The sequence below is a fragment of the Parendozoicomonas sp. 2304DJ65-17 genome (assembly GCF_058148445.1).
Map to the genome: position 1 here is coordinate 634,388 of NZ_JBYVJV010000001.1, position 57,671 is coordinate 692,058.

The 57,671-nt window shown below is 46.8% G+C and carries 53 protein-coding genes (2 of these 53 running past the window's edge); 22 read left to right on the plus strand and 31 right to left on the minus strand.

Annotation, left to right across the window (positions count from 1 at the left end; genetic code table 11):
* From lipA to ACY2RR_RS02975, 14 genes are all read right to left on the minus strand, one after another.
* Nucleotides 1-592, minus strand: the 5' portion of a protein-coding gene (gene lipA / locus ACY2RR_RS02910) for a lipoyl synthase (protein WP_490106639.1). The gene continues 416 nt to the left of window position 1, outside the view; the window shows 592 of its 1,008 coding nt (coding positions 1-592); it begins with the start codon at nucleotides 590-592; its stop codon lies beyond the left edge, outside the window.
* Nucleotides 593-1,273 carry a lipoyl(octanoyl) transferase LipB gene (gene lipB / locus ACY2RR_RS02915; RefSeq protein ID WP_490106640.1) on the minus strand — a complete coding sequence of 227 codons (681 nt, stop codon included), beginning with the start codon at nucleotides 1,271-1,273 and terminating at the stop codon, nucleotides 593-595.
* A 50-nt stretch (nucleotides 1,274-1,323) separates the two neighbouring features.
* Nucleotides 1,324-1,593, minus strand: coding sequence for a YbeD family protein (locus ACY2RR_RS02920; protein WP_281645130.1), 270 nt, complete (start codon nucleotides 1,591-1,593; stop codon nucleotides 1,324-1,326).
* 19 nt (nucleotides 1,594-1,612) lie between these two features.
* On the minus strand, nucleotides 1,613-2,473 hold the full coding sequence (locus ACY2RR_RS02925; protein WP_490106641.1) for a D-amino acid aminotransferase: 861 nt from the start codon (nucleotides 2,471-2,473) through the stop codon (nucleotides 1,613-1,615).
* A gap of 155 nt (nucleotides 2,474-2,628) precedes the next feature.
* Nucleotides 2,629-3,831 carry a D-alanyl-D-alanine carboxypeptidase family protein gene (locus ACY2RR_RS02930; RefSeq protein ID WP_490106642.1) on the minus strand — a complete coding sequence of 401 codons (1,203 nt, stop codon included), beginning with the start codon at nucleotides 3,829-3,831 and terminating at the stop codon, nucleotides 2,629-2,631.
* Between the two features lie 219 nt (nucleotides 3,832-4,050).
* Nucleotides 4,051-4,890, minus strand: a complete 840-nt coding sequence (locus ACY2RR_RS02935; RefSeq protein WP_490106643.1) for a septal ring lytic transglycosylase RlpA family protein — start codon at nucleotides 4,888-4,890, stop codon at nucleotides 4,051-4,053.
* Nucleotides 4,891-4,913: 23 nt separating this feature from the next.
* A complete protein-coding gene (gene mltB / locus ACY2RR_RS02940; RefSeq protein ID WP_490106644.1) occupies nucleotides 4,914-6,026 on the minus strand; it encodes a lytic murein transglycosylase B in 1,113 nt (370 codons plus the stop codon).
* A gap of 114 nt (nucleotides 6,027-6,140) precedes the next feature.
* Nucleotides 6,141-7,280, minus strand: a complete 1,140-nt coding sequence (rodA, locus tag ACY2RR_RS02945; RefSeq protein WP_490106645.1) for a rod shape-determining protein RodA — start codon at nucleotides 7,278-7,280, stop codon at nucleotides 6,141-6,143.
* Nucleotides 7,280-9,151 carry a penicillin-binding protein 2 gene (mrdA, locus tag ACY2RR_RS02950; protein WP_490106646.1) on the minus strand — a complete coding sequence of 624 codons (1,872 nt, stop codon included), beginning with the start codon at nucleotides 9,149-9,151 and terminating at the stop codon, nucleotides 7,280-7,282. Before mrdA ends, rodA begins: the two co-directional genes overlap by 1 nt.
* A 20-nt stretch (nucleotides 9,152-9,171) precedes the next feature.
* Nucleotides 9,172-9,639: a 23S rRNA (pseudouridine(1915)-N(3))-methyltransferase RlmH gene (gene rlmH, locus ACY2RR_RS02955; RefSeq protein ID WP_490106647.1), complete on the minus strand. Its 468-nt coding sequence runs from the start codon at nucleotides 9,637-9,639 to the stop codon at nucleotides 9,172-9,174.
* A 3-nt stretch (nucleotides 9,640-9,642) separates the two neighbouring features.
* Nucleotides 9,643-10,002, minus strand: coding sequence for a ribosome silencing factor (gene rsfS, locus ACY2RR_RS02960; RefSeq protein ID WP_490106648.1), 360 nt, complete (start codon nucleotides 10,000-10,002; stop codon nucleotides 9,643-9,645).
* An 88-nt stretch (nucleotides 10,003-10,090) separates the two neighbouring features.
* Nucleotides 10,091-11,383, minus strand: coding sequence for a glutamate-5-semialdehyde dehydrogenase (locus tag ACY2RR_RS02965; protein WP_490106649.1), 1,293 nt, complete (start codon nucleotides 11,381-11,383; stop codon nucleotides 10,091-10,093).
* Between the two features lie 92 nt (nucleotides 11,384-11,475).
* The gene (locus tag ACY2RR_RS02970; protein WP_490106650.1) at nucleotides 11,476-13,065 is read right to left on the minus strand and encodes an ATP-binding response regulator; all 1,590 of its coding nucleotides are present in this window, start codon (nucleotides 13,063-13,065) and stop codon (nucleotides 11,476-11,478) included.
* 36 nt (nucleotides 13,066-13,101) lie between these two features.
* Complete coding sequence (locus ACY2RR_RS02975; protein ID WP_490106651.1) at nucleotides 13,102-16,725, minus strand: PAS domain S-box protein; 3,624 nt, start codon at nucleotides 16,723-16,725, stop codon at nucleotides 13,102-13,104.
* Nucleotides 16,726-16,913: 188 nt separating this feature from the next.
* Between ACY2RR_RS02975 and ACY2RR_RS02980 the strand changes: the two genes are divergently transcribed.
* On the plus strand, nucleotides 16,914-17,801 hold the full coding sequence (locus ACY2RR_RS02980) for an SDR family oxidoreductase (RefSeq protein ID WP_490106652.1): 888 nt from the start codon (nucleotides 16,914-16,916) through the stop codon (nucleotides 17,799-17,801).
* 64 nt (nucleotides 17,802-17,865) lie between these two features.
* Here the strand turns inward: ACY2RR_RS02980 and ACY2RR_RS02985 are convergent, their stop codons facing one another.
* Together ACY2RR_RS02985 and ccoM are read right to left on the minus strand one after the other, a co-directional pair.
* Complete coding sequence (locus ACY2RR_RS02985) at nucleotides 17,866-18,558, minus strand: OmpW/AlkL family protein (RefSeq protein ID WP_490106653.1); 693 nt, start codon at nucleotides 18,556-18,558, stop codon at nucleotides 17,866-17,868.
* 64 nt (nucleotides 18,559-18,622) lie between these two features.
* Nucleotides 18,623-18,748 carry a cytochrome c oxidase subunit CcoM gene (gene ccoM / locus ACY2RR_RS02990; protein WP_490106654.1) on the minus strand — a complete coding sequence of 42 codons (126 nt, stop codon included), beginning with the start codon at nucleotides 18,746-18,748 and terminating at the stop codon, nucleotides 18,623-18,625.
* A gap of 237 nt (nucleotides 18,749-18,985) precedes the next feature.
* Between ccoM and ACY2RR_RS02995 the strand changes: the two genes are divergently transcribed.
* Genes ACY2RR_RS02995 through ACY2RR_RS03050 form a run of 12 tightly spaced genes read left to right on the plus strand, consistent with a single transcriptional unit; the run spans nucleotide 18,986 to nucleotide 33,253 of the window.
* Nucleotides 18,986-19,732, plus strand: a complete 747-nt coding sequence (locus ACY2RR_RS02995; RefSeq protein WP_490106655.1) for a DUF3450 family protein — start codon at nucleotides 18,986-18,988, stop codon at nucleotides 19,730-19,732.
* Nucleotides 19,729-21,153: a MotA/TolQ/ExbB proton channel family protein gene (locus ACY2RR_RS03000; protein WP_490106656.1), complete on the plus strand. Its 1,425-nt coding sequence runs from the start codon at nucleotides 19,729-19,731 to the stop codon at nucleotides 21,151-21,153. The genes ACY2RR_RS02995 and ACY2RR_RS03000 overlap by 4 nt, the downstream gene beginning before the upstream one ends.
* Nucleotides 21,150-21,656: a MotA/TolQ/ExbB proton channel family protein gene (locus ACY2RR_RS03005; protein ID WP_490106657.1), complete on the plus strand. Its 507-nt coding sequence runs from the start codon at nucleotides 21,150-21,152 to the stop codon at nucleotides 21,654-21,656. The genes ACY2RR_RS03000 and ACY2RR_RS03005 overlap by 4 nt, the downstream gene beginning before the upstream one ends.
* Complete coding sequence (locus tag ACY2RR_RS03010) at nucleotides 21,653-22,054, plus strand: ExbD/TolR family protein (protein WP_490106658.1); 402 nt, start codon at nucleotides 21,653-21,655, stop codon at nucleotides 22,052-22,054. Before ACY2RR_RS03005 ends, ACY2RR_RS03010 begins: the two co-directional genes overlap by 4 nt.
* Nucleotides 22,054-22,698, plus strand: a complete 645-nt coding sequence (locus tag ACY2RR_RS03015) for an energy transducer TonB (protein ID WP_490106659.1) — start codon at nucleotides 22,054-22,056, stop codon at nucleotides 22,696-22,698. The genes ACY2RR_RS03010 and ACY2RR_RS03015 overlap by 1 nt, the downstream gene beginning before the upstream one ends.
* A complete protein-coding gene (locus ACY2RR_RS03020; RefSeq protein ID WP_490106660.1) occupies nucleotides 22,695-23,888 on the plus strand; it encodes a tetratricopeptide repeat protein in 1,194 nt (397 codons plus the stop codon). Before ACY2RR_RS03015 ends, ACY2RR_RS03020 begins: the two co-directional genes overlap by 4 nt.
* A gap of 18 nt (nucleotides 23,889-23,906) precedes the next feature.
* The gene (locus ACY2RR_RS03025) at nucleotides 23,907-24,779 is read left to right on the plus strand and encodes a DUF72 domain-containing protein (RefSeq protein WP_490106661.1); all 873 of its coding nucleotides are present in this window, start codon (nucleotides 23,907-23,909) and stop codon (nucleotides 24,777-24,779) included.
* Between the two features lie 38 nt (nucleotides 24,780-24,817).
* Nucleotides 24,818-27,316: an ATP-dependent helicase HrpB gene (gene hrpB, locus ACY2RR_RS03030; RefSeq protein ID WP_490106662.1), complete on the plus strand. Its 2,499-nt coding sequence runs from the start codon at nucleotides 24,818-24,820 to the stop codon at nucleotides 27,314-27,316.
* A gap of 59 nt (nucleotides 27,317-27,375) precedes the next feature.
* A complete protein-coding gene (locus tag ACY2RR_RS03035; protein ID WP_490106663.1) occupies nucleotides 27,376-28,812 on the plus strand; it encodes a site-specific integrase in 1,437 nt (478 codons plus the stop codon).
* A gap of 6 nt (nucleotides 28,813-28,818) precedes the next feature.
* Complete coding sequence (locus ACY2RR_RS03040; RefSeq protein ID WP_490106664.1) at nucleotides 28,819-30,765, plus strand: hypothetical protein; 1,947 nt, start codon at nucleotides 28,819-28,821, stop codon at nucleotides 30,763-30,765.
* On the plus strand, nucleotides 30,765-32,840 hold the full coding sequence (locus tag ACY2RR_RS03045; RefSeq protein WP_490106665.1) for a hypothetical protein: 2,076 nt from the start codon (nucleotides 30,765-30,767) through the stop codon (nucleotides 32,838-32,840). The genes ACY2RR_RS03040 and ACY2RR_RS03045 overlap by 1 nt, the downstream gene beginning before the upstream one ends.
* A complete protein-coding gene (locus ACY2RR_RS03050; protein WP_490106666.1) occupies nucleotides 32,837-33,253 on the plus strand; it encodes a hypothetical protein in 417 nt (138 codons plus the stop codon). Before ACY2RR_RS03045 ends, ACY2RR_RS03050 begins: the two co-directional genes overlap by 4 nt.
* Before the next feature lie 123 nt (nucleotides 33,254-33,376).
* On the opposite strand, the gene ACY2RR_RS03055 is transcribed toward ACY2RR_RS03050, so the two are convergent.
* A complete protein-coding gene (locus ACY2RR_RS03055; RefSeq protein ID WP_490106667.1) occupies nucleotides 33,377-34,525 on the minus strand; it encodes a hypothetical protein in 1,149 nt (382 codons plus the stop codon).
* Between the two features lie 127 nt (nucleotides 34,526-34,652).
* Here ACY2RR_RS03055 and ACY2RR_RS03060 point away from each other — a divergent pair, with 127 nt between their 5' ends.
* Together ACY2RR_RS03060 and ACY2RR_RS03065 are read left to right on the plus strand one after the other, a co-directional pair.
* Complete coding sequence (locus ACY2RR_RS03060) at nucleotides 34,653-34,796, plus strand: hypothetical protein (protein ID WP_490106668.1); 144 nt, start codon at nucleotides 34,653-34,655, stop codon at nucleotides 34,794-34,796.
* A 55-nt stretch (nucleotides 34,797-34,851) separates the two neighbouring features.
* Entirely contained in the window at nucleotides 34,852-35,001 is a 150-nt protein-coding gene (locus ACY2RR_RS03065) for a hypothetical protein (RefSeq protein ID WP_490106669.1), read from the plus strand.
* A 16-nt stretch (nucleotides 35,002-35,017) separates the two neighbouring features.
* Here the strand turns inward: ACY2RR_RS03065 and ACY2RR_RS03070 are convergent, their stop codons facing one another.
* From ACY2RR_RS03070 to ACY2RR_RS03120, 11 genes are all read right to left on the minus strand, one after another.
* Nucleotides 35,018-36,043, minus strand: coding sequence for a hypothetical protein (locus tag ACY2RR_RS03070; protein WP_490106670.1), 1,026 nt, complete (start codon nucleotides 36,041-36,043; stop codon nucleotides 35,018-35,020).
* Between the two features lie 74 nt (nucleotides 36,044-36,117).
* Nucleotides 36,118-36,834, minus strand: a complete 717-nt coding sequence (locus ACY2RR_RS03075; protein WP_490106671.1) for a M48 family metallopeptidase — start codon at nucleotides 36,832-36,834, stop codon at nucleotides 36,118-36,120.
* Complete coding sequence (locus ACY2RR_RS03080; RefSeq protein ID WP_490106672.1) at nucleotides 36,827-40,153, minus strand: type I restriction endonuclease subunit R; 3,327 nt, start codon at nucleotides 40,151-40,153, stop codon at nucleotides 36,827-36,829. Before ACY2RR_RS03080 ends, ACY2RR_RS03075 begins: the two co-directional genes overlap by 8 nt.
* Nucleotides 40,154-40,275: 122 nt before the next feature.
* Nucleotides 40,276-41,355 (minus strand): type II toxin-antitoxin system antitoxin DNA ADP-ribosyl glycohydrolase DarG, encoded by a 1,080-nt coding sequence (gene darG / locus ACY2RR_RS03085; protein WP_490106673.1) that lies wholly within the window; start codon nucleotides 41,353-41,355, stop codon nucleotides 40,276-40,278.
* Nucleotides 41,352-41,996, minus strand: a complete 645-nt coding sequence (gene darT / locus ACY2RR_RS03090; RefSeq protein WP_490106674.1) for a type II toxin-antitoxin system toxin DNA ADP-ribosyl transferase DarT — start codon at nucleotides 41,994-41,996, stop codon at nucleotides 41,352-41,354. The genes darG and darT overlap by 4 nt, the downstream gene beginning before the upstream one ends.
* Nucleotides 41,997-42,000: 4 nt before the next feature.
* Entirely contained in the window at nucleotides 42,001-42,576 is a 576-nt protein-coding gene (locus tag ACY2RR_RS03095; protein WP_490106675.1) for a DarT ssDNA thymidine ADP-ribosyltransferase family protein, read from the minus strand.
* 113 nt (nucleotides 42,577-42,689) lie between these two features.
* Nucleotides 42,690-43,193, minus strand: a complete 504-nt coding sequence (locus ACY2RR_RS03100; protein WP_490106676.1) for a Kiwa anti-phage protein KwaB-like domain-containing protein — start codon at nucleotides 43,191-43,193, stop codon at nucleotides 42,690-42,692.
* Nucleotides 43,171-43,737, minus strand: coding sequence for a hypothetical protein (locus ACY2RR_RS03105; protein WP_490106677.1), 567 nt, complete (start codon nucleotides 43,735-43,737; stop codon nucleotides 43,171-43,173). The genes ACY2RR_RS03100 and ACY2RR_RS03105 overlap by 23 nt, the downstream gene beginning before the upstream one ends.
* Nucleotides 43,738-43,757: 20 nt before the next feature.
* Complete coding sequence (locus ACY2RR_RS03110; protein ID WP_490106678.1) at nucleotides 43,758-44,366, minus strand: KwaA family protein; 609 nt, start codon at nucleotides 44,364-44,366, stop codon at nucleotides 43,758-43,760.
* Nucleotides 44,363-45,625 carry a restriction endonuclease subunit S gene (locus ACY2RR_RS03115; protein ID WP_490106679.1) on the minus strand — a complete coding sequence of 421 codons (1,263 nt, stop codon included), beginning with the start codon at nucleotides 45,623-45,625 and terminating at the stop codon, nucleotides 44,363-44,365. The genes ACY2RR_RS03110 and ACY2RR_RS03115 overlap by 4 nt, the downstream gene beginning before the upstream one ends.
* Nucleotides 45,618-48,311 carry an N-6 DNA methylase gene (locus ACY2RR_RS03120; protein ID WP_490106680.1) on the minus strand — a complete coding sequence of 898 codons (2,694 nt, stop codon included), beginning with the start codon at nucleotides 48,309-48,311 and terminating at the stop codon, nucleotides 45,618-45,620. The genes ACY2RR_RS03115 and ACY2RR_RS03120 overlap by 8 nt, the downstream gene beginning before the upstream one ends.
* 215 nt (nucleotides 48,312-48,526) lie before the next feature.
* Between ACY2RR_RS03120 and ACY2RR_RS03125 the strand changes: the two genes are divergently transcribed.
* Nucleotides 48,527-49,342 carry a hypothetical protein gene (locus ACY2RR_RS03125; protein WP_490106681.1) on the plus strand — a complete coding sequence of 272 codons (816 nt, stop codon included), beginning with the start codon at nucleotides 48,527-48,529 and terminating at the stop codon, nucleotides 49,340-49,342.
* A gap of 51 nt (nucleotides 49,343-49,393) precedes the next feature.
* Here ACY2RR_RS03125 and ACY2RR_RS03130 read toward each other — a convergent pair whose 3' ends face one another.
* Complete coding sequence (locus ACY2RR_RS03130) at nucleotides 49,394-49,711, minus strand: helix-turn-helix domain-containing protein (protein WP_490106682.1); 318 nt, start codon at nucleotides 49,709-49,711, stop codon at nucleotides 49,394-49,396.
* Between the two features lie 87 nt (nucleotides 49,712-49,798).
* Between ACY2RR_RS03130 and ACY2RR_RS03135 the strand changes: the two genes are divergently transcribed.
* The 4 genes from ACY2RR_RS03135 (at nucleotide 49,799) to ACY2RR_RS03150 (ending at nucleotide 54,775) form a co-directional block, all read left to right on the plus strand.
* A complete protein-coding gene (locus ACY2RR_RS03135) occupies nucleotides 49,799-50,092 on the plus strand; it encodes a transposase (RefSeq protein ID WP_490106683.1) in 294 nt (97 codons plus the stop codon).
* A 175-nt stretch (nucleotides 50,093-50,267) separates the two neighbouring features.
* On the plus strand, nucleotides 50,268-52,793 hold the full coding sequence (gene hrpB, locus ACY2RR_RS03140; RefSeq protein ID WP_490106684.1) for an ATP-dependent helicase HrpB: 2,526 nt from the start codon (nucleotides 50,268-50,270) through the stop codon (nucleotides 52,791-52,793).
* Between the two features lie 450 nt (nucleotides 52,794-53,243).
* Nucleotides 53,244-54,332, plus strand: coding sequence for a thioredoxin domain-containing protein (locus ACY2RR_RS03145; RefSeq protein ID WP_490106685.1), 1,089 nt, complete (start codon nucleotides 53,244-53,246; stop codon nucleotides 54,330-54,332).
* Nucleotides 54,333-54,415: 83 nt separating this feature from the next.
* Nucleotides 54,416-54,775 carry a hypothetical protein gene (locus tag ACY2RR_RS03150; RefSeq protein WP_490106686.1) on the plus strand — a complete coding sequence of 120 codons (360 nt, stop codon included), beginning with the start codon at nucleotides 54,416-54,418 and terminating at the stop codon, nucleotides 54,773-54,775.
* Between the two features lie 63 nt (nucleotides 54,776-54,838).
* On the opposite strand, the gene ACY2RR_RS03155 is transcribed toward ACY2RR_RS03150, so the two are convergent.
* Together ACY2RR_RS03155 and ACY2RR_RS03160 are read right to left on the minus strand one after the other, a co-directional pair.
* Nucleotides 54,839-55,621 carry a ParA family protein gene (locus ACY2RR_RS03155; RefSeq protein ID WP_490106687.1) on the minus strand — a complete coding sequence of 261 codons (783 nt, stop codon included), beginning with the start codon at nucleotides 55,619-55,621 and terminating at the stop codon, nucleotides 54,839-54,841.
* 80 nt (nucleotides 55,622-55,701) lie between these two features.
* Nucleotides 55,702-56,406 (minus strand): TVP38/TMEM64 family protein, encoded by a 705-nt coding sequence (locus ACY2RR_RS03160; protein ID WP_490106688.1) that lies wholly within the window; start codon nucleotides 56,404-56,406, stop codon nucleotides 55,702-55,704.
* A 48-nt stretch (nucleotides 56,407-56,454) separates the two neighbouring features.
* On the opposite strand from ACY2RR_RS03160, the gene ACY2RR_RS03165 reads away from it, so the two are divergent.
* Together ACY2RR_RS03165 and ACY2RR_RS03170 are read left to right on the plus strand one after the other, a co-directional pair.
* Nucleotides 56,455-57,189, plus strand: coding sequence for an FAD-binding oxidoreductase (locus ACY2RR_RS03165; RefSeq protein WP_490106689.1), 735 nt, complete (start codon nucleotides 56,455-56,457; stop codon nucleotides 57,187-57,189).
* 75 nt (nucleotides 57,190-57,264) lie between these two features.
* Nucleotides 57,265-57,671: the start of an SDR family oxidoreductase gene (locus ACY2RR_RS03170; protein WP_490106690.1), read on the plus strand. The gene runs 409 nt beyond the window's last position; the window shows 407 of its 816 coding nt (coding positions 1-407); its start codon is at nucleotides 57,265-57,267; its stop codon lies beyond the right edge, outside the window.

Genomic DNA, 57,671 nt, shown 5'->3' on the forward strand with positions numbered 1-57,671 from the left:
ATACAGAGATGCCGCTATCTACAACGGTTTCTACATCTTTGAGATTACCAAGGAAATCTGGAGTCAGAGCTTCAACAGCTGTATCCGGATTTTCTTCAACAACTTTCTTCACCACAGCGGCATAATGCCCGGCTCCACCATCTTCAAGATCATCGCGGTTTACTGAAGTCAAAACCAGATACTTCAGCCCCATCAGTCTTACACTTTCGGCTGTGTTTTCTGGCTCTTTCTCATCCAGCCAGCCTTTTGGGTTACCGGTATTCACTGCGCAGAACTTACAGGCACGAGTACAGACATCACCCATCAGCATGATGGTGGCAGTACCGGAACTCCAGCATTCATTGATGTTGGGGCACATGGCCTCTTCACACACAGTGCTGAGTTTATGGCCATGAACAGTTTTCTTTACATCGGAATAGCGTTCATCGGTACGAGCTTTAATACGCAGCCAAGATGGCTTACGCAGCAGTGGCTTTTGAGGGTCGTTACTCTGGCTGGCTTTGATACCGTTTTTAATGGCGCGGATGCCGTTATCGTTTACAAACTTGCTGCCGCTGGGAACCTGAACTGTTGGAATAATATTTTCAGACATTTAAAGAACACTCTCCAGGCTCCCCGGGATCACCGGTAGCTCGTCAGTCTTGTTAATTTCAGTATAACCAGTGAGTTCAGCCAGTTGTGAGACCAGAACATCGGTTATCTCAGATAATGTCGCGGAAGGGTTATAGTCATGCACCTGGGCAACAGGCATTCCGGCATAACCACAGGGGTTTATTCTCTGGAAAGGCTCCAGTTCCATATCCACATTGAGAGACAAACCGTGGAAAGAGCAGCCACGGCGGATACGTAATCCCAAAGCAGCAATCTTAGCTTCACCCACATAAACACCCGGAGCATCGGGGCGGGCAGCAGATTCAATGCCGAACTGTGCCAGCGTGTTGATGATTGCATTTTCCATGCAGGTCACTAGATCCCGGACGCCTATACTCAGACGACGAACGTCCAGCATCAGGTAAATCACCCGCTGCCCAGGGCCGTGATAAGTCACCTGCCCACCACGATCAACCTGAACAATTGGGATATCACCCGCCGCCAGCACATGCTCAGCCTTACCGGCCTGCCCCTGGGTAAATACAGGAGGGTGTTCCACCAGCCAGAGTTCATCACCCGTGGTTTTATCACGAGCGTTAGTGAACTCAGTCATGGCCTGCCAGACTGGCGTATACGGCTGTAGTCCAAGATCGCGGACTATAAGTGTTTCCGCGTTATTCATTCTTTTATCCTGACAATTCTGTGCTTTTTCACTCCCCGAACCGGGGCGGTTTAAAGCACCATTCTTACATTCTTGTTGGCTTTCAGGTCATTGTGCAGCGCTCGCAGCTGCTCTTCACCTGTTGCCCGAATCGTAACAACAACAGCGACAAACCGGCCTTTGCTACTGTCTCGCAGAGTGTATTGCCCATCATGGTCAGGAGCGTGCTTGCGAACAACCTCCAGAACAGACTCATGGAAACCATCATCAGCAACACCCATCACACTTATGCGATAGTTATCACAGGGAAATTCAATTTTTGGAGGTTGCTGTTCAGCCATATCTACTTCAAATCACTTTTTATGATGTGCCATCGCGGTAACTGCGATACAAGTTCGCCACGTATTGCCATACAGGGCCCGGCTCACCGCCGCCAACGGTCACACCATCTAACTCAATAATTGGGACAATTTCCCGACTGGAACTGGTAATCCAGATTTCATCCGCCTGCTGGAGGTCTTCAGCAGAAAGCTCACGTTCCTCACAAACATAACGGCTGTCATTCGCCGCCAGCTGCAAAACCAGTGCCCGGGTTACACCACCCAGAATACGTTCACTTAACGGTGGGGTGATTATACGCCCATCACGGATAACAAAAACATTACTAGAAGCACCTTCTGTAACCCGGCCATCTTCATCAATCTGAATAGCCTCAGTCACACCGGCCTCTTCCGCACGATGATGGGGGATCAAATTACCCAGCAGAGAAATACTTTTTATGTCACAACGCTGCCAACGCTGATCAGCCACGGTTATAGCTTTTCCTCCTGGATGCTGCTGCACGCGAATCCCCGGAGTAAAAGGCATGGTCATGGCAAACACGGTGGGCTTTACCCCATCCGGATAATTGTGGGAGCGGACTTTCCCGGTACCGCGGGTGATCTGCAGATAGACGGACTGATTATCGCCATTATCTTTGTTCAGTGCATACAGGGTTTGAAACAGGTCATCCCACTCTTCGGGTTTCTGCTCTATTTTCAGGTCTATGGATTCAAGGCTGCGGTACAGACGGTCAATGTGTTCTTTTTGCTGAAGCGGCTTACCATCAAAAAGCGGTACGACTTCATACACACCATCACCAAACAGAAACCCCCGATCCAGTACGGATATCTTCGCATCTTCAACCGGAAGAAATTCTCCGTTCAGATAAACCTGAGCCATAGCACCCCCATGCTTTCTGCGTTGAGCCTTTCCCTAGCTACTTCGGCAGATAATCAGAATCTGTGCGTCCCCACAGATTAATGCAGATTAACAAGTCCTGAAGAAGCCTCGTCATTATTAATACGACTGTGGGCTTCTTCAGGATTCAGGGCTGTTTAACTAAACAACCCCATAAAGAAACGAATAATGCTGTCCCACAGGCTCTTGAAGAAACCAGCCTTTTCAACAGCTTCGAGAGCAACCAGATCACGTTCTGCGATGATTTCATCATCAACACGAACAATTACAGAACCAACTTTCTCACCAGCCGCGATTGGCGCTTCCAGATTGTCATCAACAACCATGGAGGCTTTCACATCCTTACCCTTGCCACGCGGTACAGTCACGACCAGATCATCTGTCAGACCCACTGGCAGGTTATCAATGGACCCTTTCCAGACACGCACCTGCTCAAGAGCAACACCACCACGGTTTACATCCACGTTTTCAAAGAAGCGGAAACCGTAGGTCAGCAGCTTCTGGGTTTCGTTGGCGCGGGCACGCTCACTGGACGTTCCCATAACCACAGCAATCAGGCGACGCTCATCATTTGTGGCAGATGCCGCCAGACAATAGCCAGCTTCATCTGTGTGACCAGTTTTCAGACCATCAACATTCGGGTTAGTGAACAGCAGAGTGTTACGATTGGGCTGAGGGTTCAGCGGACGACCTGTCTTCTTGTTCACGCCATACTGAAACTCTCTTTCAGCATATACGGTGTAGTATTCCGGGTGGTCATAAATAATGCGCTGAGACAGAATCGAAAGATCACGGGCTGTGGTGTAGTGACCCTTCACCGGCCAGCCGGAAGCATTCTTAAAGTGGGTGTTGTTCATGCCCAGCTCTTTGGCTGTCGCATTCATAACCTGAGCAAAAGCACCTTCACTGCCGGCAACATATTCAGACAGGGCAACACTGGCATCGTTACCGGAAACAATAATCACGCCTTTCAAAAGATCTTCTACAGAAACCTTTTCACCTACTTCAATAAACATCAGTGAGCCACGCATACGCCAGGCTTTTTCACTGACAGTGACCAGCTCATCACGCTTAATGTTGCCAGCCGCCAGTTCATTCTCCACAACGTAGGCAGTCATCATTTTGGTCAGACTGGCAGGAGGTAGTACCTGGTCGGCATTATGCTCTGCCAGCACTTCTCCACTAACGGCATCAATCAGGATGTAGCTCTTGGCCGCAACTTTTGGCGGCGAAGGGATCAGGCCCGCAGGCAGAGCCTGGGACACTGTAGAAATTGCTAACAAAGCAACACCGGCCATAGCAGCGGCTAGTTTTCGGGATATTGAAGCAGTTAGATTCATGGCTTTTTCAGTCAAACCTTTTAGTTACAGCATTCCGTGGCAAAGAAATCACACAACATCACTAGCTGGTGAATCACCAGGGATCTGTCCATGATCATCGTGGATTCGATGTAATCCAGCATTATAACAACAGGCCGGGAGTGCATTAATAAGTCATAACCACGGAAAAATTCAAGGGGCTTTTTGTATTAACAGCTTTACATTTCTGTGTGGAGGCAGTCAGTCGAAGACTCTGTGCCCTTTACCAAGCTGGTATTTCTCAAGATTTGCCTGGGTTTCCAAAAGATCTTGATCAGAAGAGAAAGGCCCCATACGCACCCGGAACAGGTTATCCTTCACACTGGGAATAACCTGTACAGGAGTATCACTCACTGCCAGCAGCTTTTGCTTCAGATTCAAAGCTCCATCCTTGCTGCTGAGGGCGGCGATCTGAAGATATATCAGAGAATCGGCATCCGTTCCGCTTTTCAGCGGTTTCTGGGTTGCACGCTTGAAAGCCAGCATACCTTCGGGAGACGTATCGATTCCCTCAATCTTCACCTGAGCAACACCCTTGCTTTGGTAGCCAAGCTTTTTGGCCGCAGCCCAGGAAAGATCAATCAGGCGATTGCCGTGAAATGGCCCACGATCATTCACCCGCACAATGACACTGCGATTGTTTTCCAGATTAGTGACCCGTACGTAGGATGGCAGGGGCAGCGTTTTGTGGGCTGCTGTCATGCCATACATATCGTAAATTTCACCGTTGGCAGTTTTGTAACCGTGAAATTTGGCACCATACCAGGACGCTGTTCCTTTACGAACATACCCAGCGGCTGTGGTCTTAGGCGTGTAGGTTTTGCCGTTAAGGCTGTAAGGATCCGTTTTCACATCCCCGGATGGCGGGCGGGGAACGGCATTAGGAATATTTCTAACATCAATATCCTTATGCGCCCGGTCATTCGCTATGTGATAGCGACTGGCCTGAATTTGTTCCTGGGTTGGCTGGCTGGAACAGCCAGCCATTACCATAAGCACACACACGGGGATAATCATCGAAGATTGGAAAACACCAGACATTGCTACTCTCAAAAACCTTAGCCTCATGTATCAGTCTGGACCAATGTCTGGGATTGGTCTTTAGCAGCCGATTGATCTTCGGAGGTGGATTTGCCCGCCTGCATTTTCTGCTCAACCTGACGCCCTAACTGGTATACAGCCATCGCGTAGAGGTCACTTTTGTTATAGCGAGTGATGACATAGAAATTAGTCATGGTCAGCCAGTGCTCGATGCCGTTCTTCCCATCAAGCTTCAGCCCACGCACTCTGGCACTGTCGGGAAGCACTTGCTGGCTTCTCCAGCCAAGATTGCGGGCTTCGTTTACTGACCGGGTTGGCCGGGGATTATCACTGAACAGAGCACTGTACTTCTGCCCCTGGACATTGGCCTTCGAAGCGACAGGTTTACCTTCAATCCAGCCATGGCGGTTCAGGTAAGAAGCGATGGAACCAATGGCATCTGCCGGAGACTCCCAGATATCAGCCTGACCATTTTTATCAAAATCAATGGCGTAAGCCCGGTAGCTGGAAGGCATAAACTGAGGAATTCCCATAGCTCCAGCATAAGAGCCTGTCAGAGACAGAGGATCAAATCCCTGCTCTCGTGAAAGAACCAGAAACTCCTTTAATTCTTTGCGGAAGAATGTCGCTCTGCGTGGGTAACCGAAGCCAAGGGTTGATAGAGCATCAACAACCCGGAAACCGCCACTGTTGCGGCCGAAGCCGGTTTCTATCCCCAGAATACCAATAATAACTGACTGGGAAACACCATAGGTTTTGCTGGCCTGGTCAAGAATATCTTTATTCTTCTTCCAGAACTCCACACCCTGATCAATACGCAGGTCATTGATAAACAGGTTGCGATATTCCCACCAGGTCAGGCGGCGCTCAGCAGGTTTGCTGATCAGTTCAACAATGCGAGGTTTGAATTCCACCTCTTTGAACATTTTTTCCAGAGCTGGCCGTGAGAAACCTTCATCCCTCACCAACTCATTGATGAAACCGTCAATATCTTCACTTTTAAAGCCTTCACTGTGAACCGGAAGACTTAAACCCATAGTGAATGAAACACTGGCGGCAAGAACAGCCGCTCTTTTTGTTATGCGTCTGGCCTTGCTTTTTCCCGACGTAAGCCCCAAAAAAAACGATCGTATCATAAGGGTATTTTCCCCTACCGGCTTAACCGGTTACAAAATAAGTCAGTAGCGCAATAAACTGCGCTACTTACAGGATACTACTTATCATTTTATAGGGATGGGAAGTCAAGCAGTTTATCGGCCAAGAAGATTTCTGTGAGTATGGGCCGACATCAAAATCCCGAAACCGGCCATGAGCGTAACCAGCGAGGTTCCCCCTCGACTCACCAGCGGCAAAGGCACACCAACCACCGGCAGCAACCCGCTAACCATGCCAATATTTACAAAAATATAAACGAAGAATGTTAAGGTCACACTACCCGCGACAAGCCTTGCAAACATATTTTGCGCATGGAGGGTAATGAAAATACCCCGCCCAAGAATCAGTGCATAAGCGGCCAAAAGAACCAACACGCCGATAAGACCAAACTCTTCCGCCAATACCGCAATAATAAAATCGGTATGGCTTTCCGGCAGAAAATCGAGATGCGATTGCGTTCCCAGCAACCACCCTTTTCCGTACAAGCCACCAGAACCAATGGCGATCTTGGACTGAATAATATTCCAGCCAGAACCCCACGGATCGCTCTCAGGATTCAGAAACGTTAACACACGCTGTTTCTGGTATTCCCGCATCACAAAGTGCCACATGCCCCACATGGCTGGCAGGGCAAGCAATACAGCGCTACCAATAATCCGCCACTTCAAACCTGCAAGGAGCAAAACAAACAAGCCTGATGCGGCAATCAGCAAAGAAGTACCAAGGTCAGGCTGTTTGGCAATTAGCGCTGTTGGAATCGCAATAAGAACCAGAGCAGTCACAACATCCTGAAACTTTGGTGGTAAAGGTTTACGGCACAGCCATGCCGCCACCGTTAAGGGCATAACCAGTTTTATAATTTCAGAAGGCTGAAAGCGAAACCCCGGCAGAGAAATCCAACGCTGGGCACCTTTAGCGCCATACCCCATCACCAATACAGTGATCAGCAGAGCCACACCACCAAGGTAAGCTATAGGTGCCAGCATCATCATATAGCGCGGAGGGATCTGGGCAATAATGCACATGCCAGCAAAACCCACCAGCATATAAACAGCCTGCCGAACCACCATATCCATATTCTGGCCACTGGCGCTGTACAGAATAAACAGCCCTGCAGTACAGAAAACCAACAACGTGGAAAGCAGTATCGGATCAAGGTGCAGCCGGGTACTCAGAGACGGCGCATTTCTCAGGTTATGGCTTGGGTCAAGCTGACGAATAAAGTCCTGAGACATTATCGCTCTCCCTCTTTCTTGTTCCCTGAAAGCAGGCTGACCTTGGTCAGATCATTCAACTGTGGCAGCAACCAGGCGTCCATAACCTTTCTGGCAACACCCACTGCTGCTTTAGAATCATTTTCTACGATCACAGCCAGAGCAATCTTTGGATCTTCCACCGGAGCAAAAGCAATAAACAAACCGTGGTCTTTCTGAAACTCTTCCAACACCCGGGCTTCTTCCTCTTTAATATCCTGAGGAATACCCACGACCTGGGCAGTACCGGTTTTTCCTGCAACGGTGTACTTCAGATTCTTACCTATGCGATAGGCTGCGGTGCCTCGCGGGTTTGCCACAACTTCACGCATACCTTGAATAACTGTTTCCCAGTCCTGCTCATCTTTTTCCACATGGGCAAAAGGGGGCACCGGCGCAACACCTGGTCCGGGTTTCGCCAACCGTGGTTTTACCACTGTTCCCCGGTTAGCAAGCACAGCTGTGGCTGTTGCCAGCTGCAATGGCGTTGACAGCATATAACCCTGACCAATACCAGAAATCACCGTTTCACCGGGATACCAGGGTGCTCCTCTGGCCTGCCGTTTCCATGCTCTGGATGGCATCAAGCCGGGACGCTCTGAAGCTATATCCAACCCGGTTCGCTGGCCGAGACCAAACATGGTCATGTATTCGTGAATAGTATCGATACCCATTTTTACCGCGATATCATAAAAATAAGTATCATTGGAACGAGCTATGGCGCGAACCAGATTAGTCCAGCCATCCCCCGTACGTTTCCAGTTTCGGTAACGGCGCTCTTCACCGGGAAGTTGGAAATAACCCTTATCAAAAATTCTGTAGTCACTTTCAACCGTATCACTGTCCAGTGCTGCCAAACCTATAAATGGTTTGATGGTAGAAGCTGGAGGATACTCACCCAGCGTCGCCCGGTTATAAAGTGGGCGGTTAATATTGTCTCTAAGACTGCTGTATTCCTTGTAACCAATGCCGGTTACAAAAGAGTTGGTATCGTAGGAAGGCGTACTGGCCAGCGCCAGCACTCCACCAGTCTTTGGATCCAGGGCAACAACTGCACCACGCTTGCCTTTCAGGGCATCCATTGCCGCTTTTTGCAGATCCAAGTCCAGATAGAGATGCAGGTCGTTTCCGGGGATTGGGTCAACCTGTTTAAGCACACGAAGTACTCGTCCACGGGCGTTTGACTCCACTTCCTGGTAACCGGGTTTACCCAGCAGGATATCTTCGTAATAACGCTCTACACCGGTTTTACCAATAATATTGGTGCCGCTGTAGAGTGACGTATCGAGTTTCTTCAGTTCCCTGTCGTTTATTCGCCCCACATAACCAACCGCATGAGCCATGGTATTTTTATGTGGGTAGAAACGAATCAGCTGCGCTTCAACATTTACCCCTGGTAAACGGTGCTGATTTACGGAGACCCGGGCAATCTCTTGTTCACTGAGGCGGTATTTGAGGGGAACACTGTTAAAAGGCCGGTTCTGGTAAACCCGCTCTTTGAAATCATCAACATCTTCCTGATCCAGAATCACCAGTTTGCCCAGTTCATCCAGAGTCCAGTCCATATCCTCAACCCGCTCGCGAATAATGGTCAGGGTATAACTCGGGCGGTTTTCAGCAAGAAGACGACCTTTGGAGTCGTAGATAAGGCCTCGAACAGGAGGCACAGTCCGCAGGTGAATACGATTCTCTTCTGACTGGGTCGCCAGCTCATCGTATTGCATTACCTGTAGATTGAAGGCGCGAATCACCAGCCCGGCGGTCATGAGAATCATGACCACCACTGCCAGCCAGACGCGGAAGTTGACCAGCCGGCGCTCCCCCGGATGGTCCTTTATCGTATCAGCCGCCATGCATTAACTTTTCGCTTTATTTAACGGTGGTACGGGTGATTATTCAGGATACTCCATGAACGATACAACTGTTCTGCAACAAGTATCCGTACCATTGGATGAGGGAGGGTCAGAGGAGACAGCGACCACTTCACATCTGCGCGGTTAGATATTTCCGGAAGCATACCTTCCGGGCCACCCACCAGCAGACTGACATTTTCGCCATTGTCATGCCACTGGCCAAGTTTATCGGCCAGCTGTTCCGTACTCCATTCCCGCCCTTTCACTTCGAGGGCAATCACCCGGTCCCCTTTTCCGATAGCTGCCAGCATCTGCTCTCCCTCTTTTGCCCGAAAACGCTGAATATCAGCATTCTTGGTGCGTTTGTTCAGAGGAATTTCACAGAGCTCCAGAGAAAAGCCAGCAGGTAATCGGCGGGCATATTCATTATATCCTTCTGTGACCCAGCCAGGCATTTTCTGGCCGACAGCGATCAGACGAATACGCATTTGCTACTTCTCTTCAAAAGCAGCTTCAACCTGCTGGTCAACAGAGGCTTCCCAGAGACGCTCCAGATCATAAAACTGGCGGGCAGAAGGCATCATCAGATGCACAACAACATCACCCAAGTCTACCAGTACCCATTCTGCCTGCTCTTCACCTTCTACGCCCAGAGGCATAACACCGGCTTCTTTACAGGTTTTCACCAGATTGTCTGCCAGAGATTTCACGTGACGGCTGGAAGTACCGGATACAATAATCATAGTATCGGTCACGTCAGTCTTGTCGCTGACATCCAGCACAGTGATGTCTTTACCCTTGGTTTCTTCAAGAGTGTCTACAACAAGGTTTTTCAGTTCATTAGATTGCATGTAGTGATTTATAACCTGATCACAATAAACAACGGCACCTGCCAGTGAAGTAAATAACTACCCACACCAGAAGATACCGTTCAAAAACTCAGGTGCGGATATGTCCGTCACCCAGAACAACATATTTTTCAGATGTCAGACCTTCAAGGCCAACGGGGCCGCGGGCGTGAATCTTGTCGGTGGAAATACCGATTTCCGCCCCCAGACCATATTCAAAACCATCTGCAAAACGAGTAGAAGCATTGACCATAACGGAGCTGGAATCCACTTCCCGCAGAAAACGGCGGGACAATGTATAGTCCTCGGTCACTATGGCATCAGTATGGTGAGAACCATAACGATTGATATGGGTAATCGCCTCATCCATATCCGCAACCACCCGAATGGAAAGCACAGGAGCCAGATATTCGGTACTCCAGTCTTCCTCCTGTGCCGGAACTGCATCAGGGATAATGGAACAGGTTTTCTCACAACCGCGCAGCTCCACACCTTTTTCACGGTAATCATCTGCCAGAACCGGCAGTATGGACTCCGCGATATCCTGATGCACCAACAGGGTTTCCATGGTGTTACAGGTGCCGTAACGGTGAGTTTTGGCATTCAGGGCAATATTGCGAGCCTTGGTCAGGTCTGCCTTACTGTCGATAAACACATGGCAGATTCCGTCCAGATGCTTAATCACTGTTACCTTGGCATCCCGGCTGATACGCTCAATCAATCCTTTGCCGCCCCGGGGAACGATTACGTCCACATATTCCGGCATGGTGATCAGTTCACCCACTGCCGCTCGGTCTGTGGTTTCCACAACCTGTACAGCATTCAACGGCAAGCCAGATTCACGCATACCATCCTGCAGACAACGGGCAATGGCACGGTTTGAATGGATCGCTTCACTGCCACCCCGAAGGATTGTCGCATTACCAGACTTCAAACACAGGCTGGCTGCTTCAACAGTCACATTAGGGCGAGACTCATAAATGATTCCGATAACGCCCAGAGGCACACGCATCTTGCCGATCTGGATACCACTGGGAACATACTTCATATCCGTGATACCACCCACAGGGTCTGGCAAAGCAGCAACCTGTTTTAGCCCTTCGATCATGGTATCGATACGTTCGGGAGTCAGCTCAAGACGATCCAGCATGGCATCGGTCAGGCCATTTGCCCGACCATTTTCCAGATCCTTGCGATTAGCTTCTGCCAGCTCTTTACGTGAACTATTGAGAATTTCAGCGGTTGCCAGCAGTGCCCGGTTCTTTACACTGGCCTCTGCCCGAGCAATCAGCGTGGCAGCTTCACGGGCCTGCTGCCCTACACGCTGCATATACGCGTGAACATCTGCGCTCTCAATTTTGGTTTCAGCAACTGACAAAGCCATTCTCCCCGTTGACCTGCATCAACCTGATTATCTGAATAATTAACAGGCGATTATAACCACTCAAGGGCAACGGGAATAGCACTCAAACGGCTTCAGGCAACAGGAACCGTAAACCAGAGGATGGCTCCCCCCTCAGGATTGCGTTCAAAGCTCAGTACACCACCATGAGTTTGAATGATGGAATGGCAGACAGAAAGTCCGATTCCCATGCCATCCGATTTGGTGGTGTAGAACGGGGTGAACATCTTTTCTTCAGCATCATCGGCAAGGCCATAACCACGGTCAATAACCCGTACTTTGACAAAATGTTCATCAACCTGACGGGTTTCCACCCAAACACCTACATCACGGCAGGGCATATCACGCATGGCTTCCATAGCGTTGCGAACAAGGTTTAATGCCACCTGCTGTATCTGAATAGGATCAATACGCACCTCAGGCAGGTCTTCGGCCAGATCCAGATGAATTTCTATCTGGTTATGACGAGCATCAACCTCAGCCAGTTTCACCACATCGGTTATCAGACGATTACAGTCTACCTGTTCAAGGCAGTGATCCGGCTTTTTCACAAAGCTGCGAATACGGGAAATAATATCTCCGGCACGCTGAGCCTGAGTAGAAACTTTCTCCATCGCTTCATTCAGAAACTCTTTATCCAGAGTTTCTCTTTGCAGCGCTCTTCGGCAGACCTGCGCATAGTTATTAATCGCAGTCAGGGGCTGGTTAACTTCGTGGGCAAATCCCGATGCCATCTCCCCCATACTGCTCAGGCGGGACATATGGGTGAGTTTGTCTTTCTGTTCCTGAACTTCGCCCAGAGCTTTATCCAGAATTTCCTGTTGCCTTTTCTTCTCGGTAATATCCCGAAAAACAACAACGGCTCCTGTTACGGCACCCTCTTCAACAATAGGAGTGCAGGAGTAATCGACTGGAAATAAAGTTTCATCCCGTCGAGAGAAAAGACCATCGTGAAGTCCCTGCACAATTCCCTGGGAGAGTGTTCTGTAAAGTGCAGTTTCTTCCCGAGGTGTTGGCCCACCTTCTGGCGTACGACACATGGCCATACCGTAAAGATCACCATCAATCAGCTCAGCCATTGAATAACCGGTCATACGGCTGGCGGCCGGGTTAGCGAAAGAGATTTTGCCCTCTGCATCCACTCCGAAAATACCTTCCCTCATGGTTTCCAGCAAACGCTCATTGGTCGCTTCCAGCTGGCGATTACGGGCTGCCAGTGCCTGCTCCAATCGATGAATTTTTAATTGGGTATCAACCCGGGCAATAACTTCCTCTGCCTGAAATGGTTTGGAGATATAATCAACAGCGCCGCTTTCCAGACCACGAACCTTGTCACGGGTATCATCAAGAGCCGAGAGAAAAATAACCGTTATATCGGAAACATCCGGGTCTGCCTTAAGACGGCGGCACACTTCATAGCCATCAATCCCCGGCATCATAATATCCAGCAGAATCAGTGCTGGCTTAGCCTTATGGGCAATGCGGAGCGCATTCTCTCCATCTTTTGCAATCAGCAATTTATACCCACGTCCATTCAGGGTCTGTAGAAGAACCTGAAGGTTTGTGGGGTTATCATCCACAAGAAGAATTTTTTCATCTGGCCCGGTGAGTGAACCCTCATCCGGAGACAGGCCTTCTGCCTGCAACTGCATATCGGCGGTCAAGTGTCTCTCCCCCACTGCTGGGACAAATCTGATTGGTTAACTGGCCTGAGCCAGCTCTCTTACGATTCGCTCCAGCTCTTCCATAGCTAAAGCATCACAACATTCCAATACCCGCTCAGCCCAAAGCGTTTCAGGTGTACCTTTATCACCCATCATCTCTTTGGCGACAGCGCGAATGGCATCAATATCACCGAGCTCCAGTGCATTGCTCAAAGACACATGAATGCGAGCAGCCTGTTCAGCTGTCATTCCAACGGGTTGACTGCTTTTCACCTCTTTGGGTTCAGCGGTCTCTTCCCACAGCAGATCAAGATGGCGGCGTATAACCCTGAACAAATCCTGACTGCGGAATGGTTTACCAATGAAGTCTGCAAACCCCCAACGGGCGATAACATCTGGTAGGGAAGGATAGACACCCGCAGAGATTGCGATAACCGAAGGGCACTGTTTTTTCAGCCTTGAAGCGATCATTCTTGTGGTACGGAAGCCGCTCATTCCCGGCATGCGCAAATCCATAAAAATCAGATCAAAATTCTGCGTCTGCGCTATACGTACAGCTTCTCGTCCGTTTTCAGCAACTGCGACGACAAAGCCACTCTGAGAGAGCATACGTTGAAGGATTTCACGATTGGTTGCCGTGTCATCCACAATCAATACATGAACATTCTGCCCTGCCTTTAGGCGACAGTTCTTGCTAATCATTTTCGAAGTGGACTGCCCCTGAGAACCTTCAACAACTTCAAAGGGCATGGAGAAGGTAAAGACACTACCCTCTCCTTCTGTACTCTCTACGCCAAGGTCGCCCCCCATAGCTTCTGCCAGACGACGACTGATAGATAAACCAAGCCCCGTTCCACCAACCCGGTGTCCACCTTCACCCTGCCGGAAGGGGTCAAAAATAGTTTCAAGATAATCTTCCGGAATACCAATACCGGTATCCTCTACAGAGAATACAAGCCTTTGTTTCTTCACTGAGGCACTCAGGCTGATACGTCCTCGGTCGGTATATTTAACGGCATTCCCCACCAAGTTAATAAGGATCTGGCGCAGCTTGGTTTCATCGCCAAAAATCGATGTGGGTACGGCATTCTGAACAGTCAGCTCAAGCTGCAATCCTCGGCTTTCAGCACGGTGATAAAGAATCTGCTCTACTGATTCCACCAGAGTCACAACATTGACTGGTGCGAGGTTTAATTCCAGCTCACCGGAATCAATTTTGGTCAAATCAAGAATGTCGTTTATCAACGTCAGCAGATGTTGTCCGCAGGCTTCTATGGATAACAACTGATCATATTGCTGAGGAGAGATGTCTGAACCCGAAAGTAACAACTGCACATAGCCAAGCACGCCATTGAGTGGAGTACGCAGCTCATGACTCATATTGGACAGGAACATTGATTTTGCCTGACTCGCGGCTTCAGCAGCATCCCTGGCTTCGGCAAGACTGACAGCCACAGAACGTTCCTGCGTTCTGTCCCTTACCAGCCCTTCAACAACAGTAACCATTCCACGGCTGTTAAATGCCGGCGTTTCAAGAACTTCGATCACACCCAGGGAGCCATCGGCACGAATAATTTCCAGTTCATAACTTGGGTGAGTTTTCCCCTGGCAAACCTGAGAACGTACATGTTTTGCTAACGCCCTATCTTTATCTGAAGCCAGATAGCTGTAGAAGTTGGTCATAAAGTCATTAGGTTCATACCCCAATATGCGTTCGACAGAATCCGTCACATACATAAACGACCCATCTGTCCGCTGGGTATAAAAAATGTATTCCTGCTGCAGGGCTTCAATCATTCGGCGGTAACGCTCTTCACTTTGCCTCAGCGCCTGTTCCGCCGCGTAGCGATCGCTGATATCCCGCATGAAGATTGATGACTGCACACCATCTGTGGTTTCTATGGGGTTCAGAGTAATTTCAACAGGAATGGTTTGCCCAGTGCGCTTTCTGGCTTTCAGCTCCAGCCCTGAGCGTATACGCAGTTTTTTTCTTTCTTCAGGAGAGGCATTCAACAGCGGGAAACGTTTAGCTTCCTTTACCGGAAACAGAGAAGATACCGGGCGACCAATAAGAGAGGAGCGCTGAAAACCCAGCAGAACTTCAGTTCTAACGTTCACCATAGTGATCAAGCCGCCAGTATCGGTAATCACCATGGCATCAGGGGCAGACTCAAGCAAACCGCGAAACCGGGTCGCATCACTCATCCTTTTAGAAACATCTCGCCCCATAGCCTCAATGCCGCATACTTTTCCTTCGTAGTCATAGGCCGGTACTTTTACAATTTCTATGTAATGGATATTTCCATGGCCGTCATGCATCTCGGCTTCATAGATACTTAATGGCTCACCACTGAGGACCTTCCCGGTTGAAGCTTTGGCTGCCAGGTTTTGAGGAGAAGATGTATAAAACTTGGTAAAGTGCCCGTAAAAATCATCCACAGAAATCCCAAGGATTTTCTCAATGGAGGGGCTGACAAAGGTCACATTACCTTCGAGGTCATGGCGGAAGTAAAAGAAGTCTCCGGTTATACCCTGAACGATGTGGTCAAAAGCGGTTGTTCTTGCCTCATGTTCCAGTTTTTCTCTCAGCTGCAGCTGTCGCGTCATCGTTGAGAAGCGCCGTGCCAACCTGCTGGCTTCATCATTCCCAGGAATATCAATAACAGTATCAAGCTGGCCGTCAGCCACTCTTGAGATAGCCCGGTCCAACATTCTTAACGGCCAGACAATACGACCGGCTACCCACCATGCACAGAAGAAGATTCCTCCCAGTGAGGCAATCATCATAAAAGCCTGCACCCATATAGAGTAACGAACAGCACTCATTAGTTCGGTTTTATTGACGACGCCAACAAGGTACCAGTTTGGAACTGGAACCAGCTGCCTGTACACCAAACGCTCTTCGTTTGCATATAAATAAGACACTACTGATGCTTCAGAATCATCAAGCTGATTCATAGCCAGATTACTTTCTTTCCTGAGTTCCTCTGAACGCATCACCTCGTCTGGAAGACTTGTATTAGAGGTGTAATACAGAACACTACCATCACGCTTAAGCAGTAAAAGACGAGGGTCAATGAAATTTGAAACCTGTGGGCCGTCTCGGCGCATAATATCAACAGGTAAAAAAACCAGTACTACCCCTTCGACGGGTTGCCCACTCTGAATTGCTGAAAAGGAAGTTCCATAAACAAAGCCAAGAACTTCGTTATTTTTTTCGGTATCCAGAACAATACTCCAGCCCATAGCCTGCGTATCTCTCAACCAATGGGTTAACCAGTGCGCACTTGAAGGGGAAAATGGATCTGAGAACTTCTCAACGTCATAGGAACCATTGCTGGTTTCTCTGACAACAGCCATTTCAGACCAGTACGTCAGCTCCTCAAGGACTTTTTGGACGGGAATAAGATTATTGCGCCAGTCAGTATCCTTTGACGAGATAATCAAAGACTTTGCAATATCAGACAAAACTGTGGCGCTGCGAAACAGTGTGTTTATGTGCTCGGCTTCAGCAGCCACTGAGTCTGTTAGCCGCCCTTCGATGTAACGTATTTCGTTAGATATATTCTGATTTAACGAGAGTACAAAGATGATGTTGTAGATAAGCGTGACCGGTATCACCGTGAAAAGGATGATTTTTTGCCGAATTGAAAAGGTCACGCACGCTTCTCATCAGTGATAACAGGGGAATACATTCGTACAAAAGTACGCGAGATTTACCACAACCAAAATAAGCACTATCCGCACACATGGCCGACATATACCAATCCAATATATCTACGGCTTGTTTTCCTTCCGAATGGTTCTGATATGATCGTTGACTGATTCATTACACCGTCAGGTACTCCATGGAAGTTCTTGTCATTGGAGGAAGTGGTCAGATTGGCCAAGAGCTTTGCCGATTACTGGAAAGTCACCAGATCCACTTCCAGGCTCCGGACCGAACACAGCTGGATCTTGAAGATCATCGGACCGTGGTCAAATTGATTGAAGAGTGGCAACCCGATGTGGTTGTGAATACTGCCGGGTATCGTGCTGCCGGCAATGCTCAAAAAGAGCCATCCCGCTGTTTCAGTTTTAACCGGGATGGAGTCTCAAATCTTGCAGACACCTGCAATAAAGTAGGTGCAGCGCTGGTTCAGATTTCTTCATGGCGGGTTTTCGACGGCACAAAGAAAGAACCTTACACAGAGAAAGACACTCCCAACCCTGAAAGTGTGCTTGGAAACAGTTTCTGGCAGGGGGAGCAGCAGATTCACCAGCGCTGCCCACGGCACGTTATTCTGCGTCTGTCCTGGATCATCAGTCACTGGGGAAGAAACCGGGCAACTCGTTTACTGGACAGTTTTCGAGATTCTGAAAACCCATTACCAGCATTTACCAGCTCCCATCAAAGAGGATGTCCGACAACCGCGGAAGATGTGGCCCGCGTACTTCTCGCCATTACTCAGCAGATAGGTTGCGACTCCAATTGCTGGGGTACATATCATTACAGCGCTGCAGAACCCACCGATGAATACACTCTTGCAGAAGTTATTCTCGCGGAAGCCTCACAATATCTGGATATTCCCAAAGACGCGTTACCAGAAGACAGTGCGGGTGATGAAGCCGCTGTGAATGCCTGCCTCGACAGCCGGAACCTGAGACATACCTTTGGCATAATGTCCCGCCCCTGGCGAAGCGCTGTTGCTCGTTTGGTGCGGAATTATTTTGAACAACACAAGCCTTCCAATTAAAAGCACATAACAAGAAAAGGCCATCACAAGTGATGGCCTTTTGCATACCGAGGCAGTTTTCAGGTTAGAACTTGTAGTTCAGGCCAACCATGTAAACCAGAGGGTCGAGCTCTACATCAGTTTTAAACTTCACGCCATCAAAGGAACCACGACCATCAAAAGTGGCTTCTGTGTCGATATCGATGTACCAAACAGCTGCGTTTACCCCAAGGTTTTCAGTCAGCGCATAATCGAAACCAGCCTGAACAGCTAAACCAAAGGAGTCATCCAACTCCAGGTTGCCAAAGCTGCCTTTGTGCTGACTCTTGATGCTTTCATCAAAGAAAGTGGTGTAGTTCAAACCTGCGCCAACATAAGGCTGGAATGCAGAATCTGAAGCCATTGGGTAATACTGAACTGTCAGAGTTGGTGGCAGGTGTTTAACATCAGCCAGTTTGCCAAGTCCGTTCAAGCCGCCTTTAGTTTTAATGGTATGACTGAAAGGTGTCGCAGCCAGAAGCTCAATACCCCAGTGAGAACTCAGCATATAGGTGAGAGAAAGACCCAGCTGTGTATCACTGTCAACATCAACGGTTGTTGGTGCTCCCCCCAGAGTCACCAAACCACCATTCGCCTTAAGCTTGCCACTATCAACATCCGGATCAACAGTTGCCGCACCCGCACGCAGGATAAAATCACCAGCCTCGTACGCCTGCACGCTACCAGCAGTCAATACCAGAGCAGCAGAAACCGCTGCAGCAATCCCTGAAAGTTTCATAAATTTATTCATTGTTCTTAGCTTCTTTGCTGTGTGTTGGGTGTGTTGTTATTTTTAGCTGATATCAGGAGTCAGACTGATCACGCTTCCGATGACTGTCTTTGTAGACAAACCACCCGAATCCCCCCATAAAGGCGACCACAAGACCTACAGTCAGAACTCCGGCAATTACCAGTGCTTCGAAAGGCATGATCCACTCCTTGCTTGTTCAGTCAGCTTTGATGTTGTTTTTGGCTTACTGCTTACATAGCGCTTACACAATAACCATATACCCAGTACGGGTTTTACCTATTGATGCAGATCAAGAAAACATCAGCCTTTTTGCTATTGATACCTCGCACGCCCCCTTGGATAATGGTCTGGAAGGAATTAGGGGTTCCTGGGAACAGGAATCTGACACCCAATAAAAATAATGAATAGGTGCCCGATGCTACGAGCACTCCTCCTGACAATTGCTCTTTGCGCCGTTTTTCCTGCTTATGCTCTGGAGGAGACTCCACAGAGCATTATTGCGACGCAAGTCGGCACTCAAAATGCTTCCGCTGCCAGCCAGAAGCGTATTAACCAATTGGATTCTGAAACCAGAGCTTTACTGGAGAAATACCGGGCTCTGCAAAAAGAGATTACAGAGCTATCCCAAAGCAACCAGTTACTGGAGCAAAATGTTGGGCGGCAGCAAAGAGCCATTACCCGGCAATCTCAGGAAATTGAAGATACCCGTCGCCTGCTTAGTCAGCTGGATGATTTCAGCAACCAGCTTCAGCGCAACCTGACACCGCTGGATCAGCAGTTCCCATTCAAACCGAAAAACACACCTGCCGAGCTGATTACAGCCCTCGATTCTCCAGAGAGCACCCAAAGATTTCTGGCGAGCCTCAAGCTCTGGCGTGAAGAACTTGATAACGGATCCAAGTTAACGACTTGGGACGGTCAATTAAACAATGGCCAACAGGTTGAGTTTGTTCGACTGGGGCGGGTGGCTCTTTATTACCTGACGCCGGATGGCAACGATGCCGCCATGTACCTTTCCGATACTGCGGATTGGCAGCCATTAACACTCTCACAAATCAGGGAACTGATTCGGGCACGGGACATTGCCCGCAATGACAGAAAGTCAGACTGGCTCTACCTGCCGGTACCAGATATTGCTGTCACAGAGGAGGAACACCAATGAGCTCCATAAGGTTTTTATCTTCCCTGACTTTCGTACTTTTCACTCTTTTATCCGCGAGCACAGCTTTTGGAGAAACAACAACCTCACCTGAGTTGTTGCTTAAAGAACTGATGCAACAAACCATTGCTAACGGAAATAAAGAAAGAGAAAACAACCAACAACGTGAACAGCGCTTCCTTGCGGAGAGAGACCAACAGGCAGCTAAACTCGCTGAACTGGAATCACAACTCAAAGCTCTCAAAGAACGTAATCAGCAACTACGTAGTGAGCAAGAGGTCAACTCCTCAACTCTCCAACAATTATCAGAACAGAAAAATGCCCAACTGGCTGACCGGGGTCGTTTTACCAACAGCCTGAATCAGGAGTTTCAGAGCATTGCAGAACATGCTCGCTCACTTCCAGTGACAGCTCTTTCTCCGGGACGATTAGCCCTGTTCCAGGAGCTCAGCCAATCACCAGAACTGCCTTCACCTGAAAAGTTACAAAATGCCCTGACCGAACTTCAGTCTCTTGTAAAAGACACTGGTCTGGCTGGGCCGGTAGAAGTGAGTGTGGTTCAGTCGAATGGCTCAGAGCAGATTCAGTCAGTGACGTTTGCTGGCCCATTCGCGGCCAACAACAACGGCAACTTTCTAATTTATCAGCCTGATCGTGATCGCCTGCTAACAGCTCCCCGCCAGCCAAATATGCTCACCCGCATTTATGCGGCCAGCTTTCGGGGAAGTCGTGGGGATGCAATGGCAATAGATCCTGAACACGGCCAGATTCTTCAACGTATGGCCACAGAATCAACAATGCTGGAACAGGTCAACAACGGTGGTGCTATCGCTTGGTTGATTCTGGTTCTTGCAGTGGGGGGAATTGTTTTCACAGGCATACGCATTAGGTTTCTTAATGCTGAAACTCTTCGCGTTAATCACCAGAAACACAACCTTCACACACTGTCTGAAAACAATGCTCTGGGGCGGGTTTTGCTGGCCTGGCAGGCTTCTGCCCAAAGTGGCAATACAGAATCGAGAGAACTGCGTCTGGATGAAGCAGTTATGGAAGAAATGCCACATCTGGAAGCAGGTCATAGTGTTGTCCGGCTTATGGCAGCTCTTGCGCCCATGCTGGGTTTATTGGGAACAATTGTTGGCATGATCGCTACGTTCCAGGCCATGACCCTTGGTGGTGGCCGGGAACAATTAATGGCCGCAGGAATTGCACAGGCATTGGTAACCACGGCTGCAGGTTTGCTGGCAGCAATCCCGCTTCTTGCCGGACACGCTCTACTAACTTCTCGCAGTAAACGCTTAATGCTGATTCTGGATAAACAGGCTGCCGGGTTGCTGGCAGATTTCCAGGAAAAACAGATCACAGAACAACAGTCTGAGATTAAGAAAGAGCCAGAAACATCCAAAGCGGAAGCCATGTTATGAGTATGGTTGCTGATCTGCTTCAGTTTCTTGACCGCGGTGGCTGGGTGTTGTGGCTGATATTCCTGCTCTGCACGGTGCTTTTATCTTTGCTGGCCGAGCGAGTCTGGTTCTTTGGTCACTACACCCAGCACCTGACCGAAACAATCAACCGCTGGAAGAACAGACAAGACAAAAACTCTCATAATGCCCAGATGATTCGCACATCATGGCTGGCAATAGAGCAGCAAAGTCTGCAAACGAATTTCAACATTATTCGAACACTGATAATGATTTGCCCCCTCGCAGGTTTGCTGGGCACAGTCACAGGCATGATCGAGCTGTTTAGCCAAATGGGGCAAAGCGGCTTACCAGAAAGTGATCAATTGTTGGCAGGATTAACCCGCATCTGCCTGCCGACCCTTGCCGGGCTGGCAACGGCTGTTACCGGGCTCTGGTTGTTTACCCTCTGCCAGAATGCCGCTCAAAAACGACTGCAAACTCTTTCCCGAGGTCTGGCACAATGAGAAGAGCCAGACGCCACGCTCTGCAAGAGCCAGAAGAAACAGCTGTTGATATGACGCCAATGATGGATGTGGTGTTCATCATGCTGGTGTTTTTTATTACCACTGCCACATTTATTAAAGATTCCGGTTTAGAGGTTGAACGCCCACAAGCAAGTTCAGCTGTTGAACTCAAAGAGCCGGTGACAATCACTCTTCAGGCGGACGGGCGACTCACGTCCAACAACTCCACAATCCCTGTTGCTGCATTGGGCGTTTGGTTATCCAGCAAACATTCACTAGATAGCGCCATCGCTGTTCAGGCAGATTCACGTGTGCCCAGCGGGCAGCTTGTAGAAGTTCTGGATGAATTACGCCTTACCGGCTTTACCAATATTTCTCTGGTTGCGGATCCTCTGTGATGGCAGATGCCTCAGGTTTAAATCTACGACTACCTGCCGCACTAATTGCCGGAATTATTGGCAGTTTTTTATTATTCAGTCTTCTGCATGGTTTGTTGTATCAACCAGCTACACCCAATCAGCAGGAAAGTGATGACACTATAAAGGTCACAACGGTTTACACAGAGACATCACCGAATCAGCCACAAGCGTCACTGGAAAACACCTCCAGTCATAAACCTGTGCAGCCCAGCCCACCACTGAACACTTTAGCGCCAGCATTCACAGTTCCGGCTATGGCTGTAGATATAACATCCATTCCAGACACAGGCAGTTTTCTTGCCAGCCTTCCTGAACTGCCAGCTTTAGCGCCAGCGGCAAAGCCTCAAGTCACTCCAGAAACTGACATAGTGACCTTATTCAGCGTTCCTCCTGAATATCCACATATTGCCAAGCGCAGGGGTATTGAGGGCTGGGTAGATATTCGCTTCACCATTACCGCAAATGGTTCGGTGGAGGATATGGAAATTATTGATGCCCAGCCTCGCGGCATATTTGAAAAGTCAGCCCTGAAGGCTTTGAAACATTACAAATTCAAACCCAGAGAGATCAACGGCAAAAAGGTGGCTCGTAAAGCTCGTCAGCGGTTGAGGTTTCAACCATGACGCATATACGACTCATCCTTGCTATTACCGTTCTTCTGTTAAGCTCAATGTCTAATGCCAGCGATCTACAAACTCAGTTGGAAAATGCCAACCTGTTTATGATGGCTGGCCAGCAGGAAAAAGCTGAACCGGCTTTTCTAGCCATCGTTAATCAAACAAAGTCCGGGAACTCACTGCGTACCAACGCCCTGATTCAGTTATTGGATATTGCAGAAAAGCGGGATGACCCTCGGCTGGCATCGCGATGGATTGTTGAGCTTCTGCCTGTTTACCCAACAAGTACGCCACAAAGAGTGAATCTGGAACTTCGTCTGGCTCGCCATCAAATAGCTTTAGATAATTTTCCCGTTGTTGTTAACCGACTGGCGCCATTGATTGCGCAAAATCCTGACAACAGAGAACTTTCGCTGCTCGTTGCTTACTCCCTTGTTCAGCTCGACAGATTCAAAGAAGCTTCAGCAGTTATTGACCTGGCCCTGAATAATCACAGCAAACCTCCCAAAGAGTGGCTGGAGTTACAACTTCATATTCGCTGGACACTGGAAAACTGGAAGCCAGCAACTCAAACCCTGCTCCAACTCATCACTCTAGAGCCAGACAAAAGCGAACGCTGGCGACAATTAGCCAGTCTTTACTCCTATCAGGACAGCACTGCCAATGTTCTTGCCAGCATGGAAATTGCCCAACGCCTTCAACCGGAAAAGGCATCTTTAAAAGAACTGACTCGTGGAACAGTTTCATTAAGAGCAACACAGGGTCAGCCTGCCGCTGCCGCGATTAAACAGGAGCAGGCAATCGCATCAGGCGCCCTTGAAAACAGTGAATCAAACTGGATGCATACTGCATCTCTTTGGTTGCAGGCCAAAGAAACTGAGAAAACACTTTCAGCTCTGGAAAAAGCAGGAATAGAAACAGGCGAACCACTATGGCTGCGGGGAAGATTATTACTGGCCGATGAACGGTGGCAGGAAGCCGCACAGGATTTTCAAAAAGCCATTAAACTGGGAAAACTGAAACAACCAGAGCAGGTCATGCTTCTGGCTGGTTATGCCTGGTGGCAGGCGAGGGATGTACCCAAAGCAAAATCAGTATTTCAACAGGCTCTTGCATTTGACGACACCCGTCAACCAGCGCAGGATTGGCTGCAATGGATTGATTATATGACTGAGCAAAGTACAGAGTTTAATTAGATTCGTTTCAAACAAGCTATGAAGTTATCTCTGGGTCTTGCCCAATGGTCTACCGCACAATGGCGTGGCCAACTGTTCAGCCCCGACGAAGCGGGCAAGCACACACTCCGGCAATACAGCAGTGTTTTCAATTCTGTTGAAGGCAACACCACGTTTTACGCCCTACCCAAGGAAGAAACTGTAAAGAAGTGGGCTGAAGATGCGGCTCCCGGTTTTGAGTTCTGCTTTAAGCTTCCTCAAAGTGTGACTCACAGAGGAGTTCTTGATGCCAACACCCCGGAGTTGATTGAGTTCTTTCAACGCATAGAACCATTGGAAGAGCATATTGGCCCTTTTATGCTCCAACTACCGGCCAATATGGGAGCCAACTGCTTACCGGCTCTAACCAGTTTTCTTGATCAGCTTCCTTCGCAGTTTCATTACGCACTGGAAGTTCGAAATATCACATTCTTTGAGAAAGGTGAGGAAGAGAAACAACTTAATCGCATTCTGGCGGAAAGGCAGATTGATCGCACAAGCCTCGATAGCAGAGCATTGTTTTCTGCACTTGCTGACAGCGATGCGATGATTGATGCTCAACAAAAGAAACCACAACTTCCTGTTCACGCCATCGCCACCGGTAACAGGCCAATGGTACGATTTATTGGTCGAATGGAAGAAGAGCAAAATGCAATCTACTGGCAGCCCTGGTTAAAGAAAATTGTGCAGTGGCTGGAAGAAGGTAAAGAACCTGTCGTATTTATCCACACTCCGGATAATCTGCAGGCACCAACCCATGCTCGTTTGTTTTATCAACAGCTCTCTGAGCTGATTGAGTTACCAGTTCTCGATACATTCCCAGCAGATATTGTTCGGCAGGAAAACGACCGTCAGGATGACCTGTTTGGCTGATTGCCGTTAGAATCATGGGGTTCATTCAGGAATTCTCCATGCCCGTTCACGCTTCTGCCATTGATCTGCCTGTTACCTCTGTACTTCCCCAACTACGGGAATCCCTCTCGATCAATGATCGCCTTTTACTGCAGGCTCCTCCCGGCGCAGGTAAAACAACTCTGGTTCCTCTCGATCTGTTAAATGCAGATTTCCTGTCCGGGCAAAAGATTCTGTTGTTGGAACCTCGCAAGCTGGCAGCTCGCTCTGTTGCCCGGCGCATGACTGAGCTTCTTGATGAAAAAGTTGGCCAGACAGTTGGCTGGCGTATGCAGCTAGATACCCGTATCAGCAAGTCCACCCGTATTGAGGTGGTTACCGAAGGTGTTCTGACCCGCATGCTGCAATCCAATCCTTCTCTGGAAGGTGTTGGCTTAGTCATATTTGATGAATTTCATGAGCGGAGCCTTCAGGCTGATCTCGGGCTGGCATTAGCCCTGCAAAGTCAGGCTGGTTACCGGGAAGATGATAACCCTCTGAAAATTCTGGTGATGTCTGCCACTCTGGCAACTGAAGAAATGTCTGACTTTCTTGATTGCCCGGTGATAAAAAGTGAAGGCCGTAGTTACCCGGTTACTCTGAATTACCAAAGCAAACCCATTCCCAGAGAGGATCGCAGAGAGATTATTGAACAGTGTGCCACTACTGTTCATAAAGCCTTAAATGCCCATGAAGGTAGTGTGCTGGTTTTCCTTCCAGGCACAGGTGAAATCAGGCGGCTCGCCAGCACACTGGAAGATTATCTTCCTGAAAATACAACTCTGCACCCCCTTTATGGTGATCTTGATAAGCAAGCTCAAGACAGAGCCATTCAGCCCACGCCAGAAGGGCAGCGCAAAGTAGTTCTGGCAACGGCCATTGCAGAATCCAGCCTGACCATTGAAGGGGTTCATATAGTTGTGGATGCCGGACTGATGCGTGTTCCCAGCTTTGATCCTCGTTCAGGGATGTCACGCTTGGAAACTTTGCGTGTTTCCAAAGCCAGCGCCGAGCAGCGTGCTGGCCGGGCCGGCCGCCTTGCTCCCGGACATTGTTACCGGCTATGGACTGAACATGAGCAACAACAATTGGTTGCTCATACACAACCTGAAATTGTTGCTGCCGACTTAGCCCCTCTCGCACTGGAGTTATTAGCCTGGGGAGTAAGTGATGCCAGCGAGCTGGACTGGTTAACCCAGCCTCCACCATCCACATTCGCTCAGGCTCTGGATCTTTTGGAAAGGTTGGGAGCTATTCGCAAACACTCAGATGGCCGCGTGCAAATCACCAGTCATGGCGAACAAATGGCCAGGCTTGGTTTACATCCAAGACTTGCCCATATGATGCTTATCGCAAAAGAGCACCAGCAAGAATGGTTGGCCGCACAACTCTGCGTATTGCTGAATGAACGTGACCCGCTGGCAAGCCATCGTGACGCTGGGGCGGATATCAACCTGCGCATGGCCATCCTTGAAGGGCAACACGTTCCCGGTCTGCCAGTTCCCAAACAGGTTTCAGGGCGAATCCGGCAAGTCGCTTCTCAATGGAATCAACGCCTAGGAAACCCCAAACGTTCAAACTATGACAATGACGATATAGCCCGGCTGCTTGCCAGCGCTTATCCAGACCGGGTTGCTAAACGCCGTGGGCAAGATGGACGCTATTTAATGAGCAGTGGCCAGGGCGCATCTTTCCGTACCCAGGAACCACTTTCGGCGGCAAATTATCTGGTGATTCCTTCCCTTGGCGGCCACAGCAATCAACGAGAGGCGAATATCTTTCTTGCTATGGAAATCAACATGGAAATGATTGAAGAGCTATTTATCGACCAGATTGAAGAGCTGGACGATATAGGCTGGGATAAAAAATCAAAATCCGTGGTTGCCAATCAGATTGAGCGACTTGGCGCGCTGACATTGAAAACGCAACCAATCCCCAACCTTAATCCAGAGATTCTTTCCAAAGGATTGCTGGAGGGCATTCGTCAGGAAGGGCTAGAGGTTTTGCCGTGGGATAAAACCAGTGAAAATCTACGTAACCGAATCCAGTGCCTTCATCTGGTTGATAACAGCTGGCCGGGCTTTTCCAGCAGCCGCCTGCTTGAAAGTCTGGAAGAATGGCTGGAACCCTTTCTAACCGGCATGAGCCGGCTGGATCACCTGAAAAAACTCAGTCTGACTCAGTGCCTGCAATCCTCTCTGGACTGGTCCCGTATGCAGGAGCTGGATAAAGAAGCACCTGAAACTTTGGAAGTGCCCAGCGGCTCTAATATCCGCATTGATTACAGTAATCCGGCAGAACCAGTTTTGAAGGTAAAACTTCAGGAGCTGTTTGGCCTGCTGGAAACACCTCAGCTGGCCTATGACAAAGTCCCTTTAACAATTGAGCTGCTGTCACCTGCCCAGCGCCCGGTGCAGAAAACTCAGGACTTACACAGTTTCTGGTCCAATACCTATCAAGAAGTTAAAAAGGACTTAAAGGGTCGGTATCCCAAGCTTATGTGGGATTTTCAATATTGACTATGCATGTGTGATTTCATACCTTGACATGTATTGACTATTCACACAGGACGTGAGGAATGATGTTAAGCAAAAGTGAAAGGATTATCTTAATCCATCATATTGAAAACACTTATGCTGACATCACATCGACTGCACTTTGTGAAAACTCCATACCTGTTGAGAGAGCCGACCCAAAAATATATTACATTACTCCGCACCCTGCTTTTGACAGCAAGCATGATATCTACTTATTCCCCTTCCTACTTAACAGTGATGGCACCCCTTGGAAAGATGGCAATTTATTTCTCTTTTTAAATACGAGAGATAACAAAAAAGGGTTTACTCGGTCTGATGCTGTAAGGCAAAAAGCCAGCATGCTACTAGATTACAAAGTTTTCTGTGAGGAAAAACAAATAGATCCCTATAACTTCATAGTAAGAAAGCCTTTTAGACCAACATATAGATACTTCAGCGAACTAATTCAAAAATTAAACAACGCTAAAATAAGTCGACACAATGTAAACAAGAAAACCAAGATTGTTTATGAATTCTATAAATTCTTATCTGAACAACCAAATTTTGACATAGACATAAACAGAGTAGACACAGTTAATTCAGTAAAAATCTTCCTAAAGAATAGTTATGGTCGAAGCTACAGTATAAATCATGAAAAACGAGAGCAGTCTGTAACAGTAAATCGGAGCCCTACACCTATACCATTAGGCTTTATACGAGAGTGTGGCGAAGATATAAGACCGTTATGTGAGTCGGAAGTAGATGAGTTAACAAGTGTTCTAGAATCAGAAAAATTCGCACCTGATGAACGCCTCATACATTATATCGCAATGTACACGGGTGCACGAAAGCAATCGATATTAACTATTAGAATGAAACACCTTAGAGAATTCTCAAAAGGTAACTTATTAGGGGATAACACATACAGACTAAGCGCAGGTCCAACAACAGGGATTGATACCAAGTATGATAAAACGCATCATTTATATTTCCCAAAAACACTAGCCGATCAAATCATCTTATACGCAAACTCAAAAAAATCTAAGCTGCGACGAAATAAATTCATAAGAAAACATGGACAGGTTTTTAGCGAAAATGATGTATATGTGTTTCTTTCCTCTGAGGGAGAGCCACACTACATGGCCAAGAATGACCCAAGATACAAATATACAAAGAGCCGTCCACAAGGAAGAAATACATATTACATGAAAAAGAAATTGCTAAAATATGTTAGCAGCAATTTCCCTCGAGACTACACATTCCATTGGTTAAGAGCCACGTTTGCTTTGCGTTATTACCGCTGGTTACAAACTTTGTTTTCAAAAGGCTATGTGACTGATGGAGACTTAATTTCTATGGTTCAAAATCGTCTTCATCATACAGATCGAAGTACGTCAGAGCACTATCTCAAGCTTTTTGATTCGATTGATGAAAGACTCGAAGCGCAGACCATTTATGAAGAAAAAATGTTCAAGCTGTATAAAGACCTAGTGGATTAGCTCGACATGAGTAAAATAATATACGTCGTAAGAGAAACAATAACAGTAACTCTTCAAGAGCTTATTGAAAATGAATTCTTACATCCTGAAAAAATTAAAATATCACTTCCCAATTCGGATAAAGTATTCCCAGTAGACATAGGTTCTATAGCTTACTCAAGAAGAAAATATTGTCATAAAAGTTTAAAGCAAAAGAACACTCCTTATTTAGTTGACACTAGCTCTTTAGTGAAACATAGAAGGATTTTTTTGCGAAATTTCTTCGAATACATTGCATGCAGGGGTTTTAGAGATAACTCAATTGATGCTTTGATTGGAAGGGTTCGTCTAGGATTTAATACGATAGATAAAGCTGGTTACACAAACTTCCTTAGGACTCAGGAAGAAACAAGAAAAATCTATACATTGATATCTAATGACTTGAAACACAAAGTCCAATCTAATGAAATTTCGCCTAGAACTGCTGAAGGTGTACAAGTAGGGCTGGGATTTCTCATCCTCATATCTCTAGGTAAACCCGCTGCAGATCATATAAAAAGAAATAACATTAGAATTACAGGAAAAGTAAAAAATACTCAACCCCGTGAAAACCAAGACCTGAAAGAAGCATACGAAACGTATAAGCATATTGCATTAGGTATAACAGACTTTCTAATAAATGAAGAAAAGCTACCATTGCTACTCAAACTTCCCAGCTTTGATACATATCTATTTCCATACTCAAACCATAGAGTAACTCCATATTGTTTCCGGCCCACAGATGTCTATAACCACGAGAGAGGAAGAATTGTTACAGAATCTGAATACTTCGAAAAAAGACCGGACAAACCAGAGGCACAATTAAGAGAAAACCTTAAGCGCACAATAAAAAAGTTAAATACTGCAAATGCAAACCCTCGCTCAGAGCCTCGTAGAGCCTTATCTGCAACCGCTATGCAATCCTTCCAGATGATATTCATGATGATAACAGGCTCCCACGTATCAGAAATTTCTCAGCTTCAATTTAGCGGTGAGTTCGAACCAGAAAAATCAGTGACACACACAAGTTTTAGAACAATAAAATTCCGTGCAGCTGGCAAGATAGTTCAATATGAACTTGCTTCTGGAGCAACAGCTCTTTTTAAACATTATTTTCGCCTTCGAAAATGGGTACTCAATGGTAGAATAGAGCACAGGTTATTTTTTAGTTTAAAAGCCAACTCTTGGGATATAGTACCTATTTCTTTGTCAATATTACGATCCTTCCAAAGGCAAAAAGTTATAGGCATATTCATGCCTGCTGACTTTAAAATATTGACAGCAAGGGAGTTTCGTAAATCTAAGAGCATATTTCTACATGACCAACCTGTAGTAAGCAAAGAAACAGTAGCTAAAGTATTAAACCACTCCAACAAAACAAATGAGTCTCATTACATGGAGACATCCCCAGAAAAGGCTAAAACAGAAATTTCAAAATTCTGGGAAGCTGCAAACGAAGCAGCCACACACATTAAAGTTGTTAACTGTGATTCTTCTATCAAAAATCATAATCGCATCGCTGCAGGTCATTGTGACGATTTCATGCACCCTGAACCAGCAATTGCATGCCCTCCAATTATTCCTGACTGTCGTCAGCAGTATGGCTGCCTCTTCTGTACCCACTACGTGTGTCATGCAAATGACGAAGAAGATATCAGCAAATTATTCAGCCTTCTCTACATTGTCACAGGTGTACTTAACTCGGTTCAAGAAACAGAGAAAGCTAAAAATCTATTTCTTACTCTGTCAATAAGGGTTAGATATATCTTAAACAAAATTAAAACAAAATCTGAAATAGGAATAAAACTCGTATCCGCAGCGGAAACACAGGTCTTTAAATACGGAAATCTTACGCCTTACTGGGAAAATCGGCTTCAGCGATATGAAGCGTTAGGAATGATATTCACCCCAAAGGAAGAGTTGGAACTTTTGTAATGGATATAAAAAATCACAAGAATCGAGTATTTTTAAAATCCCAGGAAAGAGAGTTAAAAACTAACAATCAAACTGTTCCTCCTGACATATTCTCCCAGAAAAATGTCATGAACATTCCGAACAATTTTGTCCTATGTCGTGACCAAAAAGGAATTGCCACAGCTGTTTTTGGAGAAGATTACTGGGATTTTAAACCTTACCGTTTAGCTGCTTCAGGGAACAGCAGAATGAACTTCCTTCCTCTCTTGAAAGGAAATGATCCTGATTTTGAACGAAAGATCGTGAACGAATCGAAAACCATTATCTTCTCACTCATATACTTTGTTAACACTGGTGCCATTGGATTTTTATCTGTAACAACTCTAATACAATACTATAGTACCGTTATAAATGCTGCTTCATTTTGCTTAGAAAGTAATAATAGCTTGCTTGGAAAATTATCCTTAAGTGAGTTGTTTTCAAACAAAATGTATTTAGCATCATATATAAAATCACTTAAAGGTATAACATATAAGAAGCAAAATCTAAATGCTTTAGTAAGCCATCTTAATGCAATAGGAGAAAAGCGCCTAGGTTTTAAGGTAGCTGCACATCTCGATATATTTGAAAAAAAACATCATTACCAACACCCTATCATCCCTACCAGAATATATCTAGAACTAATAAACACACTAACAGAAAAGGTCTCATTCCTTAAACAACACACAAAGAATATTGAAGAATTTATTCAAGCTTTTTCTGACCCTTATTTTGGTTTAAACAAACAAGTACAGCTCAGCACAGGCTGTGCAAAGTCACAAATAAGACCAACTATAAGAGAAGCAATTCAACAGTTTGGTCTGCAACCATTATTTGAGGGTGATTATTCAATAAATAAGAGATGTGGAAGAGGCAAAGTAAATGGAATTTTAACTCGCATTCAATACGAGATGAAGCTACTAATTCACTTATATACTGGCATGCGTAACGATGAAGTCAACAGAATGCAATATAATTGTACAACTAAACACATCACTGAGCCTTCAATAAACTTAGAAAACGGAAAAGAGCTGGCTCCAAGCCAGCAAGTAGATCTACTTACAACAACCACGAAATTAAGTGGCTACCATGAAGAAGACTGTTGGTATGCTCATCCAATTGTTTTAGATGCGATAACAGTTCTTCGAAGAATAGTGCGCGGCTATGCCTCTATGGTGTCATTAAGTCCTGAACAGTGCCCATTATTTGTTAGCACTGTAAAAATATTCATGAAGAACCACTTCCCATCTAGTCGCATAGAAGTAACTACCTTTAAACCTTCTGTAAAATCATTTCTTGAAAAATCTTTTTTTAAGATTACCAGCGAAGATTATGAAGTTTTGCAAGCCAGTGATCCGGAACGTAACTTTTCAAAAGAACCGGAGTTTCAGGTTGGTAAAACATGGCCCATTACAACACATCAGTTCAGACGATCTCTTGCTTTTTATGCTGTAAACAGCGGATTTGTGTCACTTCCGACACTAAAACGCCAATTCAAACACTTAACTCAAGAAATGACAAAATATTACAGCAGAAACAATGAGAACGTTAAAACCATTTTCGGTCATTATGACACTAAGTCAAAGCAATACATATTACCACTTCGCCATATAGCATATGAAATACAAGTTGGTATGCCTATTGCCACTGCAGAAGCTCTTCTGAAAGACCTATTATCTGAAGATATGACTTTATATGGAAAAACAGGTAGTTACTTTGAAAAACAACGCTATAAATTAAAAGCAGGTGATGTTTTGGTTGAAGAGCTCATAGAAGAAACTGCAAAAAAAGTGGAAAACGGTGAAGCAGCGTATCGTAAAACGCTTTTAGGTGGATGTACAAATACTGAAATTTGCTCATGCTCAATGCTTGGTGAGTTTGCTGATTGTTTAACAAGCAAGTGCGCCGTAATAAAACCATCAAACGTAGAACAACTTATAGAATCTACAACCCGAGAATTAAAAACTTATGAGCATAATTCTGTCGAGTATCTTGCGACAAAGTCTGAATTGGATGAACTAATTAACTTTAAAAAACTAAAAATGGAAGTGAAATGAACAAAATTAGCGGCCTTGATTCATGCTATTCAGCCTTTGAACGCCTAAAGCAAGGAAAGCCAAAACTTGGTAAGTTTAACCATATAACTCCTGATAAGATTACAGCCTCCATCGTCTCCCAAGAAGCCGGTTTTGATAGTGGCTACCTTAAGAAAAACCGCCCTAGTCATCAGGGTATACTTGCCTTGATCGAAGCACATCGCAATGAGAGCAAGACCGCAACATCAACTAAAAACAAAATAATTCGAGATGAGAGACAAAAAAAAGAAAAATATAAGGAGCGTTTAGTGCGTGTTGAGAAACTTTTGGAACAAGCTTTAGCAAGAGAACTTTTACTCACCTCTAAATTACAAGAACTGGAACAGCTTATACATAGCAGCCCTAAAATCACACACATAAACTCCAAAAATTAACGACTATATCAACGTCTAAACCTATCTATCATGGAGAGCCTTGACTCTCCTACAAAATTTAGATGGATTAGTTCAGACCTGAACTTACAATCATCCACATAAACCCCAAGTATTTCCACCAGATCATACCGGCACAGGTAAATCTCCATGCTTGTTTTCGTTATTCATGTGCTTTTGAAAATGGCGTTGATACATAGAAAATGCTTCAACAATAACATCTTCAGATATATATCGCTGCGACACAGCCTTTTCCACATCTTTCAACAAGTTAGTCAAAAAAACAGCCACTCGAAAATACGCAATCCATACTCGGATAAAGTCCTCACGCTCTTCACTAGGGAATAACTTTTTCAACCATGCTCTCATAGTATTTTCGTTTGGCAGATTATCACTATTCCGCCATCTCTTGAACTTTCTAACCTTATCCTCAATACCTTCTTTCCCTGGTAGGCTTGCACCCATTTCATCCCATGATCGCACATTCCAGTTTGCTCTCCACCGTTTAAACAGGTTGGCAATAGGCCACTGCTTCTTATCAGAATAGTCAGTTGGCAAAAGGCTGCAGATCACACCCTTACGCTGTATTTCAAAAGACAAACACTCCCTATTGAAAGCCAACCATTCCGTTTCCGCACACGCCAGGATATCCATATGCAAATTAAGAGAACCATATACCGTTGATGAAAGGTATTCATTGCTGCAATAGAACAAATCCAAGACATCTTCGTTTTCAGCTTCAAGAGCACTTCCAAGAACTTCAATCACATTTATCGGAAGTGCAAACCTCTGGAAAAAGGATCTACTCACAAACCTTTCCAAGCCATCCAAATTGCTGTGATATTCTTGGCACTCTTCAAAGCCAATGGCCTCTTCATCTAGTAATCCAGCAACATATTGAAGTGTTCTCGGGAAAAAATCCTTTCCTTGGCTTATCTGAATTCCTAGCAGAGCTGAACGCCATCCAATTTCTCTCTGTGGCCACAGAACTTCCGAGGCATACATCCTCTCAAGACCTTCAACTGATTGACCTCTGCTACTCATCACATCCTTGAGAAAGGCCTGGAACTTGTTAGCCGAGCGACTACTGGATATCCAAGGCTCATACCATATTTTCCGTAGTGTCTTCTCTGACAACTCAGGTTTGATACCCGTTCTCTTTGAGAGCTCTTTAAACACGCCGCTACCAGTAGGTAGGCCTATAAGTTCCAACAAGTCAGGCACAGGAAAAAACAATAAAGGCGTTTTTGAGCCCCGTATTACGATTGCATCCATACCTACATTCCCTGCCTTTATGCCGCAGTCCAGTTTTACCGCGTCGTGCCACTATATCCCATATTCCCCATTACCTACTATTCACTTGCGGCTTCCGCAAACACATTACCAATCGAGGATTACGTCAATGACCGGCCCCGACACTGACAATATGAGCGATGATGAACTAGACCTCTGGTCAGACATCAACAACCCAAATAATGATGCAGATATGGATGATTGGGCTGATGCCCACAACCCTAACAATGACGATTATCTAGGTGACGAATAGTCCCTGATAATCACCCCAAACACTCGTTTACAGATATTTCGAAAGGAAGAGTATCATGTCTAAGAAATCAGGTAAGACACAACAAGCTCAGAACAACCACAAGGCTAACCAAAACAATGCCAACAAGGGTACTGCAGGTCAAAACAAAGCTCATGCCCATGTACAGGGCAATCGAGGCAAGCAAATGAACCCTAACCAGAAATGATGTTCCTTGGCAGCGATTACTTATTGGTGATCGCTGCTTTATGTCGCTTAAAGTGCTCATGGTAGGTTGCAAACGCTGCAAGAATTTCTTTTTCTGTCATGATCTCTTTCACATCTTCTGCAGAGAGTTCGTTCCACAGCCGGCTAAGATACGCTGCCACTTCGAAGAAGCATCTATTAATGTAAGCTGCGTACTCACAAACACCCCCTGAAGCCTTGTCACTTATCAGATTATCTAAACACTCAGTCATACTCTGCAGGCTAGGAATATGCTTCCCTGATCGCCACTTCATCAACTGGTTTTTGACTATCTCCGAATCCCTTTCTCCCGCCATCTGTACGGCCATTGCATCCCACGATTTAAACCCCATCTTATCTCGGCACACAGAGAGCATTCTGGTAATAGGATTTAAAACAACACTGCCTTCTTCCTTTAAAGGGAGGTACCGGGAAAAGTTGCTTTCAATGCTCTCATCCAGCTTCAGGCTTTCGCTTTCCTTAAAGCTCATAAACCATTCAACCTCTGCGCATGCCAGAATATCCATCTGTAAACTTATGACACCGTGCACTAAAGAACGCTGCATTTCTTTTCGCTGACAGACATGCTCCCAGCAATCCTCTTTATTCATATTCATCAGAGAGGAGGTTGGAATATCAGCCTCTAATGGCAGCGCATACCTTATAAAATAATCATGCCTCAATAAGTGCTGAAGAGAAGCTTCTGAGTCGGGTTGTTGCTCGACGATAATCTTATGAAGGCGAGCTTCTTCATCAAGAATTTCATGGAGATAAGCTGTGGTAATAGGAAAGAAATCATTCCCAGTCGCTTGTTGATGGCCAATCAGGGCACTTCTCCATGTGGTGTCACCTTCCTTGAAGCACTCGATCCAATATTCTTTTGACTTACCACTGGATTCTGCGAGGTAGGATGTAAACTTTTCCAGAGTTTTCTTTGACACAGATTCCGGTTTTTTAAACGCATTCCTCAGTGTTTTTTCTGACAACCCCAGATGCACATCGTTAAACTCAGCATCCTGCTGCATTAGCACTGCGGGAGCTGGCAACCCTTGTAGTTTTAGGAAATCAAAATAAGGAATAAAAAAAAGCGGCACCCTACTCACAACTTCATCCCAGCCCCATTATTCCTCAGCCACACGACTTGTCTCTGGTAATCTGGTAAAACCTTATCCACAGCATCCCAAAACTTGGCATCATGGTTGCGATGTAAGCGGTGGGCTAGTTCATGTACCACGACATAATCCAACACAGCCAACGGAGCCATTAGACAGCGCCAATGAAAGTTCAGATCACCTTTGCCGGTACAAGATGCCCAGCGATGCTGCAGCTCCATCACGCGTATTGAACCATAAGATACACCTAACTTAGGAGCGTAGTGTTTAACTCTCTGGCTAAGCCGGGTCTGACCTTTTTCACGGTAAAACTGTTTAAAGATTTCCATCCCTGCATCAACCTTGTCATGCCGTAACAAGAAGCGGCCATTCTTTAGAACAAGGGGTTCATCCTGCGTATCTACAAGCTGTAGGCGATAGTTTCTGCCCAGATATGGAAACCCTTCCCCATTTACAAACTCGCGGTGAACCTGAACACGATTTAAGTCTTCCCATTCTGCCAGGTTGCGATATATCCAACTGCGTTTCTGTTCGATAATGCTTTCGATTTTAGCCATGTCATATGGCAGAGGGGCACGTACTGTGACAGACCCATCTCGCTCTATGAACAAGCTGGTCGTTTTACGATCACTCTGGGTCAGGCGGTACTCAATATCCTTATACTGATGTAAGCCTGTATCACTACAGGAAGTTTGGTCAGTCACCAGTATTCATCCCCAGAATATCCTTTTCCCTTCTTCTGGCCAGAGCCACAACCTCCGTGGCAAGCAGTTCTTTATGGGCTTTCAGCTGTGGCACTTTACTCAGGATGATGCGCTTTTTAATCCTGCCCTGCAGCTCCGATACCAAATCTTCCCGCTCCCAGAAGTCGAGGTTGCCAATATGCTCATTTAAATCATCCATAATGCCAGAAACCGTTTCCTTAACTCTGGCAACGTGAGCCGCCAGATCGCCTTCTTTAAACGCCAGGCTGACAATCAGGTCAAAGAAAGGGTCTTCCACTTTAGCATCTGGCCCTCGCCCTGCCAGAATCTCATCACGCAGTGCTCCAAGCTTAAGTGCCATCTGTTCCCAGTTGTCACTATGCTTCTTAATGATCTCATCCAGCTTCTCACTCATGCTCTTGTAGAACACGGGGTCATCATCGCCGCTGACCTTGCAGTGCTTACGAATAGCGTGCTCCATCTCACTGGCCTGAGCCTTGAGGTCGGGCTCTTTCTTAACGGATTTGATGAACTCATCGCTGAACAGTTCAACAGGCTTTACCTTAGGACTCATGCCCAGGCTGACCAGATGATCATTTACTAGGGCTCGCACCTTCTGACCCACACCATGGAAGTTCATTGTTTCGTCTTTATAACGCTCCCGGGCTTTGGCCTGGATATGAACAAACTGGTACATAGGTAGCTTGTACGGGGCAGCCAGGGAGTTGGGCATCACAATGTCCATACTCTGCAGAAACTTCTTCAGATACACATTAAAACTGTCTCTCTGACGAATATCTTCCAGCAGCTCCACTGCGGCCAATTGAACCTGATAGTGCTCTTCTGGTGACAACTTCTGGGTAACGAGATCTTCTATCTGGTTTACGCCACCATCTTGGAAGAGCTGTAATAAGCGCCGGTAACGACTTTCCAAAACAGGAACTTCGCTGTCGATACTCTGCAATCCATTAAGAATCTCTTCCTGCTCCTCTCCAGCATAAAGCGAGAGCGCTTCCTTTAGATTCTCTGTAAGGCCGATGTAATCAACAATGTAACCCCGGGTCTTTTCCTTGTATGTCCTGTTAACCCGGGCAATAGTTTGCAACAGATTGTGCTCGCTCAATCGCTTATCGATGTACATCACCTGCTCAATAGGGGCATCAAACCCCGTCAGAAGCATGTCACAGACGATCAGGAAGGCAACGCCAGTCTCAGGCTTGTCATAGTTAAAGGCTTTCTTGAAGCTTTCTACAGCGTCCAATGCTTTGGATTCTTTCCTGGCAGCAACAAACGCTGCTTTTTCATTAGTGCCATCACTGGAAATGATCACCGCTGTTTTCAGGAATTTCAGTCGGCGGAGTACTTCCATGTTCTGATCACTGGAGGCCAAAGCTTCATGCTCTGTTATAAGCTGGGTAATCGCCTTGCTGATATAAGTCTGGTAATGAGTACATGCCTGTTTGGATGCACATACAACCTGAGCCTTAAAGCCAGAGGGCATAATGCTTCGTACATAATGCTTCACAAGATCGGTAGAGATTTCCTCTATGCGCTTCTCAGCATCAAGAATGTCGCCCTCCGCACCGTATTTCTTGCGGATCTCTAAAACCTCTTCTTCTGTTCTGTCCTTGAACAGATTCTCAAACTTGGTATCAAAACCGGTGCGGTCATAAATAGCTGTATCGGCTGTACGCCCCTCATAAATGATCTGGAGAGTGGCGTGATCGTCTACCGCATCCATCAGTTTGTACTTGTCGATATAAGCCCCGCTCTGGCTGGCACCAAAGCGTTTCCAGGTCGGGTCAGTGTGATGGTCTGCAATCAAAGGCGTACCCGTAAATGCTATCCGGGCAGCATTAGGAAATGCGTCAAACAGATTATCAGAAAGACTGGCACGGTCTTTACCGCTACGCTGGGTTCTATGGGCTTCGTCTATCAAGATCAGCACTTGTTCCCGGTCATTAATAACACCGAACTCATGGAAGCGCGCCACCTCAACCTGATAGTTCGCCTCGGCCTCTGCTATCCGGTTTTCATCACCAGAAGCCTCGGCAGCCAGTCGCTGAGCAGATAGTGTTTTGCGTACGCTGTCAGGCAAGAAAGAAACATCTTCTTCCCGAAACTTATGAATCATCACCATATTGAGGTTAGAGGAATCAGTCGCCAGTTTTTCTTTAGCCTCTTTCGCACTACTGATTTCGGTAATGGTTTCCCCGGTTAAACCTGCCGTAGCTGTGAGCTGCTCCTCCAAATCCTTACGATCATTGACCATCAAAACCTTGTAATGCTTCAGGTCTGGCATTCGGCGCAGACGGCGCACCAGAAACACCATAGTCAGACTCTTGCCACTGCCCTGGGTATGCCAGATTACGCCTGAACGCTGAAGAGATGTTTCTCCCTTTTGCATTCTCTCTATAACTTTGCACACCGCTCGATATTGCTGGTAGCGACAGATGACCTTAATCCGGTTTGAGCCTGCATCCATAAACAGGGTGTAGCTGCGGGTAATATCCAGCAATCGCTGTGGGTGAAGCATCCCCTGAACCAGCTGTTCCTGTGGCCGATGCAGCATTACCTCCGGCGCACTGTATGGCTCAACATCTGGATAAGTGGTTTTCCAGTGGAAGTAATATTCCTCAGAAGAAGTAATAGAACCAAACTTACAGTCATCACCATAGGTGCTAATCATTAACTGATTGGTGAAGAACAACCGAGGTTCACCTTCCCGGTTCTTGGAAGTCTCCGGTTCACGCAGATCTGCATAACGGCGTAGCTGTTCAACACCTTCAAACATAGGATTGGTGCAGCTGCTACTCAGCTCTTTGCACTCAATAACAACCAGCGGCAGGCCGTTCACAAATAAAACAATGTCTGGCCGAATATGGCCTTTGGTATGACCGGGAGTGTCTACACGAAACTGGTTGATAGCTGTGAAGGTATTGTTCTGCCAGTTATCAAAATCAATGATTTTTACTACTGGGTTATTCTCGCCAGTGACTTCGTTTTTATCGACCTGCCACTTATATAATCTCTCAAGAAACTCCTGGTTAGCTGCCAGAAGTTTATGGGTGCCAAAGTCGCTGAAGTCTTCCAGCAAACTATCCAGTTGTGGCTCTGTAAGCCATTCAGTGCCATCGTCAAGGCAGTTAATTTTTCGAACAGCCTTTCTGAAGTAGTCAGCCAGTACCACTTCACGAAAGCTACTGCGGAAGCTTGTTGCAGGATCGCCGGGGATGCCTGAACCAAGGTCGTGTGTATCCCACCCCATAGACTTTAACTGGGTTAACAGGGGACGTTCGACATCCTTGTATTCACTCACGATAAACGACTCCAAGCGTACAGATTCACAGTTTTCCAAGAATGACGGAAAACTGGTTGCTCTTACAAGGCTTGGCGGTAGAGAAATATGTGAGAGTTTTGGTACTGCCTGACAAGAAATGGTCAGGCAGCCATGTTCATATCCAGCAAACGGGAAAGAGCTATATTTACATCTTTCTCATTAAAGAGACTGGCTTTTCTTGCGCCCCATTTCTTACCTGCTGGCCAACGTTTTATCGCCTCTAATACGCTTTGAAGACTGTTTTCACAGCCCTCCCGATTTAGCAACCAGTCAACTGTCGTTAGAAGCTCAAGACCGTATGGAGACTCAAAGCCTTCGATGATTTTTGAAGCCTGCTCAAGAGCGGGTAAGTACTCCTTTGCTTCAGACTGAAGGTAAGCCTGCACCTTAGATTTTTTCGTATCATTGAAGCGAATAACATCAAGAGAGCTTGAGTCAGCAATACGTTTATCGCTTTGTAGATAACTGCCATCTAAGGCGTTTAGCACATGCTCTAAACGGTTAGCATAAGGACCGTAGTTGTGTGCCTTAAAACGCAAATCTAATGGGTTCTTGATTCCTTCCCGCTCAATAACCCGTTCCAGAATCCAAGCCATTTTCTGAATTTCAAGCTGGCTGCACTCCATGCCGAGTACCCAATACCGGCGTATAAGCTCTGCAATTAAGGCACTTGAGGCAGAAAGCTTCTCAACACCTTTAGTTTTAGCAACATTTTGATATTTGGCTGTAGGCTCAAAAACAAGAATTTCTACATCATCTAGATCAGATAAAGCCAGTTCTATCTGTTCTCGAACGGCTGGCCAATCGAGGCCACCATTGCCAGCACCGAGAGGGGGAATGGCAATAGACTGGACGTTGTTCTCAATGAGAAAACACCTGAGATCCTGCAAACCTTCCACAATCCATTCCATTTTAGATGGATTGCGCCAGTGCTTTTTCGTTGGGAAGTTTACAATCCAGCGAGGCCCCATGCCGGGCAAGTTATCCGTTTCAGTCACGAACATGTGACCTACCTGTACCTCTTTGGCTTTACAGGCTCTGGCGTATTCCTTCATGTTTTTGGCAAAGCGCTCTTTGAACATCAAAGCAATACCTTTACCCATAACGCCGACGGTATTGACGGTGTTCACCAGTGCTTCTGCCGGTGCATCTAGAAGGTTGCCTTTAGTGTACTTGATCATTGGAAATACCATCCCGTTCGCACATAGGCTGGTAAGTCGAGCCCTCGTTGCTGTGTATGTTGATCTATCTCTGATTTTAGCTCTTCGGTGTAACAAACTACACCCAACAATGCCTCAACCGGCAAATGCCTGTGCACCAATGCTTCTGCCTGGTAGCGCTCGAATTTGGCTGGGTCATCCTGGTCCCGCTTGAAATCACGGTTTTGAAGGATTGCCCAATCGATTTTATCCAGGTCAGACAGCTCACTATAAAAGTTTGCCCACATATAATAAGCATGGCTGTCTGTGAACAAATACGGCAGATTGAGCTCTTTTACCCTATGCAGGCTGGAAACCAGTATAACCAGGTCATTATTTTCCCTTTTTGGCACACCCCAGCCGGTATGAATATTCTGCATCATCACCGAGAATGGCGTGAAGTAGAAAGGAACATAATCGTTTAAAACACCACCTGGAACCGAAGGGACAGGGTGCTCTCCTCGCTTGCTGATCAGCTCAGGGTTACCAATATCGATCCAGTTCGGCGAGCGAACATCGCTGGTGCCGCAATGCAGTCCATTATCAAGCAACCAAGGGAGGTTACTCCGGTGTGTAATGCGCCAAATCAGAGCTTTTTCTGGATTAAGGTTGGTATAAACCATATGACTAGCTCTTTACAAACATCCTAGGGTTGACCGTGATATTAAGCTCTAAGTCTGATTCATATGCGGCATCTTCGACAATAGCCCTAATCTCCTCAGTTCTCACAAAAACATTATTAAAAAAACTAGGATCTACAACCCCTGGAGATAGACATTCGGCCATACAAACACTCTTGGAGTGATGATTATGGTAATCCCTCTCATTCATCGCATCCCAGTCTATCGCCTCAAAACCATCAGCATAATTCAAAAGCTCCACATCCTCAGATGCTAGAGGGTGAAATGGGATGATTGGCCAGTTATTGCCTTCTGCAAAACTTCTATGAACTGTAAAAAGGACAAACTCTTCATCAGGGTGATCTACCTGAACACGACCATCAAAAGGATTTTTAGCAAAAAAATGAAAAGGTACATATTCTTGCAGGTTTAATCCTCTACGTGACTGTAAAATCTCTCCGTTTGCGATATCTGTAAACCTTGCAAGTTCATTACGAGGCAAAAGCCCTTCATCTAATATCATTGGAACATTATTCAGGCTGGTCAAATGATAGATAAGGCTTTGTGTTCTAATATCTGCCATGTTTAATTTCTTGATATAGTCGAGATGGTGGAATTAATAAGCTTCTGCCTATCACAGAAAGCTGTTTTCTTTTTTACAGCGCTGTTGTCTTGACATAAATGACTTGTATCAAATTAATTTGCGACAGGAAGGTCTATCAACTCCCCATCAACATCAAAAATCACACCATCTACAACCGTACGCACACGCTTATTCTGAAGCAGGGTCAACAGCTCTTGCACATAGGCCTTATCTTCTTGCACAACAATTTTGCCGTTGTCGTCAAACTCAACCAGCCACCCTTGTCCCTGAGCGGCCTGATGCAGTTGAGTGAGCCACACATCATTGTTGTAGTAGCCCTTGGAGTGAACCGATGCCAGCTGTCTCATCAAATGTTTATCTTGGCCAATAGCACGGGATAGTGCATCACCGGCCCCCTGAACCAAGGCAGGGCTAGCATCCAGAACAGTAATGGCTTCCTCCTTCTTTTGAGCAAGCCGGGCACGATAGTTCATAGCACTTTCAAACTGGTTAATATCAGCGATAAACACGCCCTCACCAACCTGAATCATGTCTATCTTTGAGGAAATTGAAAAGCTGGGTTCAGTATTCAGGTCAGCTACAAGTTCGTTTTGCAAAACCTTGAAGCTTAGGGCTCTTGTCGCCGTATTTTTTTACAGACCAAGATGTAGACAGGTAACGGAATGCATAGAGATTAACGGCCTCTTCCCCTTCCCGAAGAACAGTTAGCTTAATGACATAACCATTAAAAACATTGAGATCACCCGCGGCCGTCAGGCTAGGAATATCTTCAGCACCAACAAGCTCAACGATCTGACTGAAGTCAGTCGCTGCACTTTCAACATAGAAAAACCGATTATCTTGAGTGGTATTAATATCTCTCAGTTCAGCGATATGCCCATGGTCGGCTATGCAGCCCTGAACATACCCCCGGAACTTGTCTTCAAGATCAGCCGAACAGGGAATCTGCTTAACGCTCTGGAAGCGCTTTTTCTTGTTAGTGGTGCTGGTTTTGACAGCGTAAACATTGACCACAGCCTGACTTAAATCCAGTCCTTTTAAGGTTGCCAGCTTTTGCTCCAAAGTGGCCTGGTCAATCTGTTGCTGTGTCACGTCCTCATTAGCGGCCTCAGAAGGAAGCTCTGTTGTGACTTCGGTCATTCTTGGTCTGCGTCTTTTCGTTATTTTTCAGGGAAGAGAAAGTGTATACCGGTATTCTGCTTGAGTCTCAAAACTGTTTGTGATGGAACCAGCTCTCCCCAGCAGAGAGCTCGTTTTTTGTAGCTGTGGTTATTCCCCACCTCTCGGTATTCCAGCTCGTAGAGGCGAATACCCAATAGCAGGAACATGGCATTTAACAGCACCACCCTGTCGTTGCGAACGAAGGCCAGCATAAACACCAGAAAAACTACTAGCGCTGCGATGGACTGCCAGCTCTCATAGTTAAAGGCAAACAGCCCCATCAAAAACGGGATGGTGTAATTGAGCATATCGCCATGAACCTGCGTACAACTTTGCACCTGCACAGATTTCCCGCCCTCCTGCCAGGTCAGAAGCTTTCGCATAACATGAGCTACGGTCAGCGTAGCCACAGAGGAAAGCAGGAACAAACCTAAAGCCAGGTAGCTGACGAAAAAACCGCTTTGCAGGGTGAAAATCGGTAGTCCTTTGGTATTTGGCCCTATATCCAGAATCAGCAAAATCAAAAACAACGGGTAGTAGGCTGACAGAAATATCAACACATCTACCCAGAGTTTTGGAGCCAGCTCCTTTGGCTTGCGGTTGATCATACGGGTACAGACACCTTTCCAGTGAGGAGGTCTTGCATCAGGCCTTTTTGCTGGAGCTGCAGTTTTTTGAGATTATCATCCTCATTTGCAATCACCCCTTCAACTGCAGAAAGCTTTTCCATTATTTGCTGCTGCTCGGGCACTGAAGGATATTTACTTTTTAATAATCTGAAATCTTTCAACGTTACCTTTGGCCTAGTCACTCCAGCAGTAATCTCTTCAATCTGCGATCTAACAAAGTCAGAATTCATAGTATCAGAAATCCATTTAGGTAGTGCTTTCTTCAAGTTTGGTCTTAGGCGAATGATATCAGCTGTGATGATGCCATCTGGCAATGTACTGGGATAAACTGCAGCAACGCAGGGAGGCAAACCCATTTTTGTCGCAACAATGTCACCAGCTACAACTTTGTGTGCCGACAACTGCTGGGCTTTATGATTCGTTATGTATGTATTACTCACCCAATTAATGCCGGACTCTTTTACATCTCTCACAAATACAATGGGGACACCTTCTTTCCTGTAATCTGATGCTACAAGGTCGCTACCAAACGGCCCGATTACAGTGCTTCCTTTTTCCTCAGCAGCCACACCAAACATGCTTAAAACCTCCCACTCCTTCGGCACCCAGCCCAGTTCGGTTTCCTTGTAGAGTTCCGGGGCTTCCTCAAAGGTGGGGCGCAACTGACCGGTGGTAGTGTCAATACCACGGCTGAACAGGTCAGCCATCATACCTTGTTTGATGGCGGTGTATTTGTCGATCAGGGACTGGGTTTGAGCTGTTTGGCGGACAGATGAATTGACAATGCCTGCTATTCTTTTTTGACTAGTTTTTTCAGGTGCAGGAACGATTGCATCAGCAACATCTCTAACCGACAAATGCTTAACTGTAGTTGCAGCTGTCAAGTCGTTTACTTTCTTCAGGTATCCTTGCAACCAGAAGAAAAGATAATCCAAATCGAGATCTGAACCGGTTTTTTCAGAAATTTTTAATATCCGCTGATTTAAAAGGCCAGTACCTCCTTTCCATCTGACAATATTGAAATCTCCATCCATCCCTATCAATACATCATCATCCTTGATCAAATAGCTGGGATCGAAGCAACCTGAAAAAAACATATCCGGTTTTGTGTTATCTGTAATGTCACGGATTCTGATGAGTGGCACACCATCGTCATTGGAGAACTCATCAGATGCAAACGGATAACCTGATAGGATATTGATGTGATCCCCTAAGCGGAACTGGAAAGTATCATTCATAACCCAACTCCTGCATAAACCCATCCAGCAACGCCGCTTCCTTATCCCTTTGGCTCAGAATATCTTTCACAGTCACAGCATACTTCCGGTGCTGATTCTCAACAGCCTTGACCAGCGCCAGCAGAACGGCTCGCACATAGCCCTGATATTCACTGTCCAGCTCTGCCTTAAATCGGATCAGGATGAGTTCACGAGCCTGTTCAGAACTGATCTGTTCTCGGGCAACGGCTAACAGTTCATCCATGCGTTTTTCGGTTTCGCGAATTTCTACTTTCAGAGTTTTGAGTTCCTGCTCCACCGCTTTGTGGTTAGCGAGCTTGTTCTCAATGTTAATTAGCTGGCTAGCAGCCTCTTCACCCTGTTGAGCCAACTCTGAAATCTGGCTTGCATTGGAGAGGGAAACGCCCAACTTCTGTGCTGTAGCCAGAATCAGCTGGTGAACCGGGAAGTTAAGGTCTCTGGCTGTCAGCCCCTGTACGAAGCCACCTTTCTTTGTGCCTTTGAGTAATGGTGTCGCTGCCTTTAGCTCCGTAAAGGCATCGTTGATCTGGGCTTTGAGGTTTTTCAGGGTCTGGCTGACTTCAGCCTTCCCCTCTTTTAGGTCAGCTTTAAGCTGCTTTGCGTATCCTGTAGGCAGCGCTGGGTTTTCATCGGACGGTTCATAATCGTCTTCATCCGCTTGATCAATCCAGCCTTGCAGTTCACTGATGCGGGCGTTCTTCTGGTTCAGCTCATTCACAACATCAGCGCACTGGCTGGCAAACAGTACTTCATCAGGAATCAGCTCGGCATTCCAACCACTGGCGGCGATGGATTTAAAATCAGCTTCCAGCGTCTTAAACCAGTTGGCCAGTGCACCTCGCACCTTGTACTGATTGAGCAAGTTCAAAGGTACCAGTGCCTGCTCAATGGTATTCAGGGACTGACGACGCAGGGCGAATACACCTTCCTCGCCGTTTTTATCAACAAGCGCGTTATCACCCAGTTTTGTGAATGCAGGCAGTTCATCCTTCCACCAGATATCCAGAGCATTCTGGAACTCCTGATGTTTTTCCTGCACCGCAGGATGTTGCTCAATCAGAGGCTTAATTGCATCCAATGACTCCACAGCTGACTGGAAATCCTGATAGCACGCATCACCAGCCCTTGGCATAAACAAACTCTCCCGCAGGGTAGGGTAATCCTGCCAGGAGCGATCCAGGTTATTGATCTCATCAGTGGGAATACCGCCATTCAAATGGGCACGGACATCCTGAGGCTCGGGAGCCGGGCTGTTGTCCACATAGCGACGGATGTTGAGGTTGAAATCTTCACCTTCCAACTCACTGACCGGTACACAGCGTGCGTACTTGGTCACTTCACCGGCATCAGTATTGAGCAGACTGCGATAAACGCTGGTGATCTTCTCAATATCTTCAGGTCGAAGGCTGTTCTGGTTCTTACCTTCTTTGTATTCCCGGTCGGCATTGATAAACAGTACCGAATCACGCTCAGTCGCTCCCTGCTTGTTAATCACCAATACACAGGCGGGAATACCGGTGCCATAAAACAAACCAGAGGGCAGGCCTATAACGGCCTCAAGCTGGCCTTTCTCAATAATACGCTGGCGGCAGGTCTTCTCTTCACTACCACGGAACAAAACACCGTGGGGCATAACCACCGCCATCTTTCCGTTCTGCTTGAGGGAAGCGATCATGTGCTGCACGAACATCAGGTCAGCTTTTTTGCCAGATTCTGGCAGGAAGGTGTGGAAGCGATCCTTAAAGCCCTGAATGCCCGCTTTGGAGTAGTTCTGGGAGAACGGCGGATTAGCAATGACCCGGTCAAAAGTTCTTAACTCACCGGCTGAGGTGACGTGCTGTGGGCTAAGTAGCGTGTCATCGTTTTGTATATCCGCACCACCGGCTCCGTGGAGGATCATGTTCATCTTGCAGATAGACCAGGTGCCGCCGTTATCTTCCTGCCCAAGCAGGTGCATATTGCGGACGTTACCACCGGTTTCTGCCACGTAGTTTCTGCTCTGGATCAGCATACCTCCAGAGCCACATGTGGGGTCGTAAACCTCCATGCCTTCAGTCGGTTCCAGTATCTCAACCAACAACCGTACAACTTCTGCCGGGGTGTAAAACTCACCACCTTTTTTACCAGCACTATCGGCGAAGTATTTGATCAGGTACTCGTAAGCAGCACCAAGAAGATCGGGGAATTCAAAATCTTCGTTGGAGAGTGGAATCTCATCAAAGTGCTGGATAAAATCTACCAGAGTGCTGTCAGCGATAGGCTTTTTGCCGACTTTCTTGTTGAAGTCAATGTGTTTGAGTACACCTTCCAACCCTTTGGAAGTGTTCTCTTCCTCCAGAGCTTCCAGCGCTTTGTTCAGGCCGGTGCCGACGTTTTCCTTCAGGTGTTTGAGGTTGTCCCAGCGGGCTTTTTCCGGCACGTAGAAATCAAACTGGTCTTCGTCTTCCAGCAGTAGTTCTATATCTTCGTCATCATGGCCTTCCGCTTTCAGCTCAGCCTGTTTGATGGCGTAGTCCTTCTCGAACTGGTCAGACATCCGCTTGAGGAACAGGATGCCGAAGATGTATTCCTTGTACTCAGAAGCATCCATCTTGCCTCGGAGAATATCGCAAGCCTTAAACAGCTTGCTGGAAAGCCTGGTCAGCGTAAGTTTGTGGGTAGCCATAGATTCCTTAGCGCCTGACGGCAGATGAAGCGATATGGCTGCCAGGCGATACTTGAAAATGTAATTGCAGGAATATTACCTGTTGGGGCTAAAAGGCTCTAGAAAACAATAGAAATGTCTGGAAAGTTGCAGCGTTAGGCAACCATGGACGATTATAGGTAAGCGTGTCATGCAAGTGATCAACAACAAGAATATTACAAACTGCGAATGACTCTATGGAACTCATTACTGAGCTGAAGAATCTTGGCTTTCTTGGTGCCGCACTGACTGTGATGGCAGCCTCTATTTCTCTTTATGTTAAGTCCAGCAGAGAAAACCAGCGTGTATACCGTAAGGTGCTCTATTACTTGCTGGAGATCTGGCACGCCTCCCGCATCATTCGCTTTAGCGCCTCATTCAGTGCTGAGAACATGATGGCTCTCTTACGTGAAGAGACTGTAACCATTATGACGCAGGCAGAAGCCGGCGAGGAAAGCGTAACAATACCTGAAAAGCTTCTTAAAGCACTTGCTCAACAGATGCAGGCGCAAGTAGCTGAAGGTGCTTTACAACATGGTTACGCGAGCTTGGAAACCCTCAGTTCCGACTATACAAAAGCTATCCAAAACCTGACTGAAATTAACCCAAGGCTGGCCTTCAGGCTCAGCAGCCGAAGTAATTACGGTGCTTTTGTCGATCAACTCCGTGACAACCTGACTGAGGTTCGCGGTATTTCTTCCACTCATCACCCTGATGCTGACGCCATTATGAAACCCAGCTTTCAAGACAAGCTTGAGAGCGAGATGGATATTGCACTCAAAGACCTGGAGGCTGATATCTCTATCACCTCCTATGCGATTAGTATGAACTTTGGCTTACGCATGTATGTTTGGATGTGGCGTCAAAAGCAGAACAAAGCTTTTATGCAGCCTGACAGAATAAGCATTCGGGAAACTCTATCTGAGCTTATCCCTGAGATTGAGGAGCAAGTCCGGAAGGAAAAACACAAAAAAGCATATAGACCTGTGGATACTGAAGCCTCTGTTCTGTAGAAAGAGCAACGGGTATATAGAAATAAAAACGGCCTCTGCTCCCAAACATTCCTACTCTTCCAGTAGCGAGATAATCTTCTTCCTGCGAGCAGCAGTCAGCCTGGATAAACGCAGTAAAACATCAGCCAACCAGTCTTCTTCACAGTAAAAGAAGGCTGTTGGTACTTTCAAGACTGCCGCCAACTGCTTCATTGTTACGAAGTCTGGGGTATGTTTTCCCTTCTCATATTGGTTCATCCGCGAACTGGCCGAAAACTCATCTATCCCTGCTGCTATACCAAGCCCCTTCTGAGAAAACCCCGCTGCCACTCGTGCTTCTTTGAGCCTCACAGGGAATGGAGAAACCGCTTCCAAGTTTCGGTTACTCATAAATACCTCAGCCAGAAAAGCTAAGATATTCTGAGTTTTAACTGTGCTACGATACTAAGGATTCCTTAGCATCAATTTTGCAATTACATGATGAGCCATACACGAAAATCATACTCACTTGCGTTCAAGATTCAGGCTGTCGAGCGTTACCTTGAAAACAACTGTCGCCTCCGACCCACTGCCGAAGAGCTTCAGGTGCACCCTGCCACCATGAAGCATTGGGTGCATAAAGGTATTGATGAGCTTCGCCGACAAGCAGCTGCTAACGCTTCACCTAATAAGGATGTCAGAGTAAAAAAACTGGAAAAAGAAGTGGCTCGACTTGCTGAAGAAAACGACATTCTTAGAAAAGCTGCACGGATGTTTACAGCTCAAGGCTAAGAAAAGCACTTACATCACTTGCTTAAAGTTATAGATAAACCATTAAAGACTCGATTGTGCCGACCTTTGTCGGCATTTCTCTGAGAAATACACAACTTACCTTTCTGGATGATCTCGGTGATAGATACCAGTTAAAATGCCGTAACCTAGGGTCACCCTATTCTGTTGATATTCAATGCCAGCACTTCCTGACAATTTACCTGTTTCTCACGTTCTTCCCGACTTAAGAGAAGCTCTCAACAATAGCAACAAAGTATTACTGCAGGCTCCCCCAGGGGCAGGTAAAACAACACTCGTACCGCTTGATCTATTGAATGCAGAGCCCTTTGCGAATCAGAAAATTCTTCTTCTTGAACCCCGAAGGCTAGCAGCTCGTTCAGTCGCACGCCGTATGGCTGAACTGCTTGGGGAAAAAGTCGGAGAAACCGTAGGCTGGCGTATGCAGCTGGATACTAAAGTCAGCAAAAAGACTCGCATTGAAGTCGTCACCGAGGGCGTTCTCACGCGTATGCTGCAATCCGACCCGGCCCTCGAAGGTATAGGATTGGTGATCTTTGATGAGTTTCACGAAAGAAGCTTACATGCGGATCTTGGTCTCGCCCTGGCCCTGCAGAGTCAGGCTGGTTACCGGAATGATGATGAACCTTTAAAGGTTTTAGTAATGTCAGCGACACTGGCTACTGAGGAGATGTCGGAATTCCTGGATTGCCCGGTGGTCAAAAGTGAAGGACGAAGCTATCCGGTGTCCTGCTATTACCGCGACCGTCCGATACCCAGAAATGATCGAAAAGAACTTATTGCCCAGTGTGCCAGTACCATACGCAATGCATTGTCGCAGCATCACGGCAGCCTGTTGGCATTCCTTCCCGGCAGTGGTGAGATACGACAACTGGCAGACATTCTGACAGAAACACTGCCAAACAATACCGCTCTGCACACATTATATGGTGATCTCGATAAGCAGGCTCAGGATCAGGCAATACAACCTGCCGTTAATGGCCAGCGAAAAGTAGTTTTGGCAACAGCCATTGCCGAGTCAAGCCTGACTATTGAAGGTGTACATATCGTTGTTGATGCCGGGCTGATGCGAGTACCTCAGTTTGACCCGCGTTCAGGAATGTCTCGACTGGACACCTTACGAGTATCCAGGGCCAGCGCAGAACAACGAGCCGGGCGGGCCGGACGCTTAGCTGCCGGGCATTGTTATCGTCTCTGGACCGAATCCGAGCAACAACAGCTAGTTGCTTACTCTCAACCTGAAATAATGGCTGCTGACCTTGCACCACTGGCCCTCGAGCTCATGAGCTGGGGTGTCAGCGATTGTAGTGAACTTGATTGGCTAACACAGCCTCCTGCACCTGCTATGTCTCAGGCCTTTGATCTGCTGGAACGCCTTGGAGCAGTTCGCCACAACCATGACCGTTATCTGATAACCCGTCATGGAGAGGAAATGGCAGAACTGGGCCTTCATCCCCGCTTATCCCACATGGTGCTGACTGCCAAAGACTATCAGCTCGAATGGTTGGCCAGTCAGCTATGTGTATTAATGAGTGAACGAGACCCATTGGCCGGTGTACGAGATGCCGGTGCAGACATCAACCTCCGGCTAGCTCTGCTCGCAGGACAATCCATTCCCGGTCTTGCTATATCACGTCAGAGCTCTGGTCGTATTCGTCAATTGGCTACCCGCTGGAAACAGCGTTTGGGTAACCCAAAACCGACTGATTATTCAAACAATGACATCGCTCTCTTACTCGCCAGTGCTTACCCTGATCGGGTGGCCAGGCGACGTAGCCAGGATGGACGCTACCTGATGAGTAGCGGGCAAGGTGTATCGTTCCGATCTGCCGACCCCTTATCAGCCTCGGATTATCTAATCATCCCTGCCGTTGGCGGACACAGCAATCAACGCGAGGCCAGCGTGTTCCTTGCTTGCGATATCAGCTTGAACACTATTGAAGAACTTTTTGCCGACTTCATCGAAGAGGAGGAAGATATTCGCTGGGATAAAAAGCAGAAAGTCGTGATCGCCAATCAAATCGAACGTCTTGGCTCTCTGACTTTAAAGAGCCAGCCTATCCCCAACCTGAGCCCGGATATATTAGCCAAAGGGCTTATGCAAGGCATCAAGGAAGCTGGCATCTCTGTATTACCCTGGGATAAGTCCAGTGAAAACCTGCGTTTACGAGTTCAATGTTTGCGCACCGTCGATACCAGTTGGCCAGATTTTTCAGAAGATCATTTATTGAAGACTCTAGAGGAGTGGTTGGCCCCATTCATTGACGGCATGTCTCGACTCGAACACTTGAAACGGCTGGATCTGAACCAATGCCTGCAAAGCATGATGGATTGGTCCCGGATGCAGGAGCTAAATACAGAAGCGCCCGAATCTCTAAAGGTGCCCAGCGGTTCCAATATCCGCATTGATTACAGCAACCCAGAGGAACCAATTCTGGCTGTTAAGTTGCAGGAACTGTTTGGCCTACTTGAAACACCAAAATTAGCGTACAACAGCATCCCACTCACTATCGAACTGTTGTCTCCTGCTCGACGGCCTGTGCAGAAGACCAGAGATATGAACAGCTTCTGGAACAACACTTATCAGGAGGTGAGAAAAGACTTGAGGGGTAGATACCCCAAACATCCATGGCCAGAAAACCCCAAAAACGCTATACCAACGTCAAGATGTAAACCTAAATAATAGAGTGTTTAGGCTCCCATAAACGGCTCTAACAGAGGGCGGTATTGCTCCAAATATAAATCGCTCAGTACATTAGGCATGTGCCCATTTTTCCAAGGCACCTCATTCAGAGGTGTCAATCCTCGATCCGAAAAACCTGCTCAGTGGTCAATCTTTTCCTCTAATAGGCACTGTCAATCCATTTTTGTACAAATTCTCCTGAAACCCTTGCTATTAGCGAGCTTGCTTAACTGTCAATCTTCACAACATCCCACATTAACCATAATTACTGGCCCGAAAATCCTTTTACGGCTGCAGCCACCCGTTACGTCCGGCCAAGATCCTGACTCTGTAACAATTCTCAGCATTTCCAGAAGAACTACCGGCTTCACCAGTTTGTCTAAGCTGCGCTCACCTTGTTTTCTTTCTGGAAAACGGGGCGGGAGCAGATGTGTGCCAGCTGGAGAACCTATGAGTAACTGCCCTAAAAACTTACTGAGCCGTAGCTTTAAAACTGTCCCTCTTATTGTTGCAGTAACAACATTCCTGAATATCTCAACTCCAGTATTTGCTGAATCTTCGTCCCCTGTCAGGGCATCCACATGGTATGAAACCACCCGGGGGCGGCCACTTATCAATAGCTGGGATGCAAACTATTTACCTACTGATTTTGACGTATGGCCCCCGAGTGCAAGGAGCCAGTATCTGGAAAATCAGGAGCACATTTCAGCTCTTCTCACACGTCTGAATCAAATGAAGTGCTCCCAACTCCCCTGCCTTACCGCAAAAGACCTGGCCGACCAGCTTTATGACAAATCCAAGAGTTTAAAATACAAGTATGAAAGAGGCATAAACCGGGCAGACATGGAGAATCGCAACACTATGATTGCCTCCATCGCTCTGGGAGTTGCTTCTGTTATCGCTGGCGCCGCAACAGGAAATGTGGCGTTGGTTGTCACCGGCCTCAGTATTAACGCAACACACTATGCCCTGAACTATTCAATCACCAACGGAACAGCAGAAGAGCTGAATCAGGAGCTTGAGCGTACCAAAGTAATTATGGATGTGGAGAAGAGTGCCCTCGATAATATCGAGAAAAAGCTGGAAGAAGCTGATCGGCTGGCAGAGGATGCCCGCACAAGAATCCTGCAAAACCTTGCTCTTGAGTATGACGGTGAGTCTGACAACTTAAAATTTCCAGAGATAGTCTCTCTCTTCAGAAACAGTGAAAGCTGGCCGGCCAGAAGCCTCGACAAAACCAACCCAAAGATGCTCGCGGCACGCTTTACAGTCCTTCTGGAAGCCCAGTTAGATGATGAAGTGTTTGCTCTGCGTATATTCAATAAAACTGCCAAAAATCGCCTTGGCACTCCCATAGAAATACCATTGATATTCAAAGTGATACGCAACAGCGACCATTATGTCACTGTTATCCCCAGCAAATCGGGTAACGTTTACTTCTACTTCCGTGAAGCGGGCCAGTTGTTATCCTTTTTCACCGATCTTGCAGGCCGGTATCAATCTGACGATGCCTCCTTTATAAGGCTGACCTCCCCATGAGGCTGCCATAGCTTCTGAAATCAGACTTCCCATTCCTCTGCTAGTATTTTTCTAACGAAAACTGCACAACAGGGAGTTGTGAGATGAGAAAGTCATGGAAGGCATTGGGATTGATAGCGGGGCTTGGTTTAGCCACACAGGCTATTGCAGCATCATCAGGTATTTCCCTGGGAGACAGCAAATCAACCCGTTTTGGTAAAGGCGAATCTGTTACTACCAACTGGTCCACCCTTCACAGTAACCCTCTCGACAATACTTACCAGGAAACTGTGCGGGTCATGTCTGTATGCGTGGATGGCCGCAGTTTCGTTGTTTCCATGGCCATGGCAGGTGTCTGGGATACCACAAATAACGCTGGTGCTGGCGCGGGAGCCGGATCAGGTGTCGTGCAGGTTTTTGATCAGGACGAAGATGGGAATATGACACCCGTTCGCTGCAAGTAAGATTTCTCCAATTAAAAACGGCGGGCTTTTGATCATCAAAAGCCCGCCGTTTTTAATTCTGCCTTAAGCTTCCGCAAGCGCTTCTTCGAGATATTCAAACAGTTCCAGATATTGTTTGGTCAACTTGTGGTTAGGGGCCAGATAAACAAGCGGTGTTGAAGCATGATGAGATTCACGCATTTTCACCGACTGCCCGAGATAAACCGGAAGCACCGGATAACCTTCATCTTTCAACTCTTCAATCAACTGAGTAGGCAGATTTGCCTGAGGCTGAAACTGGTTAACAATCACGCCTTCAACAACAAGATCATTATTGTGGTCTTCCCTGAGTTCGTGAACTTCTCCCATGATTGCCATTAACGCCTGCTGGGAAAATGCATCGCAGTCGAAGGGAATCAAAACACTTTGAGAGGCAATCAAGGCTGAGCGGGTATAGAAATTCAGGGCTGGTGCCGTATCAATATAAATGCGATCAAACTCTTTGCTTAGAGCTTTCAGTGCATCCCGAAGTTTAAAGATTTTATGTTTGCTTTCCAGCTTGAAAATCAGTTCTTCCAGTTTTTGACTGGCAGGCATTACACTCAGATTTTCAAAACAAGTGTCGTGTACAAAATCCTTTGGCTCTTTATTAAAGAGATTGAATGACAGGCTTTGTTCAAAGAAATCAGCAACGGTATTACGCAGCTCTTTAATATCCTGCCCCATCAGGTACTGGCTGGCATTCCCCTGGGGGTCTAAATCAACGACCAGCGTTTTATACCCTTGAGAAGCGGATATAGCCGCAAGGTTGCAAACAATACTTGATTTACCAACCCCGCCCTTTTGATTAAATATAACCCTGCGCATGCTGATTCCCTCTTATGATGGAAAAAGTTAATCAGGGTGATTCCTTCAAATCAAGGGCGCGATATCACCAAAGCAGGTCATTAACTGCGCAAATAAAGTTTTACCTTGCGCATAACCATCCATACCAGCAAGGCTACAGTCAAAATGCTTCCTACCAGCACAACAATTGTTTCTGTCTGGCCGCCGCCATTTTGTAGCAGCTCGACTAAATCACGGGACTGAGAGCCAATCCAAAGAGAGAGCAAAGTTCTGGGCAGCATACCAGCGGCACCAGCCATCAAATAGCTGACAAAGTTAACTCTGAGCGCTGCAAGCATCAGATTCATCAAACAAAAAGGAAGAGCTGGAGAAAGGCGAACCAGTATCAGCATTGCAACAGGCTTTTCTCTCAGGTCATTGGCTATCTTTTCTGCTATCGGAAAGGTCAGCAGACTTTTCATAAAGTGCCCACCATCGAGCAGCCTTCCTAGAGCATAACCAAAACCCGACGCCAGAATGTACGCAAACACGAGAACAACAGAGCCCTGCCACCCGAGGAAAAAACCACTGACCAGAGCGACGAATGTTGTAGGAGTCAGACCGATAGCCATAGTCAGGCACGAGGCCATCACCAGCCAGACACCATACTCAGGCATCAGGCTGCTAACCTGATCAACATTCAACAGCAGCCAGCTCCCCAGCACAGAGCTGAATAACAATGGCATGATGGAGAAAAACACCAGCGCAAATGCCAGAGCGTGGTTCTCCTTCAAGAAGAAGCGAAAATTGGGGGAAATAACGTTCATTCGCTGATTATGCCATGCTGTAGAGATACGTCGATCGAGGATTCGCCCATGGCCAGACCGGTATATGAACTTGAGCTGGTAGAATCTACCCGTCTGGCCACCAGCACTCTGGGACTGGTATTTCGCGTTGAAAACCCGCCTGAGTTTGAAGCTGGACAATTTATCTCCCTGTTGTTTGAACATAAAGGTGAAAGCCTTAAGCGCAGCTACAGTATCTCCAGCTCACCAGACAAGCTAAGGAATGACGGCCTGTTGGAGATAGCGATTGGCCTGGTTCCCGGTGGCTCTGCCAGTGAATGTTTTGCTCAGGCACAAGCTGGAGACGCATTTCAGATGTCCGGCCCCTTTGGTGCTTTAACCCTACCCAACGAAATTCCAGAACGCTTTCTTATGGTTGGCACAGGCACTGGCGTAGCGCCTTACCGATCAATGCTTCCACAGCTGGAAAAATTCGTTCAGCAAGGCATCAAGGTTCATATTCTTATGGGAGCTCGTAATCGCGGTGATATTTTCTACCGGGAAGATTTTCAGTCTTTAGCCGCAAACTCCCCATCAGCTATCTTCGAAACCTGCCTGAGCAGAGAAGACACTGTTGATTCCAGCAATAGCGAACACAAAGGCTATGTTCAGGAACGGCTCTCAAAACTTGAATTAACACCGGGGAAAGATCTTGTATACCTGTGCGGCAACCCGCCCATGATAGACGACAACGTAAAATACCTGACTGACCTGGGCTTTGGCCCCAGGCAAATCAAACGAGAGAAGTACACTTTTTCACGGTAATACCACACCCGTTGATGCATTCCCTGAGCATTGTGGTACAAACATAGAGAAAGGTAAGACTAAGGGCTGCCAACAATGCCTCTCTTTCGTCATAAAACTGTTGCTATTACCGGAGCCTGTGGAGGTATCGGCAGGGCTCTCGCTCTGCGATTCGGAGAAGGTGGTGCCCGCATAGCCTTGCTGGATATCAACAACGAGCAATTAGCTGCCTTTACCGAACATCTGGCATCGAGAAGTATTCATGCCAAAGGGTATCACTGCGATGTCAGCAATCCAGAACAGGTTCAGCACTGCTTTCAGCAGATACTCGACGACATGGGCAGTATTGATGTCCTGATCAATAATGCCGGTATCACCCACCACTCAGGTTTTGCGGAAACAGATCCATCTGTGTTCCGTAAAACTATGGATGTGAATTACTTTGGTGCCTTGCACTGTACCCAGTCAGCTCTTGAAGGATTGATTGCTAGTCAGGGGCTGAT

What these genes read in the sequence shown, in the direction of transcription:
- ACY2RR_RS03050 (WP_490106666.1), top strand. Translation starts at nt 32,837, where the DNA reads ATGAACAAAATTAGCGGCCTTGATTCATGCTATTCAGCCTTTGAACGC.
- rsfS (WP_490106648.1), bottom strand. Translation starts at nt 10,002, where the DNA reads ATGCAATCTAATGAACTGAAAAACCTTGTTGTAGACACTCTTGAAGAA.
- ACY2RR_RS03155 (WP_490106687.1), bottom strand. Translation starts at nt 55,621, where the DNA reads ATGCGCAGGGTTATATTTAATCAAAAGGGCGGGGTTGGTAAATCAAGT.
- ACY2RR_RS03055 (WP_490106667.1), bottom strand. Translation starts at nt 34,525, where the DNA reads ATGGATGCAATCGTAATACGGGGCTCAAAAACGCCTTTATTGTTTTTT.
- ACY2RR_RS03150 (WP_490106686.1), top strand. Translation starts at nt 54,416, where the DNA reads ATGAGAAAGTCATGGAAGGCATTGGGATTGATAGCGGGGCTTGGTTTA.
- ACY2RR_RS02980 (WP_490106652.1), top strand. Translation starts at nt 16,914, where the DNA reads ATGGAAGTTCTTGTCATTGGAGGAAGTGGTCAGATTGGCCAAGAGCTT.
- ACY2RR_RS03105 (WP_490106677.1), bottom strand. Translation starts at nt 43,737, where the DNA reads ATGACCGAAGTCACAACAGAGCTTCCTTCTGAGGCCGCTAATGAGGAC.
- ACY2RR_RS03145 (WP_490106685.1), top strand. Translation starts at nt 53,244, where the DNA reads ATGAGTAACTGCCCTAAAAACTTACTGAGCCGTAGCTTTAAAACTGTC.
- ACY2RR_RS02995 (WP_490106655.1), top strand. Translation starts at nt 18,986, where the DNA reads ATGCTACGAGCACTCCTCCTGACAATTGCTCTTTGCGCCGTTTTTCCT.
- hrpB (WP_490106662.1), top strand. Translation starts at nt 24,818, where the DNA reads ATGCCCGTTCACGCTTCTGCCATTGATCTGCCTGTTACCTCTGTACTT.
- rodA (WP_490106645.1), bottom strand. Translation starts at nt 7,280, where the DNA reads ATGTCTCAGGACTTTATTCGTCAGCTTGACCCAAGCCATAACCTGAGA.
- darT (WP_490106674.1), bottom strand. Translation starts at nt 41,996, where the DNA reads ATGGTTTATACCAACCTTAATCCAGAAAAAGCTCTGATTTGGCGCATT.
- ACY2RR_RS03005 (WP_490106657.1), top strand. Translation starts at nt 21,150, where the DNA reads ATGAGTATGGTTGCTGATCTGCTTCAGTTTCTTGACCGCGGTGGCTGG.
- ACY2RR_RS03095 (WP_490106675.1), bottom strand. Translation starts at nt 42,576, where the DNA reads ATGGCAGATATTAGAACACAAAGCCTTATCTATCATTTGACCAGCCTG.
- ACY2RR_RS03015 (WP_490106659.1), top strand. Translation starts at nt 22,054, where the DNA reads ATGGCAGATGCCTCAGGTTTAAATCTACGACTACCTGCCGCACTAATT.
- ACY2RR_RS03035 (WP_490106663.1), top strand. Translation starts at nt 27,376, where the DNA reads ATGATGTTAAGCAAAAGTGAAAGGATTATCTTAATCCATCATATTGAA.
- ACY2RR_RS02930 (WP_490106642.1), bottom strand. Translation starts at nt 3,831, where the DNA reads ATGAATCTAACTGCTTCAATATCCCGAAAACTAGCCGCTGCTATGGCC.
- ACY2RR_RS03120 (WP_490106680.1), bottom strand. Translation starts at nt 48,311, where the DNA reads ATGGCTACCCACAAACTTACGCTGACCAGGCTTTCCAGCAAGCTGTTT.
- ACY2RR_RS03135 (WP_490106683.1), top strand. Translation starts at nt 49,799, where the DNA reads ATGATGAGCCATACACGAAAATCATACTCACTTGCGTTCAAGATTCAG.
- ACY2RR_RS03070 (WP_490106670.1), bottom strand. Translation starts at nt 36,043, where the DNA reads ATGCAGCAGGATGCTGAGTTTAACGATGTGCATCTGGGGTTGTCAGAA.
- ACY2RR_RS03000 (WP_490106656.1), top strand. Translation starts at nt 19,729, where the DNA reads ATGAGCTCCATAAGGTTTTTATCTTCCCTGACTTTCGTACTTTTCACT.
- ACY2RR_RS03065 (WP_490106669.1), top strand. Translation starts at nt 34,852, where the DNA reads ATGTCTAAGAAATCAGGTAAGACACAACAAGCTCAGAACAACCACAAG.
- ACY2RR_RS02965 (WP_490106649.1), bottom strand. Translation starts at nt 11,383, where the DNA reads ATGGCTTTGTCAGTTGCTGAAACCAAAATTGAGAGCGCAGATGTTCAC.
- ACY2RR_RS02985 (WP_490106653.1), bottom strand. Translation starts at nt 18,558, where the DNA reads ATGAAACTTTCAGGGATTGCTGCAGCGGTTTCTGCTGCTCTGGTATTG.
- ACY2RR_RS02920 (WP_281645130.1), bottom strand. Translation starts at nt 1,593, where the DNA reads ATGGCTGAACAGCAACCTCCAAAAATTGAATTTCCCTGTGATAACTAT.
- lipB (WP_490106640.1), bottom strand. Translation starts at nt 1,273, where the DNA reads ATGAATAACGCGGAAACACTTATAGTCCGCGATCTTGGACTACAGCCG.
- darG (WP_490106673.1), bottom strand. Translation starts at nt 41,355, where the DNA reads ATGATCAAGTACACTAAAGGCAACCTTCTAGATGCACCGGCAGAAGCA.
- ACY2RR_RS03125 (WP_490106681.1), top strand. Translation starts at nt 48,527, where the DNA reads ATGGAACTCATTACTGAGCTGAAGAATCTTGGCTTTCTTGGTGCCGCA.
- ACY2RR_RS03025 (WP_490106661.1), top strand. Translation starts at nt 23,907, where the DNA reads ATGAAGTTATCTCTGGGTCTTGCCCAATGGTCTACCGCACAATGGCGT.
- ACY2RR_RS03130 (WP_490106682.1), bottom strand. Translation starts at nt 49,711, where the DNA reads ATGAGTAACCGAAACTTGGAAGCGGTTTCTCCATTCCCTGTGAGGCTC.
- ACY2RR_RS03165 (WP_490106689.1), top strand. Translation starts at nt 56,455, where the DNA reads ATGGCCAGACCGGTATATGAACTTGAGCTGGTAGAATCTACCCGTCTG.
- mltB (WP_490106644.1), bottom strand. Translation starts at nt 6,026, where the DNA reads ATGATACGATCGTTTTTTTTGGGGCTTACGTCGGGAAAAAGCAAGGCC.
- ACY2RR_RS03010 (WP_490106658.1), top strand. Translation starts at nt 21,653, where the DNA reads ATGAGAAGAGCCAGACGCCACGCTCTGCAAGAGCCAGAAGAAACAGCT.
- rlmH (WP_490106647.1), bottom strand. Translation starts at nt 9,639, where the DNA reads ATGCGTATTCGTCTGATCGCTGTCGGCCAGAAAATGCCTGGCTGGGTC.
- ACY2RR_RS03115 (WP_490106679.1), bottom strand. Translation starts at nt 45,625, where the DNA reads ATGAATGATACTTTCCAGTTCCGCTTAGGGGATCACATCAATATCCTA.
- ACY2RR_RS03045 (WP_490106665.1), top strand. Translation starts at nt 30,765, where the DNA reads ATGGATATAAAAAATCACAAGAATCGAGTATTTTTAAAATCCCAGGAA.
- mrdA (WP_490106646.1), bottom strand. Translation starts at nt 9,151, where the DNA reads ATGGCGGCTGATACGATAAAGGACCATCCGGGGGAGCGCCGGCTGGTC.
- ACY2RR_RS03020 (WP_490106660.1), top strand. Translation starts at nt 22,695, where the DNA reads ATGACGCATATACGACTCATCCTTGCTATTACCGTTCTTCTGTTAAGC.
- ACY2RR_RS03060 (WP_490106668.1), top strand. Translation starts at nt 34,653, where the DNA reads ATGACCGGCCCCGACACTGACAATATGAGCGATGATGAACTAGACCTC.
- ACY2RR_RS03160 (WP_490106688.1), bottom strand. Translation starts at nt 56,406, where the DNA reads ATGAACGTTATTTCCCCCAATTTTCGCTTCTTCTTGAAGGAGAACCAC.
- ACY2RR_RS02925 (WP_490106641.1), bottom strand. Translation starts at nt 2,473, where the DNA reads ATGGCTCAGGTTTATCTGAACGGAGAATTTCTTCCGGTTGAAGATGCG.
- hrpB (WP_490106684.1), top strand. Translation starts at nt 50,268, where the DNA reads ATGCCAGCACTTCCTGACAATTTACCTGTTTCTCACGTTCTTCCCGAC.
- ACY2RR_RS02935 (WP_490106643.1), bottom strand. Translation starts at nt 4,890, where the DNA reads ATGTCTGGTGTTTTCCAATCTTCGATGATTATCCCCGTGTGTGTGCTT.
- ACY2RR_RS03040 (WP_490106664.1), top strand. Translation starts at nt 28,819, where the DNA reads ATGAGTAAAATAATATACGTCGTAAGAGAAACAATAACAGTAACTCTT.
- ccoM (WP_490106654.1), bottom strand. Translation starts at nt 18,748, where the DNA reads ATGCCTTTCGAAGCACTGGTAATTGCCGGAGTTCTGACTGTAGGTCTT.
- ACY2RR_RS03110 (WP_490106678.1), bottom strand. Translation starts at nt 44,366, where the DNA reads ATGATCAACCGCAAGCCAAAGGAGCTGGCTCCAAAACTCTGGGTAGAT.